At 48.6% G+C, this 57,671-nt stretch carries 55 protein-coding genes, 9 tRNA genes and 3 pseudogenes (1 of these 67 running past the window's edge); 24 read left to right on the top strand and 43 right to left on the bottom strand.

The genetic code is table 11. The features are described from left to right. Nucleotides 1–1,300 carry the 3' portion of an ATP-binding protein gene (locus J7439_RS03860; protein WP_209200513.1) on the top strand. 1,037 nt of this gene lie to the left of the window's left edge, so 1,300 of the gene's 2,337 nt are visible here — the last part of the coding sequence; the start codon falls outside the window, past its left edge; it ends in the stop codon at nucleotides 1,298–1,300. Here the strand turns inward: J7439_RS03860 and J7439_RS03855 are convergent, their stop codons facing one another. Continuing rightward, nucleotides 1,301–2,743: an adenylate/guanylate cyclase domain-containing protein gene (locus J7439_RS03855; RefSeq protein WP_209200512.1), complete on the bottom strand. Its 1,443-nt coding sequence runs from the start codon at nucleotides 2,741–2,743 to the stop codon at nucleotides 1,301–1,303. Nucleotides 2,744–2,853: 110 nt separating this feature from the next. On the opposite strand from J7439_RS03855, the gene J7439_RS03850 reads away from it, so the two are divergent. Further along, complete coding sequence (locus tag J7439_RS03850) at nucleotides 2,854–3,420, top strand: nitroreductase family protein (RefSeq protein ID WP_209200511.1); 567 nt, start codon at nucleotides 2,854–2,856, stop codon at nucleotides 3,418–3,420. Nucleotides 3,421–3,463: 43 nt separating this feature from the next. Here the strand turns inward: J7439_RS03850 and J7439_RS03845 are convergent, their stop codons facing one another. From J7439_RS03845 to J7439_RS03800, 10 genes are all read right to left on the bottom strand, one after another. Beyond that, nucleotides 3,464–4,651, bottom strand: coding sequence for a hypothetical protein (locus J7439_RS03845; RefSeq protein ID WP_209200510.1), 1,188 nt, complete (start codon nucleotides 4,649–4,651; stop codon nucleotides 3,464–3,466). Between the two features lie 99 nt (nucleotides 4,652–4,750). Beyond that, a complete protein-coding gene (locus J7439_RS03840) occupies nucleotides 4,751–5,200 on the bottom strand; it encodes a YcgN family cysteine cluster protein (RefSeq protein ID WP_209200509.1) in 450 nt (149 codons plus the stop codon). After that, nucleotides 5,197–5,496: a YcgL domain-containing protein gene (locus J7439_RS03835; RefSeq protein ID WP_163369715.1), complete on the bottom strand. Its 300-nt coding sequence runs from the start codon at nucleotides 5,494–5,496 to the stop codon at nucleotides 5,197–5,199. The genes J7439_RS03840 and J7439_RS03835 overlap by 4 nt, the downstream gene beginning before the upstream one ends. Further along, complete coding sequence (gene rnd / locus J7439_RS03830) at nucleotides 5,497–6,648, bottom strand: ribonuclease D (RefSeq protein WP_209200508.1); 1,152 nt, start codon at nucleotides 6,646–6,648, stop codon at nucleotides 5,497–5,499. It lies immediately after the preceding gene. A gap of 331 nt (nucleotides 6,649–6,979) precedes the next feature. Next, complete coding sequence (gene htpX, locus J7439_RS03825) at nucleotides 6,980–7,870, bottom strand: protease HtpX (RefSeq protein WP_209200507.1); 891 nt, start codon at nucleotides 7,868–7,870, stop codon at nucleotides 6,980–6,982. A 144-nt stretch (nucleotides 7,871–8,014) separates the two neighbouring features. Further along, entirely contained in the window at nucleotides 8,015–8,455 is a 441-nt protein-coding gene (locus tag J7439_RS03820; protein ID WP_209200506.1) for a hypothetical protein, read from the bottom strand. 35 nt (nucleotides 8,456–8,490) lie between these two features. Continuing rightward, the gene (locus J7439_RS03815) at nucleotides 8,491–8,868 is read right to left on the bottom strand and encodes a hypothetical protein (RefSeq protein WP_209200505.1); all 378 of its coding nucleotides are present in this window, start codon (nucleotides 8,866–8,868) and stop codon (nucleotides 8,491–8,493) included. Between the two features lie 138 nt (nucleotides 8,869–9,006). Continuing rightward, nucleotides 9,007–11,319: a hypothetical protein gene (locus tag J7439_RS03810; protein WP_209200504.1), complete on the bottom strand. Its 2,313-nt coding sequence runs from the start codon at nucleotides 11,317–11,319 to the stop codon at nucleotides 9,007–9,009. 38 nt (nucleotides 11,320–11,357) lie between these two features. Further along, complete coding sequence (locus J7439_RS03805; RefSeq protein ID WP_209200503.1) at nucleotides 11,358–11,672, bottom strand: hypothetical protein; 315 nt, start codon at nucleotides 11,670–11,672, stop codon at nucleotides 11,358–11,360. A gap of 313 nt (nucleotides 11,673–11,985) precedes the next feature. After that, nucleotides 11,986–13,200 (bottom strand): pyridoxal phosphate-dependent aminotransferase, encoded by a 1,215-nt coding sequence (locus J7439_RS03800; protein ID WP_209200598.1) that lies wholly within the window; start codon nucleotides 13,198–13,200, stop codon nucleotides 11,986–11,988. A 173-nt stretch (nucleotides 13,201–13,373) separates the two neighbouring features. On the opposite strand from J7439_RS03800, the gene msrB reads away from it, so the two are divergent. From msrB to J7439_RS03785, 4 genes and pseudogenes are all read left to right on the top strand, one after another. After that, on the top strand, nucleotides 13,374–13,763 hold the full coding sequence (gene msrB / locus J7439_RS03795) for a peptide-methionine (R)-S-oxide reductase MsrB (protein WP_209200597.1): 390 nt from the start codon (nucleotides 13,374–13,376) through the stop codon (nucleotides 13,761–13,763). A gap of 103 nt (nucleotides 13,764–13,866) precedes the next feature. Beyond that, a pseudogene (locus J7439_RS26885) lies at nucleotides 13,867–14,067 on the top strand (RING finger protein); the annotation flags it as partial. A gap of 39 nt (nucleotides 14,068–14,106) precedes the next feature. Further along, on the top strand, nucleotides 14,107–15,789 hold the full coding sequence (locus J7439_RS03790) for a tetratricopeptide repeat protein (protein ID WP_286198174.1): 1,683 nt from the start codon (nucleotides 14,107–14,109) through the stop codon (nucleotides 15,787–15,789). Nucleotides 15,790–16,713: 924 nt separating this feature from the next. Then, nucleotides 16,714–17,901: a hypothetical protein gene (locus tag J7439_RS03785; protein WP_209200501.1), complete on the top strand. Its 1,188-nt coding sequence runs from the start codon at nucleotides 16,714–16,716 to the stop codon at nucleotides 17,899–17,901. Between the two features lie 50 nt (nucleotides 17,902–17,951). Here J7439_RS03785 and queF read toward each other — a convergent pair whose 3' ends face one another. From queF to J7439_RS03765, 4 genes are all read right to left on the bottom strand, one after another. Next, nucleotides 17,952–18,803: an NADPH-dependent 7-cyano-7-deazaguanine reductase QueF gene (gene queF / locus J7439_RS03780; protein WP_209200500.1), complete on the bottom strand. Its 852-nt coding sequence runs from the start codon at nucleotides 18,801–18,803 to the stop codon at nucleotides 17,952–17,954. A 12-nt stretch (nucleotides 18,804–18,815) separates the two neighbouring features. Then, nucleotides 18,816–19,646 (bottom strand): ABC transporter permease, encoded by an 831-nt coding sequence (locus J7439_RS03775; RefSeq protein ID WP_209200499.1) that lies wholly within the window; start codon nucleotides 19,644–19,646, stop codon nucleotides 18,816–18,818. Continuing rightward, nucleotides 19,646–20,593 carry an ABC transporter ATP-binding protein gene (locus J7439_RS03770; protein ID WP_209200498.1) on the bottom strand — a complete coding sequence of 316 codons (948 nt, stop codon included), beginning with the start codon at nucleotides 20,591–20,593 and terminating at the stop codon, nucleotides 19,646–19,648. The genes J7439_RS03775 and J7439_RS03770 overlap by 1 nt, the downstream gene beginning before the upstream one ends. A 129-nt stretch (nucleotides 20,594–20,722) precedes the next feature. After that, the gene (locus J7439_RS03765) at nucleotides 20,723–21,634 is read right to left on the bottom strand and encodes a TIGR01777 family oxidoreductase (protein ID WP_209200497.1); all 912 of its coding nucleotides are present in this window, start codon (nucleotides 21,632–21,634) and stop codon (nucleotides 20,723–20,725) included. 592 nt (nucleotides 21,635–22,226) lie between these two features. On the opposite strand from J7439_RS03765, the gene ptsG reads away from it, so the two are divergent. From ptsG to J7439_RS03750, 3 genes are all read left to right on the top strand, one after another. After that, a complete protein-coding gene (ptsG, locus tag J7439_RS03760; RefSeq protein ID WP_209200496.1) occupies nucleotides 22,227–23,660 on the top strand; it encodes a PTS glucose transporter subunit IIBC in 1,434 nt (477 codons plus the stop codon). A gap of 103 nt (nucleotides 23,661–23,763) precedes the next feature. Next, complete coding sequence (locus tag J7439_RS03755; RefSeq protein WP_209200495.1) at nucleotides 23,764–24,417, top strand: hypothetical protein; 654 nt, start codon at nucleotides 23,764–23,766, stop codon at nucleotides 24,415–24,417. A 351-nt stretch (nucleotides 24,418–24,768) separates the two neighbouring features. After that, complete coding sequence (locus J7439_RS03750) at nucleotides 24,769–25,509, top strand: hypothetical protein (protein WP_209200494.1); 741 nt, start codon at nucleotides 24,769–24,771, stop codon at nucleotides 25,507–25,509. A 121-nt stretch (nucleotides 25,510–25,630) separates the two neighbouring features. Here J7439_RS03750 and crr read toward each other — a convergent pair whose 3' ends face one another. The 4 genes from crr to gap form a co-directional block, all read right to left on the bottom strand. Then, nucleotides 25,631–26,137 (bottom strand): PTS glucose transporter subunit IIA, encoded by a 507-nt coding sequence (gene crr, locus J7439_RS03745; RefSeq protein ID WP_209200493.1) that lies wholly within the window; start codon nucleotides 26,135–26,137, stop codon nucleotides 25,631–25,633. Nucleotides 26,138–26,324: 187 nt separating this feature from the next. Further along, nucleotides 26,325–27,305, bottom strand: a complete 981-nt coding sequence (gene pfkA, locus J7439_RS03740; protein ID WP_209200492.1) for a 6-phosphofructokinase — start codon at nucleotides 27,303–27,305, stop codon at nucleotides 26,325–26,327. Nucleotides 27,306–27,374: 69 nt separating this feature from the next. Then, entirely contained in the window at nucleotides 27,375–28,808 is a 1,434-nt protein-coding gene (gene pyk, locus J7439_RS03735) for a pyruvate kinase (protein WP_209200491.1), read from the bottom strand. Between the two features lie 356 nt (nucleotides 28,809–29,164). Then, nucleotides 29,165–30,175: a type I glyceraldehyde-3-phosphate dehydrogenase gene (gap, locus tag J7439_RS03730; protein WP_209200596.1), complete on the bottom strand. Its 1,011-nt coding sequence runs from the start codon at nucleotides 30,173–30,175 to the stop codon at nucleotides 29,165–29,167. Between the two features lie 1,183 nt (nucleotides 30,176–31,358). Between gap and J7439_RS03725 the strand changes: the two genes are divergently transcribed. Continuing rightward, on the top strand, nucleotides 31,359–31,652 hold the full coding sequence (locus J7439_RS03725; RefSeq protein WP_209200490.1) for a hypothetical protein: 294 nt from the start codon (nucleotides 31,359–31,361) through the stop codon (nucleotides 31,650–31,652). A gap of 70 nt (nucleotides 31,653–31,722) precedes the next feature. Here the strand turns inward: J7439_RS03725 and adhE are convergent, their stop codons facing one another. Next, nucleotides 31,723–34,338: a bifunctional acetaldehyde-CoA/alcohol dehydrogenase gene (adhE, locus tag J7439_RS03720; RefSeq protein ID WP_209200489.1), complete on the bottom strand. Its 2,616-nt coding sequence runs from the start codon at nucleotides 34,336–34,338 to the stop codon at nucleotides 31,723–31,725. A 56-nt stretch (nucleotides 34,339–34,394) separates the two neighbouring features. After that, complete coding sequence (locus tag J7439_RS03715; protein WP_209200488.1) at nucleotides 34,395–34,601, bottom strand: hypothetical protein; 207 nt, start codon at nucleotides 34,599–34,601, stop codon at nucleotides 34,395–34,397. Between the two features lie 581 nt (nucleotides 34,602–35,182). Between J7439_RS03715 and fbaA the strand changes: the two genes are divergently transcribed. After that, nucleotides 35,183–36,256 (top strand): class II fructose-bisphosphate aldolase, encoded by a 1,074-nt coding sequence (fbaA, locus tag J7439_RS03710; protein WP_209200487.1) that lies wholly within the window; start codon nucleotides 35,183–35,185, stop codon nucleotides 36,254–36,256. A gap of 176 nt (nucleotides 36,257–36,432) precedes the next feature. Then, complete coding sequence (locus tag J7439_RS03705) at nucleotides 36,433–36,654, top strand: hypothetical protein (protein ID WP_101745863.1); 222 nt, start codon at nucleotides 36,433–36,435, stop codon at nucleotides 36,652–36,654. Nucleotides 36,655–36,912: 258 nt separating this feature from the next. Here J7439_RS03705 and J7439_RS03700 read toward each other — a convergent pair. The 12 genes from J7439_RS03700 to J7439_RS03645 form a co-directional block, all read right to left on the bottom strand. Then, nucleotides 36,913–36,988, bottom strand: a tRNA-Glu gene (locus tag J7439_RS03700). Nucleotides 36,989–37,132: 144 nt separating this feature from the next. Continuing rightward, a tRNA-Ala gene (locus tag J7439_RS03695) sits at nucleotides 37,133–37,208 on the bottom strand. Between the two features lie 57 nt (nucleotides 37,209–37,265). Further along, nucleotides 37,266–37,341: transfer RNA gene (locus J7439_RS03690), tRNA-Glu, on the bottom strand. 47 nt (nucleotides 37,342–37,388) lie between these two features. Continuing rightward, nucleotides 37,389–37,464 (bottom strand) — tRNA-Gly (locus J7439_RS03685). Between the two features lie 53 nt (nucleotides 37,465–37,517). Continuing rightward, a tRNA-Glu gene (locus tag J7439_RS03680) sits at nucleotides 37,518–37,593 on the bottom strand. Nucleotides 37,594–37,641: 48 nt separating this feature from the next. Continuing rightward, nucleotides 37,642–37,717, bottom strand: a tRNA-Gly gene (locus tag J7439_RS03675). 36 nt (nucleotides 37,718–37,753) lie between these two features. After that, nucleotides 37,754–37,829: transfer RNA gene (locus tag J7439_RS03670), tRNA-Gly, on the bottom strand. 54 nt (nucleotides 37,830–37,883) lie between these two features. Continuing rightward, nucleotides 37,884–37,959, bottom strand: a tRNA-Glu gene (locus J7439_RS03665). Nucleotides 37,960–37,978: 19 nt separating this feature from the next. Next, nucleotides 37,979–38,054: transfer RNA gene (locus J7439_RS03660), tRNA-Ala, on the bottom strand. A 231-nt stretch (nucleotides 38,055–38,285) separates the two neighbouring features. Further along, nucleotides 38,286–39,764: a glutamate--tRNA ligase gene (gene gltX, locus J7439_RS03655; RefSeq protein ID WP_209200486.1), complete on the bottom strand. Its 1,479-nt coding sequence runs from the start codon at nucleotides 39,762–39,764 to the stop codon at nucleotides 38,286–38,288. Between the two features lie 281 nt (nucleotides 39,765–40,045). Beyond that, nucleotides 40,046–41,362: a cation:proton antiporter gene (locus tag J7439_RS03650; RefSeq protein WP_209200485.1), complete on the bottom strand. Its 1,317-nt coding sequence runs from the start codon at nucleotides 41,360–41,362 to the stop codon at nucleotides 40,046–40,048. Nucleotides 41,363–41,437: 75 nt separating this feature from the next. Beyond that, nucleotides 41,438–42,385 (bottom strand): TDT family transporter, encoded by a 948-nt coding sequence (locus tag J7439_RS03645; protein ID WP_209276711.1) that lies wholly within the window; start codon nucleotides 42,383–42,385, stop codon nucleotides 41,438–41,440. A gap of 345 nt (nucleotides 42,386–42,730) precedes the next feature. Between J7439_RS03645 and J7439_RS26880 the strand changes: the two genes are divergently transcribed. After that, on the top strand, nucleotides 42,731–42,976 hold the full coding sequence (locus tag J7439_RS26880) for a type 2 periplasmic-binding domain-containing protein (protein WP_209200483.1): 246 nt from the start codon (nucleotides 42,731–42,733) through the stop codon (nucleotides 42,974–42,976). 368 nt (nucleotides 42,977–43,344) lie between these two features. Here the strand turns inward: J7439_RS26880 and J7439_RS03635 are convergent, their stop codons facing one another. Next, complete coding sequence (locus J7439_RS03635; protein ID WP_209200482.1) at nucleotides 43,345–44,511, bottom strand: hypothetical protein; 1,167 nt, start codon at nucleotides 44,509–44,511, stop codon at nucleotides 43,345–43,347. A 554-nt stretch (nucleotides 44,512–45,065) separates the two neighbouring features. Here J7439_RS03635 and J7439_RS03630 point away from each other — a divergent pair. Both J7439_RS03630 and J7439_RS03625 read left to right on the top strand, forming a co-directional pair. After that, entirely contained in the window at nucleotides 45,066–45,857 is a 792-nt protein-coding gene (locus J7439_RS03630; RefSeq protein WP_209200481.1) for a hypothetical protein, read from the top strand. A 293-nt stretch (nucleotides 45,858–46,150) separates the two neighbouring features. Beyond that, a complete protein-coding gene (locus J7439_RS03625; RefSeq protein ID WP_353622991.1) occupies nucleotides 46,151–46,351 on the top strand; it encodes a helix-turn-helix domain-containing protein in 201 nt (66 codons plus the stop codon). A 158-nt stretch (nucleotides 46,352–46,509) separates the two neighbouring features. Here the strand turns inward: J7439_RS03625 and J7439_RS03620 are convergent, their stop codons facing one another. The 4 genes and pseudogenes from J7439_RS03620 to J7439_RS03600 form a co-directional block, all read right to left on the bottom strand. Next, nucleotides 46,510–47,106 carry an acyloxyacyl hydrolase gene (locus J7439_RS03620; RefSeq protein WP_209200480.1) on the bottom strand — a complete coding sequence of 199 codons (597 nt, stop codon included), beginning with the start codon at nucleotides 47,104–47,106 and terminating at the stop codon, nucleotides 46,510–46,512. A 160-nt stretch (nucleotides 47,107–47,266) separates the two neighbouring features. Then, a pseudogene (locus J7439_RS26275) lies at nucleotides 47,267–48,309 on the bottom strand (capsular biosynthesis protein). A 240-nt stretch (nucleotides 48,310–48,549) separates the two neighbouring features. Then, nucleotides 48,550–48,948, bottom strand: coding sequence for a capsular polysaccharide export protein, LipB/KpsS family (locus J7439_RS03605; protein WP_209200477.1), 399 nt, complete (start codon nucleotides 48,946–48,948; stop codon nucleotides 48,550–48,552). Next, nucleotides 48,935–50,029 (bottom strand): capsular polysaccharide export protein, LipB/KpsS family, encoded by a 1,095-nt coding sequence (locus tag J7439_RS03600; protein WP_353622992.1) that lies wholly within the window; start codon nucleotides 50,027–50,029, stop codon nucleotides 48,935–48,937. The genes J7439_RS03605 and J7439_RS03600 overlap by 14 nt, the downstream gene beginning before the upstream one ends. 35 nt (nucleotides 50,030–50,064) lie before the next feature. Between J7439_RS03600 and J7439_RS26270 the strand changes: the two genes are divergently transcribed. From J7439_RS26270 to J7439_RS03585, 4 genes are all read left to right on the top strand, one after another. Beyond that, nucleotides 50,065–50,187, top strand: a complete 123-nt coding sequence (locus tag J7439_RS26270; protein ID WP_286198190.1) for a hypothetical protein — start codon at nucleotides 50,065–50,067, stop codon at nucleotides 50,185–50,187. A 214-nt stretch (nucleotides 50,188–50,401) separates the two neighbouring features. Further along, nucleotides 50,402–50,968, top strand: coding sequence for a TIGR04219 family outer membrane beta-barrel protein (locus J7439_RS03595; RefSeq protein WP_209200475.1), 567 nt, complete (start codon nucleotides 50,402–50,404; stop codon nucleotides 50,966–50,968). A 71-nt stretch (nucleotides 50,969–51,039) separates the two neighbouring features. Beyond that, the gene (locus J7439_RS03590; RefSeq protein WP_209200474.1) at nucleotides 51,040–51,264 is read left to right on the top strand and encodes a FitA-like ribbon-helix-helix domain-containing protein; all 225 of its coding nucleotides are present in this window, start codon (nucleotides 51,040–51,042) and stop codon (nucleotides 51,262–51,264) included. Next, nucleotides 51,261–51,677, top strand: coding sequence for a type II toxin-antitoxin system VapC family toxin (locus tag J7439_RS03585; RefSeq protein ID WP_209200473.1), 417 nt, complete (start codon nucleotides 51,261–51,263; stop codon nucleotides 51,675–51,677). The genes J7439_RS03590 and J7439_RS03585 overlap by 4 nt, the downstream gene beginning before the upstream one ends. Before the next feature lie 184 nt (nucleotides 51,678–51,861). On the opposite strand, the gene J7439_RS26875 is transcribed toward J7439_RS03585, so the two are convergent. Continuing rightward, nucleotides 51,862–52,020 carry an IS66 family transposase gene (locus J7439_RS26875; RefSeq protein WP_209200472.1) on the bottom strand — a complete coding sequence of 53 codons (159 nt, stop codon included), beginning with the start codon at nucleotides 52,018–52,020 and terminating at the stop codon, nucleotides 51,862–51,864. 156 nt (nucleotides 52,021–52,176) lie between these two features. Here J7439_RS26875 and J7439_RS03575 point away from each other — a divergent pair, with 156 nt between their 5' ends. After that, nucleotides 52,177–52,419: a DUF6364 family protein gene (locus J7439_RS03575; protein WP_209200471.1), complete on the top strand. Its 243-nt coding sequence runs from the start codon at nucleotides 52,177–52,179 to the stop codon at nucleotides 52,417–52,419. Further along, nucleotides 52,416–52,841 carry a type II toxin-antitoxin system VapC family toxin gene (locus J7439_RS03570; RefSeq protein ID WP_209200470.1) on the top strand — a complete coding sequence of 142 codons (426 nt, stop codon included), beginning with the start codon at nucleotides 52,416–52,418 and terminating at the stop codon, nucleotides 52,839–52,841. Before J7439_RS03575 ends, J7439_RS03570 begins: the two co-directional genes overlap by 4 nt. A 65-nt stretch (nucleotides 52,842–52,906) precedes the next feature. Here the strand turns inward: J7439_RS03570 and J7439_RS03565 are convergent. From J7439_RS03565 to J7439_RS03550, 4 genes and pseudogenes are all read right to left on the bottom strand, one after another. Then, nucleotides 52,907–53,158: pseudogene (locus tag J7439_RS03565) on the bottom strand (UDP binding domain-containing protein); the annotation flags it as partial. 139 nt (nucleotides 53,159–53,297) lie between these two features. Continuing rightward, complete coding sequence (locus tag J7439_RS03560) at nucleotides 53,298–54,170, bottom strand: hypothetical protein (RefSeq protein WP_209200468.1); 873 nt, start codon at nucleotides 54,168–54,170, stop codon at nucleotides 53,298–53,300. A gap of 124 nt (nucleotides 54,171–54,294) precedes the next feature. After that, nucleotides 54,295–54,771, bottom strand: coding sequence for a hypothetical protein (locus J7439_RS03555; protein WP_209200467.1), 477 nt, complete (start codon nucleotides 54,769–54,771; stop codon nucleotides 54,295–54,297). Between the two features lie 45 nt (nucleotides 54,772–54,816). Beyond that, nucleotides 54,817–55,041: a hypothetical protein gene (locus J7439_RS03550; protein ID WP_209200466.1), complete on the bottom strand. Its 225-nt coding sequence runs from the start codon at nucleotides 55,039–55,041 to the stop codon at nucleotides 54,817–54,819. A gap of 64 nt (nucleotides 55,042–55,105) precedes the next feature. Here J7439_RS03550 and J7439_RS03545 point away from each other — a divergent pair, with 64 nt between their 5' ends. From J7439_RS03545 to J7439_RS26870, 3 genes are all read left to right on the top strand, one after another. Beyond that, a complete protein-coding gene (locus J7439_RS03545) occupies nucleotides 55,106–55,261 on the top strand; it encodes a hypothetical protein (protein ID WP_209200465.1) in 156 nt (51 codons plus the stop codon). Between the two features lie 876 nt (nucleotides 55,262–56,137). Then, entirely contained in the window at nucleotides 56,138–56,773 is a 636-nt protein-coding gene (locus tag J7439_RS03540) for a hypothetical protein (RefSeq protein ID WP_209200464.1), read from the top strand. Between the two features lie 750 nt (nucleotides 56,774–57,523). After that, nucleotides 57,524–57,671: transposase (locus J7439_RS26870; protein WP_209200595.1), on the top strand; the 148-nt coding region annotated here is incomplete at its 3' end.

Raw genomic sequence — 57,671 nt, 5'->3', positions numbered from 1 at the left:
CCTGGCCAGGCTGGAGTCCGGCAAAGTTGCCATTGAACATACTCATTTTAATTTGCGTGAAATCATTGAAGAATCGGTCGTATTGTTGAGTCAGAAGAGCTACGAAAAAGATATTCCACTGACCTGTGATATTGACCCAACGCTGCCAACCACTCTGCTTGGCGACCCTACCCGCATCAGTCAGGTCATTAATAACCTTCTGGGTAATGCCATTAAATTCACCCATCAGGGTGAGATCAAACTTTCACTGGACTCAAAACCGCTTGGCCAAAACCGTCTTGAAGTGATCATTCACATTATCGATACCGGTATTGGCATCCCCGGAAGCGCCCTTGAGGCAATTTTCACCCCTTTTACCCAGGCCAGCAATGCAATCTATGACAGCTACGGGGGCTCCGGTATGGGGCTGGCACTGACCAAAGAGCTGGTGGAAGCAATGAATGGATCCATCAGCGTCATGTCCCGGGAACAACAGGGCAGCACCTTTTCGATAAAGCTGCCCTTAACAAAACCTGAACAGATAACCAGTGAAGCCACCATTCTGCTAAAAAGCGATCAGGTAATACTGGCCTGTGAAGGATCCACACAGCAAATCTGTCACCGGTTACTCCGCTACTGGAAGGTACCCTGTCGTATTGTTGAGCCTGACGACAGCAGTCTGGACATTGATTGCTACTCAACTGAATCGCTCGTTATTACTGATCAAAAATCCCTGGCCCTGAATATGGCTCGAGACTGGCCTCAGTGTAAAACGATCTTTATCAGCTATGAACAGCCCACTGAAATGCCTGATAATCTGTTATGGCTCTCACTGCCGGTAACTCAGCAAAAGCTCTATCAGAAGTGTGCAGAAGCCGTTGGTATCCCCGACAACCCGTCACCAGAAAGCATCAATCACCCACCCAATGCAACAGACCATCAACAGCCAGCCTTCAGGAAGAAAAGGATCCTGGTAGTAGAAGACAATGCGATCAACCAGCTGGTGACTGAGGGCATGCTTGAACAGCTGGGGTACAATATAAACCTTGTCAACAACGGTCAGGATTGCATCACAGCATGCACCACTGAAAAGTTTGACCTGATCCTGATGGACTGCAATATGCCCGTGATGGATGGCTACGATGCAACAAAACAGCTGCGAAAAATGACGAATACCAGACAGACGCCCATCATCGCACTAACAGCAAACACACTGGAAGAGCACAAAGAACGATGCCGGGACGCAGGGATGAATGGTCACATTGCCAAACCTTTCAATAAAAAAGCGTTAGATACATTACTGAACCGATGGCTTGAGTAATTACTTTACCAGGGTCTGGACAATTGTTTTTCGTCCCGGCTTTGCCGGGCTCAACAGATCATCTTTCAGTAACTTCTGTGTTGCCTCATCTAACGTCTGAATGATCTTTTTACGCTCGAACTCATCAATACTGTTGGTATCCAGGCTGAAGGAAAAGCCTTTGCTATCGAGTTCAAAGTAACTTTTCTGCTGACCAAGATTGCGGCGCAGATCGATCACTTTATAAATAGGTATCGAACGACTGAAGCCTTTTACCTGTACCTCTCCCTTGGACTGACAAAGTACCACATCCTTAACCAGCGACCATGTTTCATGGGACAGCAGAATCTGGTTGGGTTTTGCTGCGCTTTCCAGCCGACTGGCTAAATTCACCTCACGCCCCAGGAGCGTGTAATCCATACGTGACTCGGCACCGAAATTACCAACCGTACAGTAACCGGTATTGATGCCAATCCTGATTTGAAGTGGGTTCTCGACCCCTTTGGCGATCCATTGCTTACGCAGTACTTGCATGTGTTTCTGCATTTCAATGGCCATTGAAACAGCGGCCAGGGCATCTTTTTGGTAGCCCCGGGTTTTAGGGTCACCAAAGAAAATCATAATACTGTCACCGATAAATTTATCGATGGTCCCACCGTATTTCAGAGCAATACGGGACATGTCGTTCAGGTAAGTGTTCAGCAACTCTGTCAGCACCTCTGGCTCAAGTGCTTCGGCCAGATCCGTAAAGCCTTTGATATCGGAAAAGAAGACCGTCAGCTTTTTCCGCTGACTCTCCAGTTTGGTATTGCGCTTACCGGAAAAAATAGATTCCCATACCTGGGGAGAAAGGTATTTGGCCAGACTGCTGGCAAGCCTGCTGTAACGTTGCCGCTGTTGCTGGGCACTGAGCTGAATAGCCTGAAAATGCTGCTCTCTGAGCCTGAGGGCATAGGCACAATAAGATATGAAAATAAGCATTCCGAGCAGGCTGATAAACACTGCATCTTGCCCGGCTGAAATAGTGAAATCAGGTTCAATAAAGTGATGAATAGATATGGCAGCTGCTGCCGGGGGAATAATGATCATCAGCCCCCTGAGCCCTTGAAGGTAAATCGCCCAGCCTGTCAGCAGAGCCACCAGCAGCATGCCACTGACCATTGGGAAACCGGCAAGGGTGATTAAGGCTCCAACATTCAAAGAATCCAGTAAAAGGGTAACCAGAGGCTTTTTGTTGCCCACTGTCTTTTGATTGCTGGCGCGAAATACCCGATTGATCGCCAGGTTTGAAAGCCAGGGAAAAACCGATAAATAAGCGACAGCGCCCAGGAAAACGGAAGGAAGGTACTGATTGGCCAGCCCGTAAACCATCACTGAGGCAGCGAGCCAATAGACCAAAAACCTTGGAGAGAGCCGGGAGGCACGACTCAGGGGCGGAGATACAGTATTCTTATTGGGTTGCATTAAAATTGGTTCATAGCCAGACCTGATAATACCGTCAGCAATTTGCTGTGGGCAGCTAATTCTAACATGCAAGAACGCTCAAATCTGTAATTGGTGGGAGTGAGTTATTGATGAATGGTATAGAGCTTTTACTGGAAAGGGTATCGACACCCATCCTGGAGGAACCAGCACCCAGCGATCAGCAACTGGATGTCATGTTCCGGGCAGCCCTGAGAGCCCCTGACCATGGCCGTATTCGCCCCTGGCGATTTCTAAAAGTCAGTGGCCAGGCACGGGAAGCCCTGGGTGAGCTGATGGCGCAGGCAGTCCTTGAGGATCAGCCAGATCTTTCAGAAGATGCGCTGAGACGTTTCAAAGGGATGCCGCTCCGGGCCCCTATGCTGGTACTGGCTATTTGCCCGGTTAAACAGCATCCAAAGGTGCCGGAGATTGAACAGAAGATGTCACTGGCGGCGGCAGTTCACTCTCTGCTGCTGGCGGCCCATGCCCAGGGGGTCGGGGCAATGTGGCGAACCGGGGAACTTTGTTACCACCCACGACTGGCAAAAGGGCTGGGTCTTGCCGACAACGAGCAGCTGATGGGTTTTATCTACCTTGGCAAGCCTGCTGGCGCTAAAAAGAAAGTGCCTGTATTGGATGTTAATGACTTTGTCTCTGAGTGGGTGACCAGTGCCTGATTGGACAATAAAAAGCACCGTTTTCAATGAAGTCTGACGCTGCTCAGGAGTCTGTCGGACTGAGAAGCTGGCAGTCGGTGTTTTTTTTATAATTTTCATAAGCGCATATTATTCCGCTCACCCCTCCTGCCGAGGTAAGAACCAGCAATAGTATGGGACATGCGTACCCAGTGATAAAGGAAGCCGCTGAGGATGTCATGGCAAACTTTGATAAGTGCGACAGGAAGTCCGCCAGCAGGGTTGCGCTGGCACCAGAAAGAGAGCCATAGATATAGGCTTTTCTGATACATTGGCAAAACGTTTCAGGTAACAGGTTCATGACTGGCCTGATGCATTTGTACGTACCATAACCAAGTATCCGCAGTACATTGTCAGGCTGTTGCCGATGCTCATGAAGATGCTTTCCACAGGAATAAAGACCATCAACGATGCCAATAGCCACCATGGCAGAGATAATACCTGCAGCGCCTTTTGCCTGGCTTATATAGTCCAGTGCATCCGCAGAAATAGTGCCTGCTGCCCCGTTACACAATACTTTGGCGGCAAACTTTTTCAGTGTGTCATCATGCTGGACGACATATCGGGAATATACTTTTTGGGGATTGAGTGTTTGCAGGACTTCAGAAAAAATATCACTGGCAAAACCGTGTTCATTTAACTGACTGATGAACGCAGAGTCACCTTCAATAGCACTAATGGTTTCATTGGCTGTACTGCCTCTGTTCTCTTCTGCAAGCAGGAGCGGTGATTTATTGCTGCTACCTTCGATGTCAATAATACAAAAATCGTTTTTTTTACCGGGCTTTTGCAGTGCTGAAGGCTTCCCATACGTGGGAGGCTCTCTATGTGCTGAGGGCTCTCTATGTACAGAGGGCTCTTCATGCCCCAGCAGAGTATCACCTTCCTGGCCTACCTTGGATTCGCTGTTTTCTTTGCAGTAATCTTTGCGACAACATGATGCTGACAAGGTATCATCTGCCACCTCAATGGCAAGCATAAGCGGTGGCTGTGCAGGCTTGCCTTCTACATGTCTGGCTGTAAGCCCACAATTTTTCAGTGAATGTTCTGTGCCAGGGCTGGCGTTTTCAAAACTTTGCCTTTTCGGCCCATCAACCATGCTGATACAACGGCCTGACACGGTGGCAACAGTGCCACACTGGGCACGTACTGACGTAAATGCCGGTGAGGTCATTACTGCTGTTGTTTGAGCATGGCTAACTGAGCAAAACATAAATAACGTCCTGTCATTTGATCAAAATTTCAGGGAGGTTACCGGACTGATTCATTATATGAATGTTGGATGAAGGTCGTATTAAATGCTGTTGATTCTTCAGCCAATCATGTTGTGGGGAATGATATAGTCCTCAAGATCATCTTGTGCAATATCATTTTCTGAATGTACCCATCCTTTTACCGAGATTCCGGCTTGATGGATAGATTCACAGGAGCCGGATACCAGTGGATGCCAGTCAAACAGCGGTTTCTTTTCGCTGATCAGCCGATAGGCGCAGGTTGCGGGCAGCCAGTGGAACAGCTCAACATCTTTCAGCGTCAGTACCGTACATTCCGGCACGATGTCTTTACGGCTCGGGTAGTTTTGGCATTGGCAGCTGCCGGTGTCCAGCAGTTTGCAGGCTACTGACGTGTAATAAACCGTATCCGTATCTTCATCTTCCAGTTTGTGCAGGCAGCAGCGACCACAGCGATCACAGAGGCTTTCCCACTCATCGGCGGTCATTTCTGCCAGGGTTTTGGTTTCCCAGAAAGGTTTTTCGGTCATGTCGGGTCGTTAAATGAAAGAAACTCATCCGGCAGTTTGATCAGGTAATCATCCTGCTCTTTGGGGGGCATTTGCAGATAGAAGCCATGGTCGGAAATTCCCTGAAGGACGCTGGCAGTCTCTACTCGCGCCAGCTTTTTCTCCGGCGTCAGCAACAGGTCAAAAACATGCACCGGTTTACCAAAGGCTTGCAATAATGCCTCTGGCAGGGTCTTTTCCAATATGGCCCCCTTGTTCAGGTACAGGTACATACCTTCCCTTTTCGGGCTTTTATAGATGGTCACCAGAGACTTCATTCAATGGCCTTTTTCCTGTTGACTTAATTGATTAAGTTGCTGAATCAGCGGGGTGCCGATAATATCACGACGCCAGCCCGTGAGGGTATCCGGGAGCATAAAACGGCCATGATCCAGCCAGCTGCGCAGCAGTGGTGTGGTTAATTTGCCCGGCATCAGCAGCTCCATAGGCAACTGCAATTCAACAGCCAGTTGCGACATCAGTGTTTTGATCTGCTTACCCCAATCCCTGACATTTTTTGGCAGTGGCAGAGGCAGCTTTTCAGGCCTTTGTGCTTCCGGAACCTGACTGGCCGATCTGATAATATCCAGTATCTGCTCACCATGGTTGCGGATAATACTGGCACGCATTTCTGGTATTTCCCGCAGGGCATTCATGGCTTTAGGCTGAAACCTCGCCAGTGGCCAGAGGCTCCCTTTGGGAATAACCCGGTTGCGAGGAACATCCAGACTGCGGGAGGCAACTTCCCGAAAGTGGCAGAGTGCCTTTAGTACAGCCAATTGCTGGGGGCGCAGCTGCCAGCCTCGTTTTACCTCTTTCCAGGCATTTTCCGGATCAAAAGGCAACACATTCAACGTCATGGCCAGGCACTCATCCTCCAGCCAGGCCTTTTTCGGAGTTGGCGTCAGTAGCTGGTCCAGGTGCTGATAAATCTCCAGTAAATGGGCAACATCCAGGCTGGCATAGCGAATCTGGGCATCCGTCAATGGTCGCTGGCACCAGTTAGACCTTGTCTCATCCTTGGGTAGATCAATATTCAGTACTTGCCTGAGCAGGGCCTGATAACCAAGGGAAAACCCCAGGTTTGCAAACGCTGCGGCCAGCTGGGTATCAAACAGTGGACTGGGAACGCTGTCGGTTAACAGTTTGAACACTTCCAGGTCTTCACTGCAGGCGTGTAGTACTTTAACCACCGAGCTGTCTTCAAACAATCTGGCCAGTGGTTGCCACTGATCAATGGCCAGTGGATCGATCAGAAAAACATCCGCGCCTGTGCCCACCTGAATCAGCCCTGGCTGTGGGTAAAAAGTGTCGGTACGAATAAACTCAGTATCCAGAGCGATGGCATCAAGCCCGGACCATCGCTGGCAATAGTCTTCAAGTGACTGATTGTTATTGATCCAGACTGGCTCTGGCGACAAAAGTTGCATATCGAAAGGTTCTAACGAAAAACCCCATTATAAACAGTCAATAGCAGCTGTTGATAGACCGAAGCAGTTTTTCTCAGTCCTGTCTTTCTATCTGTCCGCCGTTGGTTGACATTTAAAGATCACAAACGGTACGGAGGAAAGCTTTTATTTGCCGTAAAAGAAAAATTGCCACGGAGACACAGAGGCACGGAGACAAGATAAAGTTTTACCTCTGTGTCTCCGTGCCTCCGTGGCAAATCTTTCATACCAGAGGGTGACGAACAATCGTCATGAGTATTTGTGTGTTAAGTGGTTAAAAAAAGGCCGGGGGTTACCGGCCTTAAGGGGGAACTTAATGGTGAGCGCGTAGCGCTTCAATGCGCTGGTCTAACGGCGGGTGACTGGTAAACAGAGCTGCCAGTCCACTGCGATCACCGCTGCGGATACCAAAGGCAGTCATGGTCGCAGGCATGGCACTCGGCGCTTCATACTCGGCACGCAGGCGTTCCAGTGCGGCAATCATATCTCTGCGGCTTGCCAGTTCGGCACCGGCTTCGTCTGCCCTGAATTCCCGCTGACGGGAGAACCACATAACGATGGCACTGGCCAGAAAACCAAGAATAATCTCGGCGATAAAGCTGGTTATGTAGAAGCCGATACCGACGCCACCTTCGTCTTCATCACCACGACGCAGGAAGGAATCAACGGCATAACCGATAATCCTGGCAAAGAACATGACAAAAGTGTTCACAACCCCCTGGATCAGGCTCAGGGTAACCATATCGCCGTTGGCAACATGGCCGATTTCGTGACCAATAACTGCACGGGCTTCGTTCGGGCTGAAGCGATCCAGCAGTCCTTCGCTAACAGCAACCAGCGCGGCATTTTTGTTCCATCCGGTGGCAAAGGCATTGGCTTCCGGGGAGTGGAAGATACCCACTTCCGGCATGCCGATGCCGGCCTTTTCAGAGAGTTCCCTGACCGTCTCAACCAGCCACTGTTCCCGGGCTGTTTGCGGTTGTTCAATAATCTGCGTCCCGGTGCTCATTTTGGCCATGGTTTTGGAGAGCAGCAGGGAGACAAAAGAGCCGGCAAAACCGAATACGGCACAGAATACCAGCAGGGAACCCATATTCAGCCCCTGGTACCCCAGATAACTGCCGACGCCGAGAATATTCAGTGTGATACTGGCCAGCAAAAGGACTGCCATGTTTGTGACCAGAAACAACAGGATTCTCTTCATGAGTTAAGGTGACCTCATCGTCATCATTGTCATTAAGGAGTTATATAAAGGCGTCTACTTCTTCTTTCAAGAGCGACTAAAAAATGCGCTTTATTTTTACATGGCACTGACAGAAAAAAGGCCGGGTGTCTGACCCCATTCCGATCAGCACCCGGTAAAAAACTGCAGCGCAGCCTGTGCAATCACTTCACTGCCTTTATTGTTAAGTGCCTGTCGGCAATGCCAGGCCATTGTAGCCTGTTTGCGGGCAACAGACGGCGGCAGGTCGTTCTTTTTATTATCCGGATTATCCGGGGCAGTAGTGGGCAGACTTAAGCGTAAAAAGCTTTTTTCCGTGAGTACCACCTGATCCAGCGCGTCTTGCCGGATCGTATCCTGATAACGAATATAGCCTTCTGAAGCCAGCCAGAGCATAGCATCAAAACAGGCTTTGTGGCGCCGGTTAGGGATGCCGTACTCGTCGGTGCCGGCATTGGTAATCAGATCGTCAACGTAAAGTGTTGTCAGGCGGGGGAAGCTATTATAAAGCTGAACCAGCGTTTTTACGCAGTCCTGGTAAAATTCGTCAATGTGTATGTCGTTCATAGATCATCCATAAAAACGCTGAAAGGCTGACACTTTCAGAGGTTAATGTCCAAGTCAACAGCAGCTTTTCCATTAACATAATTCGCAATTACATAATCAGATACAGTCGTCTTCCCGGTAATGTCTTCGAAGGTCTGAGCCATCCTTCCCAAAGCTGCTCCGACCACTACTACTGCGGGTATGACAACAGGGGCTCTCGTCGACATGGATCTGATGAATGGTTGGCCGGTTGCTTTCGCCATCTGTTTCGCGATGTAAACGGCATTTCTTTCTAAAACAAAAGTCCCTACGCCAACCTTCAATCCTAAGTATGCCCCAACTTTGGTTAATGTGTCCGTCTCAAATTTAGTGCCACGGCAGGTGATACACGCAAGCTGTGCAAGCTTCTTACTGGTTTCAGTTGTGCCTTTCATGAGCAATGGGATCCTGTGAATTTTATATTTACTGCGTCATAATCCCGGGACATTATAGAGTAAATCTCCGCCTGTTGTGCGAGCTTCAAGGCTCTTGAAAATTGCCGGTTACACCTTTTTTTGTTGGCAACAGCATGATTAACGTCCTTGGCTCCAGCGCTGCTGCTGATTTTGTCGCATCAGGGCCTGGCGGGTATCCTGGCCTTCTTCGTAAACCGGTTTTTGATAGCCCGGCTGAAGCCGGGTCTTCGCTTCAAAGAAAAATCGGGCGCTGTCTGAGTGTTGTTTCTGCCTCGGAAATATTTCTGCCAGAAAGCCATGAATATGTCCGGCCGTACTGCCCAGGGCGCAGCGCATAAAAAATTCCATCTCTTTTTTTGCTTCGGGATCTTTCAGGAGCTGCAACCATTGGACGACGGTTTCGACCAGTTCCTTGTCCGATACCTGCTCAGGCAAGGGGCTGTTCCTGCGCATGGCAAGGCAGACGGATTGCTTCAGGGATTGCCAGGATATATCCAGCAACTCGCCTTTTTCTCTGTCCGTCAGGCCAACTGCCCCGTACTCTTCATTAACATAGCGCATAATGGTCCAGGACAACTCCAGTGTCAGGCGATAAATGCCAATGGTCCCCTTTCGGGTCGGATCGGCAAGGACTCTCTGGTAGCAGGACAGCTCGCTGATGATATCACCATGGGCCCGATGGGCATTGACCTCCGTGAGCAATTGCCGAATGCCACAGTTCCAGTGATCTTTTCGCATGGTTTCCGTTGCTGACAGCGTTTTTCCATAAGGCCCCATCACCTGGTATGAGTCATCCGGTAGCAGCGGTTCTGGTCGGTTACGGCCCTGCCAGACCCTGATCCCGGCCCTCAGTTTTTTGCACAGCTCCTTTACCAGGGTTTCCCGGCTCCGGGGCAGTGCTGGCATGACATCATCTGCCTCTGTGTTGAGAGTATCGGGCTCTTCGGGGGGGGCTTCGACGGTTCCGGTGCTTGCCGGTGTCACCGATTCAGTAACAGTTGGCGCGTACTGCGGCAACAGTGCCGCCAATTCCTCTCGAAGTTGCTGAAGCAAGGTATGCTCGTGCTGCGTCCAGAAGGCCCCGGGATGACTAATCAGATTGTCGGCCTGTGCTTTCATGGTCTTAAGCTGTTCCAAGCTTAACCCGGGGAGTCCTGTGGCCAGCGGCTGACTGCGCAGCTTTATGCGCAGGATTTCCAGTTGCAGGCGGACATCCGGCTGCTTCTGCCCGGGCATCAGCCGACAACCGCTCTCCGCCTGGATAATGGCTTCATAGGCACGATGGTGTTCACCCTGTTTGTTCAGGATAAATGCCTTGAGCCACAGCACCGGGTAGTAGTCAGGGGCTGTGGCTTCGGGTATCTGCCCATGGTTGCCTGTGAACAGGGCATCCAGCATCGTTTTGGCCTGGGGGTGATATTGCGCCAGCCTTTGTGAAAGTCTTTCACGCCGCGGATCCGATAACGCTTCGGACGGACAATGGGCCAGGGCGTACAGGAGCGCAAACCAGTTGTGGTCAACCTTATCAACGACCAGTGTGAGGATAAACTCAATATACAGGTCGCCCTCAGGAAAAAAGGGTCTCAGGGCATTCAAGTGGCTCACAAACTTGTCTTTCTTGTGCAATTCCACCCGGTACGGTTCGCCATCCCGTGCTTTTGAATCAATGATGTTGTTCAGATCTTTCAACTGCGCAACACATGCTTCAATGACATGTCCTGCAAATATCTCTTTACCAGTAAACGACGTTTGCGGATCAAGGATACCTTTCTTATTAAGCTGGTTAAGGACTGCCAGTAAATGCAATGAATTATCCTGACCATAAGTGCGTTTACCAAACGCCGCCATGATTGTCTTTACTGAGCACAACATCTCAGAATCCAGTTCCCGGTCATGGTCGAGTACCCTGGCTAGTAACCTGGCAAACAACTCACACCATTTGGAATATAGTTTCTGTTCGGGTTGCTCGTTTTTTTTCAGTGATTTTGCTGTTGGATCAACAAAAAGTGAAAAGCATTTAAGAACTCTCTTCAGCAGAGTGACAGATTCAGTTTTATCCGCCTGATCGATATTATCCGGTAATTTTATGACAAGATCATCTGTCGTATTTTTGCTGGCTGTTTCACCATCATCATCTCGATCACTGGGCACACGGTATAATTCTTGCGCGATCTGACGGTTTACATCGTCGCTCATTTCATTTATTTTTTTATAAAAATTTTCCCGGAACTCCTTATAAAAATCTGCAGCTTTCATCAGGCGTTCAAAAGTTGCCATATGTGTACAGGTCGGCATTGCCTTGAGGCACTCCTGTTGCAAATCCTTACACCTGTTCATATGCTTTGACAGTTGTTCCGTATCAATATCGTGCAGTAACTCACCTTGTTCCAATGAAGCGTCTGGATTATACGTGTGAAAACTATGTTTCATGAAGTTACTCAGTGCACCCATTTCAGCAATCATGCTTTTCAAAATAAGCTGGTGCTTTTGGGCAGGTGTTGTAGATTGAACTTGCCGTCTGCCCAGTTTCCCGGTTTTACGTGATGATGCCCCGGTTTTTCTGCAACCATTATTGGGTGGATCCGCAGAGAGTGCTGTATTGGATGTTGTGGGAGGCAAGTTATCCACAATGATAATCCCATTGTAATTACTTTCGTTTCTTCCCTGACAAGCTCCGTTATTAAATAGGACACTGGTTTTTTGACAAAAATAAAGAATAAAGGTTCAACCCCATCACTCTTTTCCTGGTCTCGAAGATAAACCCTGACAACTTCTTCATCCAAACCAACGGTTGATAGTGACTATTTTGCAGGGATACTTAAATGACCTCTCGATAAATACGCTTTTAAGCTGTTATGTTGAACCTATTACATGGTTTCAATGAGTTTGACGTGTACAATTTCCGTTCACCCTGAGCGGAGTCGAAGGGTGCTTGGCACGATCTATCAGAGTCCGGAGTTTCCGCCTTTAGGCCCTATGGGTCCTTCGACAAGTTCAGCACGAACGGAGTGCGGAGGCACGACAACCCGTTAAACTCATTGAAACCATGTACTATGCGAGTCGCCCCGGCATAGCCGGGGGGGGTACCGTTGTTAATTACTGCCGGTACCGACCAAGGAACCGTTCAAGTTTGGTCATTACGGTTTCCAGGTCTTCTGTCCTGGGGAGCGAAATGATGCGCAGATGGTCAGGCTCAGGCCAGTTGAAGGCAGTGCCCTGGACCAGCAGTACTTTTTCCTGAAGGAGAAAATCCAGTACCAGCTGTTCATCATCATGGATCTTGTGATGTTTAGGGTCGAGCCTGGGGAACAGGTAGAGGGCACCTTTGGGCTTGGTACAGCTGACGCCCGGTATCTGGTCCAGCATTTCCCAGGCCCGGTTACGCTGCTCAAGCAGTCTGCCGCCGGGCAATATCAGGTCATTAATACTCTGGTAACCACCCAACGCGGTCTGAATGGCGTGTTGCGCAGGTACGTTGGCACAGAGGCGCATTGAAGCCAGCATTTCCAGGCCTTCGAGGTAGCTTCTGGCATTTTGCTTCGGGCCGGAAACCACCAGCCAGCCAGCCCGGAAGCCGGCAACCCGGTAAGATTTGGACAGGCCGTTAAAACTGATACAAAGCACGTCGTCTGCCAGTGAGGCCAAGGCTGTGTGCTCAACCCCGTCATAGAGGATTTTATCGTATATTTCGTCAGCGAATATGATCAGATCGTGCTCTCTGGCCAGCTGTACGATCTCTTTCAGAAGGTCGTCCGGATAAACCGCGCCAGTAGGGTTGTTTGGATTGATAACCACAATTCCCCGGGTTTTGGCGGTAATTTTACTGCGGATATCGTTAATATCTGGACACCAGTCTGACTGCTCATCCTTACGATAATGAACGGCACGACCACCGGACAGATGCACAGCGGCGGTCCACAAAGGGTAGTCCGGAGCCGGGATCAGCATCTCATCGCCATTGTTCAGCAATGCCTGCATGGTCATAACCACCAGCTCACTGACACCGTTACCGATAATAATGTCTTCAACAGAAATGGGCGGGAAGTTCTTCTGTTGACAGTGCTGCATAATGGCCTTGCGGGCTGAAAACAGGCCTTTGGAATCACAGTAGCCCTGCGACAACGGCAAATTACGGATCACATCCTGGGTGATTTCATCGGGGGCATCAAAGCCAAACGCCGCGGGATTGCCCGTGTTCAATTTAATGACACGATGTCCCTCTTCTTCCAGCCGTTTGGCTTCACGAAGAACGGGGCCGCGAATGTCGTAACAGACATTGTCGAGTTTGGTGGATTTTTCAATATCCTTCATGGATGTCTTACCGATGGTTTCAGGTTCTTTGGGCTTGCCGTGTGGCATTATGAATTGATCTTGCAAGAGTTGCACTAGTGTAGATAGTTTTTAACCGGGCGGTTATCCTTATCCGAGACGATTCAGGAAAGTCTCTGTTGACTGATAAAAGTGGATTAAGAGGGCAGTATTTGATGACCGAAAAAAAATCAGATGAACAGTGGCGGGCAACGCTTACCGATGAACAGTACTATGTATGCCGTGAAAAGGGGACTGAGCAGCCTTTTACCGGCGAATATAACTTCTTTGAGAAAGATGGTGTTTTTCACTGTGTCTGCTGCCAGCAAAAGCTGTTTGACTCATCGGTGAAATTTGATGCCGGGTGTGGTTGGCCCAGTTTCTACCAAACCATCGACAGCGATGCGATCACCATGCAGGAAGACAACAGCCTTGGCATGGAGCGCACAGAAGTCCTTTGTTCTAATTGCGGTGCTCACCTGGGCCACGTATTTCCGGACGGGCCGGAGCCTACCGGCCTGCGATATTGTATCAACTCGGTGGCGATGAAGTTTAAAGACCGATAGTCCTGCCGGCTACTCATGAAATATATCAGGGAATAATTTCAGCACTCTTTCGTATGGAGTTTTTTCACGGAACTTCTGGTTGATAGACAAGTCTGTACAAGTTATGAACAGTGTCAGTCAATCTTGTGCAATCTGCTGGGATGAAATCAAGGAAAGTCCTGGTACAAGGTGTTCTCGAACTGCAGCGGCCCTTGCTCGAAAGATCCGAATCAAAGACGCGGCTACGGTCGTAAGGCTACAGCCGTGCACTCATGAATACCACCACGCATGTATAAGCGACTGGGTAAAAATAACCCCACGATGTCCAATTGACCGCCGCCTGATAACGGGCAGTACTCCCTCAATGACCTGGCCCATAGATCTGCGGAAGGAGCTGTTCAAGTCAATTGAGGGCAACCGGATCAAGGATGTGGAGGATATTCTGTCAACCGGGTTCAACCCTGATCAGCGCTCGCTCCTGGATAGGAAAAACCCTCTAACCCTGTCGTTAAAGCAACAACGCTGGGAAATAGCAGCACTGCTGATAAGAGCGGGATTGACCACCAACAATAAAGTAGCGCAAAACAACCTGGGCTTGATGTACCTGTACGGTCTGGGGGTGGAGCAGAACCACGCCGAGGCCCTGACCTGGTTCTACAAGGCCGCCGACCACGGGAATGCCAAATCACAAAACAACCTGGGCTTGATGTACCTGAATGGTCTTTGGGTTGAGCAGAACTACGCCGAGGCCCTGAACTGGTTCCACAAGGCCGCCAAGCGTGGGGACCCCGACGCACAAAACAACCTGGGCTCTATGTACTTAAAAGGCCTGGGAGTGGAGCAGAACGACGCCAGGGCTTTCACCTGGTTCCGCAAAGCCGCCTGCCAAGGATACAGTTCCGCGCAAAACAACCTGGGCTTGATGTATGCAAAGGGCCTGGGGGTAAGAAAGAACTACGCCGAAGCCCTGACCTGGTTTTGTAAGAGTGTCAACCAGGGAAGTGCCGCCGCGCATAACAATCTGAGCTGGATCCTCGGTGAGTTGCCTTTGGAGACGGAGCAAAACTGCGTCGAGGCCTTTATCTGGTTCCGCAAGGCCGCCAAAAAGGGAGACGTCAGCGCGCAAAACATACTGGGCTGGATGTACTTTAAAGGACTGGGGGTGGAGCAAAACTACGGTGAGGCTCTGACCTGGTTCCGCAAGGCCGCTGACCAGGGACACGCTGCCGCACAAAGCAACCTGGGCTGGATGTACTATCAGGGGCTGGGGACGGAGCAGAACCACACCGAAGCCCTGACCTGGTACGAGAAGGCTGCCAACCAGGGAGACGCCGCGTCGCAATATCAGCTTGCCTGGATGCACTTTAAGGGGCTGGGGACGGAGCAGAACTGCGCCAAAGCCCTGACCTGGCTCGGCAAGGCTGCTGACCAGGGACACGCCGCTGCGCAATATCATCTGGGCTGTACGCTCCAGAACGGTCTGGGGACAGAGCAGAGCGACGTCGAGGCCTTGATCTGGTTCCGCAAGTCTGCCGACCAGGGAAACGCCGCTGCACAGTATCAGCTGGGCCTGATATTTCTGAAGGGGCTTGGAACAGAGCAGAATTATGCCGAAGCCCTGATCTGGTTCCGCAAGGCCGCCGACCAGGAACACGCCGGTGCACAACACAGTCTGGGTTGGATGCACCAACACGGTCTGGGGGTGGAGCAGAGCTATGCCGAGGCCCTGGCCTGGTACCGCATGTCTGCTGATCAGGAACACGCCGCTGCACAAAACAACCTGGGCTATTTTTACCTGATGGGTCTGGGGGTGGAGCAGAACTACGCCGAAGCACTGTTCTGGTTTTGCAAGTCTGCCGACCAGGGTGTTGCCGCTGCACAATATCAGCTGGCCTGTATGCACCTGAAGGGTCTGGGGACGGAGCAGAACTTCGCCGTGGCCCTGACCTGGCTTGACAAGGCCGCCAGGCAGGGGCACACCGCTGCGCAAAAAAATCTGAAGCGGCTGCACCGCAATAGTCCGGGGTTGGAGCAATCAAGCTGCTGACAGCGAACTTTACCCATAACCTTTTGTCCAACTCCCGTTTCCCGGCTACTTCCATAAAATATCATTTCCTCAGGGATTCCAGTGATCAGAACACAGCAGTGGGGATTGGCAATGCCCTTATTAGTACTTACGTACCTCAACGTTTGCAACAGTATACCAACAGTGCACCGAAGTCCTCTCTGGTGATTGGTACTATTGTCAGCGAAGGTTGATGCAGCGGTGTTACTGTTCGCGGCTGCGCCACAACACCACGCCCGGTAGCGGAAATGCCGGCCGGTGCTATTCTGTTTGCCGATTATGCCGGCGACCTGGAGGCTAACAACAATGATAGTATCAGCCCGGCATCATGACACACGGTCAAACAGGAAACCCTGAATAACGCTCCGGGTATGGAAAACAGAAGATTAATCCGGTACTTTTGTTGGACTGCTGCAACTAATTGCTTTTTTTATTGTCTGATTGAGTACCAGCAAAACAAAAGCCTTAGTGAGTTACTCAATTATGCAACCTGCAAAGCTCCCACCATCGTTGCCACAGCCCAACTCAAACAGCCAGGAACCCTCTGCAAAGTCAATAGAAAAACCAGAAAAGTCTGAAAGCAGCTGGTTTGGTGCCTTCGTTACCGGTCTTCGACATGCTATTGGCTACTCAGAAACCGGTTCAGGCACAGATACTGCCCTTGCCGACAGAAAAATTTCTTCCTCTGACCCGGGCGGCCCTGCAGGTAAAGGCACACTATCCGCAACCAGTATAACAACCGGTCCGCAGGCCGGAATTCTGATGGATCCGGAAGAGGCTCTGACTGCTCTTAAAGAAGCTGTAGAAGCAAAAGATGCCGCCCGGGTTCAATCATTATTGGCATCGCTGAAACTGTCATCCCCGGATCAGGCTGCGCAAAAAGCCGGGGATATCCTGAAAACCGTCTTGCAGGATAACTTACCATCTATCCGAAGCTTGCCCCCAGAAGAGTACAATAAGCTTAAAGCGCTTATCGACTGTTTGCTGGCAGGATGTGACCATGATGATAGTACACTGGCGAATTCAGCTCTTGAGTTGTTCTTCGACCGGAAAGATTTCGACCATGCCGCTCATATTAAAGATACCTGCAAAACAACTGCAAATCTTGACGCAGACCGTCTCAAGGTAGCTCTCGATGAACTGGTCCGGGAATTCTCACCCTACACTGAACCTGCCAGAGAAATCGAAGCACTGTTCCAGCAATTCAAATCAGAAGCTGATCGTAGCTATGTTCGCGATATACTGATCAAGAAATACGCATCAGACGCAGATAGTAGCGAAGCTCTCGATAGACTGATCCTGAAATACGGAAAAGAAGCTGAACCTGGCAAACACCCCCTTTATGACCATGGCAAAGCAATACTGAAACTGGCAAATCTGCAAGATGCCCAATCCCTGGAGTTTGCCAAAAATACTCTGGCTATCGGGCTGGAAAAATGTTTGCAAAACCCTAGATGGCTACTAAAACTGGGCGAAGAAAAGTATGAAGACATAGTGGAATTTTTTAAGGAATTTTTCGAACAAGGCATCAAGGATACCAAGCTGGCATACTCCCTCATGAATCTCTGCTTTACCAGGCGTAATTATGATAGAGCCATAGCTATTTCAGACAATCTCAGTGTTCACCTTACCGACAAGCACCTTATCAAAGCCCTCATGGATACATCTCGCCAACCCTCTCACGATGTCGATAAACTGCTGAAACTGGCAGCTCCCGGGGCGGCTGGCAAACAAACAATTAAAGACACCATTCAGGATATTTTGACAAAAAAGCAACGTGAAATCAGGTTCTTGGAACACCACGATATTTCAAATTTCAAGGATTTTATCGCATCTTATGCCTGGCACCTTCCCGGAGAGGTCAGTGACAAATTATTCCTGCTCAATCCGCTCATTGAGTTTTGTGTCCGCGGAAATGAAATTGACATGGCAAAAAGACTGAAAAGTCGTTTTGAGGGGTGTTTCCTTGAGCAGAAGGCTTACCAGGATGCTTGTCAAAAAGTCACTCAGTCTTCAATCGATGAGACAAAGAAATCAGAGATATTAGACAAATTACGGGATTTGACGGAGCATACCAAGAGCAAGACCGATTAAGGACCGGCCTTCCCCTCTTATTGTGCCTGATGAGAAATCATTGAGAAGACTTATTGTCTAATCAACCGCAGAGCCCCTGGTTTGCTATCTGATGTACTGCGCCAGGGGTTAATATCCAGCCCACCCCGCCGCAGGTATTGGGCATATACCGTCAGCTCTTTAAACCTGTAGTGTTTTTGCAGATCAACAAACGCTCGCTCAACACACTGTTCATGGAACTCCTGATGATCCCTGAATGAACAGACATATTTCAGTAGCGATGCATGATCAATCTGCTCGCCACAATAACTGACCACCAGCGTTCCCCAGTCAGGCTGGCCGGTAACCGGGCAGTTGGATTTCAGCAGATGGGTATTCAACGTCTCACTGACCAATCCATCATCAGCCGCTGATTTATTGCCCGTTGAACTTCTGGCCAGCAGCGTTGGATCATACCGGTAACAATCAACAATAACATCGGCTTCATCAATATTGATCCCCGGTGCTGGCTCAAAAGCACGGGCCTCGAATTCATCGATGGTATATAGCCGCACTGCCACCGGTGCTTTGGCTGCTGCAGAAAGATCCCGGGCAATACAGTCTGCAACCTGTTCAGCACTGGCAAACCGGGATTGATTAAATGAGTTGAGGTACAGTTTGAACGACTTGGATTCAATCAGGCAGGGGGAGCTACAGGGCAGCTCAAACCGGGCAACGCGTACAACGGGCTTTCCGGAAAGGTTTAACCAGGAAAGCTCATAGCCATACCAGAGATCACGACCGTAAAACGGCAAATTATCCGGATCAATCCCCAGCTCTTTACGCTTGTCTCGCCGCTCAATGGGAAACAGCAACGAAGGATCGTATTCCGATTTGTAGTCGCTGTTTTTACCCAGCGGTGAAGCATGAAGAACATCACTCATTGCCAACAACCATCAACTTCTCAGGCCTCGACCGGTTTTCAGCAGGTGCAAGCTGTAGGCACCCAGTAACAATATCGCCAGCAACATTACCGCAAAAGCAAAGCGAGTATCAACACCACCTGCCTCCCCCAGCAGTCCATAGCGAAAGGTATTCACCTGATAGAGAATCGGATTCAGCATAGAGACTTTCTGCCAGAATTCGGGCAGGATTTCGATGGAGTAAAAGACACCACCAAGGTAGGTCATGGGCGTCAATACAAAGGTCGGAATAATGGATACATCGTCAAACTTTCTGGCAAAAATGCCATTGATAAACCCTCCCAGGGCAAACAGGGTGGCGGTCATGACCACGGCCAGTAAAGTAGCAAACACATCGTAGATATCCAGCTCAACAAAGAACATGCCCAGCCCCATGACGATAGCCCCGGTAATCACACCCCGGGCCACCCCTCCCAGCACATAGCCCGCCAGAATGATCCAGTTGGGCACGGGAGATATCAGCACCTCTTCAATACTCCGTTGAAATTTATTGCTGAAGAAACTCGAGGCTACGTTACTGAAGCTGTTGGTAATCACCGACATCATGATCAACCCGGGCAATACGTAAGTCATATAACTGAAGCCGCTCATGGTACCAATGCGAGAACCAATCACCGCCCCAAAAATAACAAAATAGAGCACCATGGAAATCGCCGGCGGTAACAGAGTTTGCGGCCAGATTCGCATAAAGCGCCGCACTTCCTTGGCAAAGATGGTGACAAAGGCAACCCAGTGATAATGAAATTCACTGTGTTGCGGCCTTTCTGGCAGGCCTCGGCTTCCCCCATGTTCCAAGCCTGACATCACGCTTCGCCTCCCGTTGCACTTTCACCTTTCAAGGCACCGTTGGTCATATTGACAAAAAGCTCTTCCAGTCGGTTGTTTTTATTTCTCATGCTGGCGACTTCTATTTTAAGTTCACTCAGCTGCCGGAACAGATCGTTCACGCCCGTATTCTTATCCACTTCAACTTCCAGCGAGTTGTTGTCAATTTTGTTCACCTTATAGCCTGAAAACACCGGTATCTGTTCAATAGGCTGGCGCAAATCCAGGACAAAACTTTCCTTCTGCAACAGGCTGAGCAGCCGTTTCATGCTGGTGTTTTCCACGATTTCCCCCTGATCGATGATGGCAATATTACGACAGAGTTGCTCTGCCTCTTCCAGATAGTGGGTGGTCAGAATAATCGTGGTGCCCTGGTCGTTGATCTCTTTGATAAACTCCCACAGACTTCTACGAAGCTCTATATCCACGCCTGCGGTGGGCTCATCAAGAATCAGCAACTCAGGTTCATGGATCAACGCCCTGGCAATCATCAAGCGTCGCTTCATACCGCCCGACAGCATTCGGGACTGGGTAAACCGTTTATCCCACAAGCCGAGTTTTTTCAGGTAGTGCTCAATACGGGGTCTGGCCTGCCTTGCAGAAAGACCATAATAGCCAGCCTGACTGACCAGAATGTCTTCAACTTTTTCAAACTGATTAAAGTTAAATTCCTGGGGCACTACCCCCAGGGAACGCTTGGCCCGAACCAGATCACGCTCAATATCATGGCCGAAGACAGAGACACTCCCGGCAGACTTTCGGACCATTGATGAAATCACGCCGATGGTGGTTGATTTGCCGGCACCATTGGGACCCAGCAAGGCAAAAAAATCGCCTTTCGCGACCTCCAGATCAACCCCTTTCAGAGCAACAAAACCGTCGTCGTATACTTTTTTTAAATTCTTGATGGCCAATGCCTGAGTCATGGTTCTCAGCCTTGAGATATCTATAATCAGTTATGAAATCTTATAATAAAAAAATCTTTGAGACCGTTAATTTATTTACACAGTCTGCAATGATCAGGATAAGAAACGCCCCCGGCCAGTGAGGAGCGTTTATCGCAAGTAAGCGAGCAGTGATGCCAAAGCCTTTCTGGCATTGGGGTAAGCGAAGGTAAAGCCTGCTTCCTGAAGTCGCCTGGGCGTCACCGCCTGCCCTTCCGTTAGCAACTGCGCAGACTCTCCAAGCATCAACGCAAGAACACTTTCAGGTGTGGTAAAGATCGCCGGTCGACGAACCGCACGCCCAAGCTCTTTGGCAAATGCCTTGTTGGTCAGAATCTCCGGGGAAACGGCATTGAAGACCCCTTTTGTTTCCGGATGGTTTACCAGATAGAGCAATGCATTGAGCATATCATCCATATGTATCCAGGACATGATCTGTCGGCCATTGCCAATTGGCCCCCCCAACCCCAGACGGAAAACAGGTAACATCTTCTGCAACGCTCCGCCACTGGGATGCAACACCACACCGATTCTGACGATACAGGTGCGAACCCCCAACGTCTCAACGCGCCTGGCCACCTGTTCCCAGCGATCACAAAGGGTTGCCGCGAAGTTACTGCCCACTTCCGCAGACTCATCCAGCTCCTCACCAGGACGGGAGAAACCATAATACCCGATCGCAGAAGCACTGATGAAACAGCCCGGTTTAGTTTCCATTCGCTCAATCAGGTCCACCAGCTCTGACGTTACCCCAATTCGGCTATCCAGCAGGGTCTTTTTGCGAGCCTGGCTCCATCTTTTATCGAGAATGCCCTCCCCGGCGAGATTAATCACCGCATCAAAATACGAGGCTGGATTAACAGCGGATAGCGAGGAAACAGGCTTTACCCGGGTAGAGAGTTGCAGACGAACTTCTTTAGCCGGTTGACGACTCAACACGACCACCTGATGCCCTTCATTAAGCAGACGATGAACCAGTCGGCGCCCAATAAACCCGGTACCACCGGTAATCAGATATTGCATGAATCCATCAGCTCCATTGCTCAGCCCCAATTGTGCCCTGACTTATTGCCAGCAGAGGCAGGGAAACTACATTTGATTAATAATACTCACATCCGTTAATAATCGTAACATTTTCTGGAAAGATAAAAAAAAGCCCAAGTCCCCTCAAACCTGAGCTTTATTGACTGCCACCCTGATGCTCCCGCTTCTATTCTAATTTCCATGCTGTGGTTTTGACTGCCCAGACCCGGAGCAGGGCATTTCTTGTTGTTTGACCTGCTCTCGTTGATCCAGTGCACACTTCGAATTGTACGTAAAAGCCGCACACGACCACTTGATCCAGATCAAATTATTTCGACATATACCTATCGGAATATTATTAACTCCACCTACTAACCAACAGAATCTGACAAGCTCCTCAGTAAAGCATCCAGTTGGTCTATTCTTATGGACTATTGTTTTTCTCCTCCAACACACTAACCGAGACTGACTCAATCTGATCGCAGCAGGGTATCTGTACTCCGTCGCCATTCATAACGGGCAGGAGTTGCAGTTGACCGGTTACTATTCAAGAGGCGGTCTGACCGGTTAATCCCTTTCCGGAGCCACCCTCATGATCAAAAGTACTTTCGGTACGCTGCAAAAAATTGGTAAAGCATTAATGCTGCCAGTTGCCGTACTGCCTGTAGCCGGGATTCTTCTGGGCGTGGGCAGTGCAGGGTTTTCGTTCATACCGGACCTTATTTCCAGCATTATGGCCCAGGCTGGCGGTGCCGTCTTCAGCAATCTGCCGCTGATTTTTGCCATTGGTACCGCCATAGGACTGGCGGAAAACGACGGTGTTTCTTCAGTGGCAGCTGTCGTTGGCTTTGTCATTATGCTCGGCACCATGGGTATCATGGCCAATCAACTGGGCTTTGAACCCTCATCGGTGATGGGCATCAGTACCATTGATACCGGCGTCTTTGGCGGCATCATTGTCGGGATACTGGCTTCAGTGATGTTTAACCGGTACTACAAAATTCAGTTACCGGAGTATCTTGGTTTCTTTGCCGGTAAACGGTTTGTCCCCATTGCCACCGGCATCAGTGCCATTTTGCTCGGTATTCTGCTGAGTTTTATCTGGCCTCCTATCCAATCCATGATCAATAACTTTTCCCATTGGTCAGTGAATGAAAACCCGGAGATGGCAGGGTTTGTTTACGGCTTTGTCGAAAGGCTACTTATCCCTTTTGGCCTGCACCATATCTGGAACGTGCCTTTCCATATGGAAATGGGTGAATTTATTGATGAGTCCGGTACAGTATTTAATGGCGATATTGCCCGCTTCTTTGCCGGAGACCCAACCGCCGGTTTTCTGGCCGGCGGCTACCTGTTCAAAATGTTTGGTTTGCCGGCAGCAGCCATTGCCATGTGGCATTGTGCAAAACCGGAAAACAGGGCAAAAGCTGGCGGTATCATGATCTCTGCAGCGCTTACCTCGGTACTGACGGGCATCACAGAGCCCATTGAATTTTCTTTCCTGTTTGTTGCCCCGCTGCTCTATGGTATGCACGCGTTGCTGGCTGGCATGGCTTTCGCCATCACCAACTATCTGGACATCAAGATGGCCATGTCTTTTTCTAATGGCCTGATCGACTACGTACTCTATTTCGGCATTGCCACCAAACCTGTCTGGATCATTATGCTCGGGGCACTCTATGCCGTACTTTACTATGTTATTTTCCGGGTACTGATTCTGGCACTTAACTTGAAAACGCCCGGGCGCGAAGATGAAAGTGAGAGCGAAGTCAATGCCGGGTCATCCAGCGAGCTGGCCGTTAATCTGATTAATGCGTTTGGTGGTAAAGGCAATATTAAAAATCTGGACGCCTGCATTACCCGCCTCAGAGTTACCGTTAACAATACAGAGAATGTCGATGTTGACCGTATCAAACAGCTGGGCGCAACCGCAGTGGTGGTGGTTGGCCATAATATGCAGGCAATCTTCGGGCCCAGGTCTGACAATATCCGTACCGAAATGCAGGAGGCCATGAAAACCCTGTGATAAGGGAGTCACGCCAGAAGCATTCCAGGGCTTCTGGCGGTGCTTATGAATGACAGGAATCAGCCGATAGAAAAATTTTCATAATTATTGCGGAGATAAGAGCATGCATGGAGTAAGAGGCACTCAGCAGACCGTCAATCTGGCACAAGCAAACGACAGAACTGCACAGAATATCCAAACTGACAAAGGTTTTTTTAGCCAGCTCAAAGTCACCGTCGTTGAAAGTGTAAGAAATATTCTCTCTGCAAATTACTCATCAATCCCCGACAACACCAAGCTTGCATCACGAAATATCGCCGTGCTCACCACTGCCATGCAACCCCGGGTTAATGAGAGGGATAACGACGGAGCCAAAGGCATCAGCCCGGATTTTGAGCAGGCTTTGAAAGAGGCAAGTAATAATCCAAAATCCCTGAATTTTTTTTCTCGAATCAACCAGGAATTGGAGAAAATACAACAGTTGCAAGAAGAACTTTCAGAACTTTATATCACTAACCACGCGCTTCTGAAGAAGCCCGGGGGAATGAATACCGCGCGATTCAAGGAAGTCAATAAAAAGATCACTGAATGTCAAAATATCATGACTGGTGCCAAACAAAAGTGCACCCGTGCCCAGGAAAATTTCAATAAAACGGTGGACCCTCAACTGAAAATTGATATTGACGCGTTACAGGTGCCAGAGGAAAAACGCTCGCCCGAATCTGCTAAAGACTTAGCCAAGTTTGAAAAAATGAAAACTGATCTACTTAAGCGCTAGCCAACACGGGATTTGAAACATCCTTTATGGGAACATTCATTCCCGTCAAAGATACCTTCTGGCTTGCACTCATTCATTAGCCATACAGGCCGACAAATAGACTATATTTCACTATCTTCTTAATTGTGCTGGGGAGACACTGCGATGCATGGAGTCGGCGGCGGCCATCAACCTGTCAACCTGACACCGATAACCAACGACGTTAAAGCTCCGGAAACCAATAAATCAGAAGGAGACTTTCGCGGGTTTAAGGTCACAACACCAAAAACATTCAAGTCATTCCTGTCATCCCTGTCATCCCTTTTTTCGTCAAAACCCAAACAAACCAGTATTCGGGCCAGACACGCCCAGTTGTACAAGCCAGCACAGCAACACGGCCCAACCATCAGTGACCAACAAGCAACAGAAAAGAGTGTTGAGCAGCCAGCAAAACAGGCCAATCCAGCGGCCATCAAAAGGAGATTTGACAAGCTTTGCTCCAATCTGGAACGGATGCAAACTTTTAAAAATGATTTACAAAACCTGGAGCGTGGTACTGACGAGTTCAGAATGTGTAGTCTTGGACTTCAGCGGGCTAAAGCAAAGTTTAATGCGGCAGTTGACAGCTTCAATAACTCCGTCAGTGCTGATAAACAAATTGACGCTTCAGACCTTGAGATGACAATGGCGAATAAACATTCACCAGAATTTGCTGAAGACGCCGCAAAATATAAACAAATGAACATCCCTGCCTTTGTAGAGAATACAGAGAATGTTGAGCAACCAATAGATCTGGCCCTCAAAAATCCAGACACTGAGAAAAAATTTACCAACCTTTGCGATACCCTGAAACAGATGCAAGATTGTAAAAATGAGTTACAGGACCTGGGTCATAGAAGTAATGCTCACATAGAGTCTGAATCTGACATTAATGTGGCTAAAGCAAACTTTAAACAGGCAGTAGAAAGCTTCAACAGTGTCGTTGGTGATGATCTGAAAGTTGACGCTTTCGACCTTGAGATGGCAATGGCTAATAAGGACGCGCCAGAATTTGCCGAAAACATAGCCAGGTTTCAACAAATGAAAATCCCTTCATTTATGCCAAAAAACTGATATGCCAAAAAACTGACTTTGTCGTGTTTCTGCACGACACTTTTCCTGCCTGAACAGTTTTTGCATAAGCGAACTTTCGTCAATGGCCAAACCAGCCTGGCTGGCCATCATTGAAAGCGACTCACTTCATATATACAGTCAACAGCGTATCAGCCCCAGCCTGCACATGCCCGCGGGATTTCTCAAGATGACTGACATCGTCCATATTGGAGATCACAATGGGCGTTACCACACTTCTCGCCTTGTCCTTCAGCAAACCAAGATCCACTTCAACCACAGGATCACCCGCTTTAATCCGCTGCCCTTCTGTCGCAATCCGTTTAAAGCCCTCCCCTTTCAGCTCCACGGTGTCAATGCCAAAATGGACAAACAGCTCAACACCCGAGGGGGTTTCCATACTGAAAGCATGGTTGGTTTCAAAAATCTTGCCAATCACACCATCACAGGGCGCGACCATAATATGCCCGGTTGGATCAATGGCCAGACCATCTCCCACCACCTTGTCGGCAAACACCGGATCCGGAACGTCCTCTATGGGAACAATCTTGCCCGTCAAAGGTGCCTTCAGGACTGTTCCCTCATTCGAGCCAAAGCCCAGACTTTTTTTGAGAGAGTCAAAGATAGCCATAACTGTTACCTGCGGCTGTTACAACAATCTTCTGTGAAGCTTGCCCATGGCATGAGACCGCTTCACAGATGCGGGACCGGACTAACCGGCTGGGAGGAAAGCAAAAAGCCTCTTGTTCAGAGGCTTTTCCGACTTAAAGAACTTTAGTCATCTGCTGATCAGCATTCAACCATTGGGCTCCAGAGAATCAAACCGAAACGATTTCAGCCACTTTCATCAGGTGATTGTCAATCTGGTTGTGCTTACTGATTGCTCTTTCCAGCGGGGTTTTCACCACCTGCTGGTCACGGACGCCGACCATAATACCACTGTCGCCATTGCGCAGCGCTTCTACAGCAGCAACACCAAGGCGGCTGGCCAGAACACGGTCAAAGCAGCTAGGCTTGCCACCACGCTGGATATGCCCCAGCACGGTAACCTTCACTTCATATTCAGGAAAGTTTTCTTCCACAGCACGGGACAGTTCAAAAACACCACCACTGCGATCACCTTCAGCAACCACAATAATACTGGAGGTTTTGCCCGCACGGCCGCTCTTCTGCAAAGATTCCATGAACAGTTCAACCGTCTTTTCCTGCTCAGGAATCAGGATATCCTCTGCACCGGAAGCAATACCCGTGTTCAGAGCAATAAAGCCGGCATCACGGCCCATCACTTCAATGAAGAACAGGCGGTTATGAGAAGTTGCGGTATCACGAATCTTATCGATGGCTTCAACAACGGTATTCAGGGCTGTGTCATAACCAATGGTGAAGTCAGTCCCGTAAATGTCATTATCGATGGTACCGGGAACCCCAATACAAGGCAGACCATGCTCTTCTTCCAGCAGCATGGCACCGGTGAATGAACCATCACCACCGATCACCACCAGACCATCCAGCTCCGCAGCCCGGGCATTTTCGTAGGCCTTTACACGGCCTTCTTTGGTGCGAAACTCCTGACAGCGGGCAGATTTCAGGAAGGTCCCCCCCTGATTAATGATATTGGCAACCGTCCGGGCATCCGCCACGTCCATACGGTTTTCAATCAACCCTTTGTAGCCTTCCTGAATTACTACGGGAACAATACCGTAGTAAATACAGGCACGAACAGCGGCACGGATGGCCGCATTCATACCGGGAGCGTCGCCCCCGGAAGTCAAAACTCCGACTCTCTTTAATTCGGTCATGCCAGGCTCTTCTCCTTCCAAGTGCCTAACTGCTGGTAAAGCAATTAGAAATAAACAGGTTCTGTTGACTCAGCTTACGCTGATAATCTGCATGGTGTTGGTACCACCTTCGATTTCCTGACTTTCGCCTTTGGTCAGAATAATCTTGTCACCTACTTCCAGAAGACCACGCTCTTTAAGGACATTAATTGCACGTCCATTGACTTCCGGGCCGTACTCAGTACCACTGTCAAACGCCACCGCTTCCACGCCACGATACAGGGCAACCCGGCGCTCGGTAGTCTGGTAACGCGTCAGGGCAAAAATAGGAAGGCGGGTATTGATTCTGGACATCCACAAGGGTGTGGCACCACTTTTCGTCAGACAGACGATGGCCTTAACGTCACTCTGATGGTTAGCCGCAAACAGGGTTGCCTGAGCGATGGCCTCATCAATATTGGTAAACTGACCAATGCGGCGCTCTGTCATGTACTCAACGGACTGTTTTTCAGCACCGAGACAAATGCGACTCATGGCCTTGACCACTTCATCCGGGCGCTTACCGGTGGCGGTTTCGCCGGACAACATCACGGCATCAGTGCCATCCAGTACCGCATTGGCGACGTCAAACACTTCTGCCCGGGTTGGTTGCGTGTTGTGAATCATGGACTCCATCATCTGAGTGGCGGTAATGACCGGCTTATTCAAACGACGGGCTTCATTAATCAAGTGCTTCTGGGCACCAATCAGCTCAGGATCACCAATTTCGACCCCCAGGTCACCACGGGCAACCATCACGGCATCGGATGCAGAAATAACTTCAGCCAGTAGATCATGGTCGTTCACCACCTCAGCCCGCTCGATCTTGGACAGTATAGCGGCGGTTCCGCCAGCTTCGCGAAGTAAACGACGGGCTTCTTCAACATCACTGGCGTGACGAACAAAAGATACGGCCAGATAGTCCACTTCCAGCTCAGCCGCCAGAAGGATGTCCTGCTTATCTTTTTCCGTTAATGCCGCCGCAGAAAGACCACCACCCTGAAGGTTAATGCCCTTGTTGTTGGACAGCTCGCCACCATTGATCGCTTTGGTTTTAATGCACGGACCATCAATCGCCATGACTTTCAGGCTGATCCGTCCGTCATCAAGCAGCAGTATGTCACCAACCTTGCAGTCGTTTGGCAGATCTTTATAACCGAGCCCCACCTGGGTTTCATCGCCATCATCAATGGGAAGGCTGGCATCCAGGTGAAAGGTTGCGCCATCCGGAAGGTGAATCTTGCCATTCTGGAAACGGCCAATGCGAATCTTTGGCCCCTGCAGATCACCCAGGATAGCAACCGGACGGTTCAGCCTTTCAGCAATTTCACGAATGGTTTTGGCACGGGCTTTGTGATCTTCCGGATCACCGTGGGAGAAGTTGAGGCGAACAACGTTGACGCCAGCTTCAATCAGCTTTTGCAGTTGTTCTTCAGATTCTGTTGCAGGCCCCAGGGTTGCCACAATTTTTGTGCGTCTGAGCATAATAATCCTCTCGCTTGTGAACCCGCCGCTGTCGTGGGAGCCTTCAGCCTCCACCGGAGTCATTACAGCAAGCGACAGGCCTTAAGTAGTTAACCAAATGAAATTTGGCCAACTACTTAATGGATTAATGATGTGCACGGCAGCCGTTCACAACCTGTACACCTCTGCTCTGCAGGACGAATGTATTGAACGGAGTGCAAACAAAAGAAGAAAGTGCCGTTAGAGTATAGGAGCCATCTTGCCCCGTAGCACTGTCTTCTCTTTGTTTACCAACAGCCTGAAACTACTTATCTCATTTATCGTAACCAGCACAGGCCCGTTAAACGAGCCTGTGTTGAGTTCACTGTGTGAATGCCTTACGCGTTCATCAATGCCTTGGCCGTATCCAGCATACGGTTGGAGAAGCCCCACTCGTTGTCGTACCAGGACATAACCTTAACCAGGTTGCCCAGAACACGAGTCTGAGTAGCATCGAAGTTGGAAGAGAACGGACTGTGATTGAAGTCCATGGAAACCAGCTCTTCGTTGTTCACAGACAGAACAGTTGCCATGGCCGGGTTGGACTTGGCAGCAATAGCAATGATTTCGTTCACTTCTTCAACTGTGGTTTCACGTGCAGCAACGAAGCTCAGGTCAACCAGAGAAACGTTGATGGTCGGTACGCGAACCGCCATGCCGTCGAACTTGCCTTTCAGTTCAGGAACAACTTCACCAACAGCAGCAGCAGCACCGGTAGCTGTTGGAATCATATTCATGGCAGCGGCACGGGCACGGTACAGGTCAGAGTGGTATACATCGCTCAGACGCTGGTCGTTAGTGTAAGCGTGGATAGTGGTCATCAGACCCTTATCAATGCCCAGAGCGTCGTTCAGAGGCTTGGCGATAGGAGCCAGACAGTTAGTGGTGCAGGATGCGTTAGAAATAACGGTCATATCTGCAGTCAGAGTGTCGTGGTTCACACCGTAAACGATGGTAGCGTCAACGTTTGAGCCAGGCGCAGAAATGATAACTTTCTTGGCACCAGCATCCAGGTGTGGCTTGCAGGAATCTTTGGAACGGAAAACACCAGTACATTCAAAGACAACGTCAACACCCAGCTCGCCCCATGGCAGCTTTGATGGGTCACGCTCAGAGAAAGTCTTGATTTCGTCACCGTTTACGAACAGAGCACCTTCGCCTTCTTCAACCTGTGCGTTGAAACGGCCATGAACGGTGTCGTACTTAGTCAGGTGAGTATTGATTTTGGTGTCACCCAGATCATTAATGGCAACAATCTGGTATTCATCGCGACGGCCAGCTTCGTAAAGTGCGCGCAGTACGTTGCGACCGATACGGCCGTAGCCATTAATAGCAATCTTGATCATGATGTCTCCAATACCGTTAATCAAAGCGGAATTACCGCCCTGCCTCTAGTAAAAAGGATTTCGACAGCGAATGCAGCACAGTAAATACACCTATCGAAAAACCCGAACACTTAACTACAGGGTTTAACGGCAGATCACAGCTTTTACATAGCTACAGCAACACTAAAAACAAACGACAACACTGGTTAGCTGCCGCATTTCGAAACCCACTCCACAGGACTTGTATCCCTGAAGCACATAAACTTACGGACAAGGGTTGACTTCTTGGTGGTACGGAGTTACAAATATGCAAAAGAAAACAACACATAACACATAATTTCACACCGCTTCCCATCCGGGATCAACCGATTGTCGAAGCCACTGGTTAGCTTCATAGGTCACCAGTGTGATATAGAGTTTGATCGAAAAACCGGAATTCAGCAAAGCCGTTACAGTTTTGATTGATTCCGAATCCTTATATGTACTCCCAACGAACCACACTACTACGCTGTCTTAACCAGTCAGCAAGATCCGTTTTCATCATACATTCAGATCAGCACCTTTACCTATAGGGATAATGCGGACTGTAATCCCGCTAGTCAAGCCCATTACAGACCCACTCACCGCTACACCAACGCAAGATCTTATTTATCGACATTATCAAATATGAACATGAATCAGTGACCACAGAGTTCTAATCACAAGACTCTGACGAACTATTCAATAATAGAAAAACGACAGAAATCACCTACGTATCTGAAGAGATAAGCTTAAAATATCCCAAAGCTGCCGTAACTCAGGGTTGAAAACAAAAAAATCCAAATTTAAGCAATATGATCCATTAACAAGCACACCAACAGAGACAAATGTTCCATCCCATCAAAAAACAACAACCAAAAAAACATATTTACAAGACAGAAAGCAGAAAATCAGTAAATCTATGACCCTTTCACCACCAAAAAAATGTAATTTTTTTGTAATCAGTCATTTTTAAACGTCAGGCAATCTGACTGGTTATGAGTAGATTCATCAAATACTTCATTTTTTATAAATAAAAAATATAACCACAGAAACAGACACAAAAAAATTAAACACTTAATAACATCACAAAACACAACAAATCAATTTTTCTGCTGATACCCAGACCCTCAACATCAAGTAAACTGGTAATATCATTCTTCTTACCGTTTATTAATATTGGTCTTTTATGAAACAGCTATTTATTGCCGGGATGCTGATTTTTTCTTCCACGATAACCGCCGAAGTGCTGAATTGTGAGCAAAAGCAATCGGTTTGTGAAGCCAAATGCAAGGCATCGAGCCTTATCAATGAGCAGGACAGCAGCACTTGCAAAGCTCAATGCCTGGGAGAGCGAACAGCCTGTGAACTGGAACAAGGCAAGGAGTCAGCGGGAAAACTTGCCACACAGGCAAAAGATGCAGGCCAGTCTCTGATGGACAAAATGAAAGCCTTCTGGGATGGACTAACCCACAGCCAATAACAACTGCACCATAAAAAAATGCCTCTAACCAAGCTCTGATTAGAGGCATACGACCTGTTTCAGTCGAAGGTTATTTGCCGTAATAAGCCTTGGTGAGCAGCTCTTCCAGCTCAGAAATCAATGGCAAACGAGGATTCGCCGTTGTGGTCTGATCTTCAAAGGCGTGGTTAGCCAGCATGCTGATTTTACTCTTGAACAGAGACTCATCCACACCAATCTCCTGAAGAGAAGCAGGCATATCCAGGCGCTTCATCAAATCACGAACCGCATTGGCCAGGGATTTAACCCCCTCTTCCGGCGTTTTGGCAGGCAGGCCGAGCATTTTGGCAATCTCAGCATACTTTTCGTGGGCAATGTAATACTGATATTTCGGGAATGACGCCACCTTGGTGGGATTAGGGCAGCCGTTATACTCAATCACGTGAGGCAATAACACCGCATTGGCCTGGCCGTGAGAAATATGCAATTCATTACCCAGCTTATGGGCAATCGCATGGTTGACGCCCAGGAAGGCGTTGGCAAATGCCATGCCGGCAATACAGGACGCATTGTGCATTTTCTCCCGAGCTTTTCGGTCAGCGGTTTCATAAGACTGCGGCAGATAATCGAAGACCAGCTGAATCGCTTTCATCGCCAGAGCATCGGTGTAGTCTGAAGCCATGATGGACACATAAGCTTCCATGGCGTGAGTGAGCACATCCAGGCCGGTATCTGCTGTCACTTTCTTCGGAACAGTCAGTACCAGGTTAGGGTCAATAATCGCCACATCCGGAGTCAGCTCATAGTCAGCCAGTGGGTACTTGGCACCTTTTTCCTTATCGGTAATAACGGCGAAGGACGTTACCTCAGAACCGGTACCGGAAGTGGTCGGAATCGCAACCAGCTTCGCCTTCTTACCCAGATGCGGGAATTTATAGACTCGCTTGCGGATATCCAGGAATTTCTGGGCCATACCGGCAAAGTCAGCATCCGGCTGTTCATAGAAAAGCCACATTCCCTTGGCCGCATCAATCGGTGAACCACCGCCCAGGGCAATGATCACATCCGGGTTAAACCGTGCCATTTCCCGGGCACCATTGCGAACGGTCTCCAGACTTGGATCAGGCTCAACCTGATTGAAAATTTCAACCTGAACCGGCACGGTACGCTTTCTCAGGTGGTAGAGGATTTTATCCACATAACCCAGGGACTGAATAATCTCATCAGTAACAATAAATACACGAGAGATGTCTTGCATCTTTTCAAGGTACTGAAGAGAGTTGGCCTCGAAGTAAATCTTTTCGGGAAGTTTAAACCATTGCATATTGACCCGGCGCTTGGCGACACGCTTGACATTGATCAGGTTTACCGCAGATACGTTGGAGGTGGTACTGTTACCACCGTAGGTACCACAACCCAGAGTCAGGGAAGGCATATTGGTGTTGTAAATATCACCAATGGCACCGTGGGTACTTGGTGAGTTGATAATGATACGACCGGCTTTCATGGCCAGAGAGAACTCATCAATCACCTGGTTATCCTGGGCATGCAACACAGCAGAATGTCCAAGACCGCCAAAGTTCAACATCTGATCCGCCAGCTCAACAGCATGATGGGCATCTTTAGCCTTAAGCACTCCCAAAACCGGAGAGAGCTTTTCCCGGGACAGCGGGAACTCAGGACCGACACCCTCAATTTCTGCGGCCAGAATACGGGTATTCTCAGGCACCTTGATACCGGCGAGTCCGGCAATATAAGAAGGCTTCATGCCAACAATCTTACTGTTTACATGACCGTCATGAATGACCACTTCAGCCAGTCGCCCGGTTTCCTCCGGCGTAGTGAAGTACACATTCTGGGACTTCAGCTCTTTGACCACCTCTTTATAAACCGACTGATGAACAATCGCGGCCTGCTCGGATGCGCAGATCATGCCATTATCAAAGCTCTTGGACATAACCAGGTCATTACAGGCCTGTTTGATATCTGCTGACTGGTCAATAATGCAAGGCACGTTACCAGAACCTACGCCCAGGGCAGGCTTGCCGGAAGAGTAAGCTGCGCGCACCATGCCGGAGCCACCGGTCGCCAGAATAACGGCAACTTCAGGGTGGGTCATCAGCTTCTGAGTCGCTTCAATGGAAGGGTACTCGACCCACAGCACACAATCTTCAGGAGCACCGGCCGCAACCGCCGCATCACGAACAATCCGGGCAGCTTCACTGGAACACTTCTGTGCCGAAGGGTGGAAGGCAAAAATAATCGGGTTACGGGTTTTGGTAGAAATAATGGACTTGAACATGGTGGTGGAGGTCGGGTTAGTCACCGGAGTAACCCCACACACAATACCTACAGGCTCAGCAACCAGCATGAAATCTTCTTCAGCGTTGTCTTCAATAACGCCTACGGTCTTATCGTACTTGATGGAGTGGTAAACGTACTCGGTGGCAAAGATGTTTTTGGTCACCTTATCTTCCAGGATACCACGACCGGTCTCCTCAACAGCCATTCGAGCCAGCTCCATATGAGCTGCCTGACCCGCCAGAGCCATAGCCCTGGTGACCCTGTCGACATCTTCCTGAGTCAGCTTGAGAAACTTCTCCCTTGCCACCATTGCCCGCTCAATTAACGCATTAATCTGAGCATCAACATCCTGAACAACTGCATCTTTATTTACAGTTTTTCCAGCCTGCTTTTTCCCGGCCATGATTATCGCCCTCTACTCTAGTAGTTAACCAAGATAACCTTTAAAAAAACTATCTATTATTCCGAGGCTATTTTTTTTATATCTTTGCCCAGAATAGAAATGCTGTTTAATAAGCTGGCAATCATCAGGTCTCCGTCTTCTATTTCAACCTCCTCAAGATAGTGCATCCTGAGTATTAATGCCTGACCATTGCCATTTATTGGTAAACTCTCAACTTCGATAAAATTGCCTGCGTCAGCCTTTGCAAGTTCACCGGGTATCACAAAACTTTTATTCCAAATAATTATTTAAAAATATTTTTTATTTGACTTAAGGTATATATCGCTCTCTGTTTTCAGCATTACAACACAAGAAAACCTCAAAAAAACTGATTCAAATCAAGAAACCACTATTGATTTTTTTGCCAAATAGAGTATCAAAATAGATCAACAGCATTCATACATTGACATGCTTTTTCCCAGACTAAATCTTCGGAAAAACGGCTAAAAAACGGCATTCTCAATAAAAACCAATAAACTGAAACAACATTTTCAAAATCCAGCCGCTGAAAAAAACACAACCACATTGAAAAAAAACAGAAACAGACAACAATAAACAACAGTTATAAAATCCCCCCGCCATAGTTTTTTATTAATCAGGAAAAAAGGCTTTACCTGTTGTAACCTTTCCGTATCATTAGCAAGAATTTGAAGTGTCTATTCCGGAATTTTTCAGCCCTGATGATAGATCGATGAACGATTCGGTCCCGTCGTTGAGCCTTGGTCGCAAGAAAAGACATCCTGACCAGACACAGCACTCAAACTGAAACACACCGTTAACCCTTGATCGAGGAAGAATCAGTCACATGTCCCAAAAAATCCTGGACCTGGTAAAGCCAGGCGTCGTTACCGGCGATGACGTTCAGAAAATCTTTGAAGCTGCCAAGGCCGGTGAATTTGCACTTCCAGCAGTGAACGTTGTTGGCACCGATTCAATCAATGCAGTTCTTGAAGCTGCGGCTAAAGTAAAGTCTCCTGTTATCATTCAGTTCTCCAACGGTGGCGCGTCCTTCTTCTCAGGTAAAGGCCTGAAGACTGACCCTGCCGGTGCCCTGGGTGCCATTGCCGGGGCAAAATACGTCCACGCGGTTGCTGAAGCTTATGGCATTCCTGTACTCCTGCACACTGACCACGCTGCACGCAAACTGCTGCCATGGATTGATGCTCTGCTGACTGCGGGTGAAGAATTTTACGAGCAGCACGGCAAGCCACTGTTCTCTTCCCACATGATCGACCTGTCTGAAGAGTCTCTGGAAGAAAACATTGCCACTTGCGCCGAATACCTGACGCGTATGGCCAAGATGGACATGACACTGGAGTTCGAACTGGGCTGCACAGGCGGCGAAGAAGACGGCGTTGACAACTCTCACATGGACAGCTCCATGCTGTACACCCAGCCAGAAGACGTAGCCTACGCTTACGAAATTCTGAGCAAGATCAGCCATCGCTTCACCATCGCCGCTTCTTTCGGCAACGTTCACGGCGTATACAAGCCAGGTAATGTTCAGCTGACACCGAAGATTCTCGACAACTCCCAGAAGTACTGCTCTGAGAAGTTCGGCATTCCAGCCAAGTCACTGAACTTCGTATTCCACGGCGGCTCTGGCTCTACCCTGGAAGAGATCCGTGAATCCGTCTCTTATGGCGTAGTAAAGATGAACATCGACACAGACACCCAGTGGGCATGCTGGGAAGGTGTTCTGAACTACTACAAGAAGAACGAAGCTTACCTGCAGGGCCAGCTGGGCAACCCTGAAGGTGCCGACAAGCCAAACAAAAAGTTCTACGACCCACGGGTTTGGCTGCGAGCTGGTCAGGAGTCCATGATCTCCCGTCTTGAGCAAGCCCATAATGACCTGAACAGCATCGACGTGCTGTAATCAGAGCCAGGCACCGGCATCTGCCGGTGTCTATTACCTTTCGCCAGAACCTCTCAAGCCAAACCCCACCCTCTCAAAACATCAAAAGCAGCGAAATCCCCTGTTTCTTCTAAACTCTTTAGTACTTTTGACGATATATCCACACAACTCTAAACAAAAATGAATGGGGGAAGACCATGCCCAGACAGAAAGCACAACCCAAAAGCACCACCACAAAAAATAAGCAGCAAGCCAAATCATCCAATGATGAATGGGTCGGGCTCAGCTTCCGAGTATCCCCTGAGTTTTCCAGGGAATTTAAGGTGTATGCGGCCAAGAATGACTTTAAGCTGGTTGATTTACTGAAAGAAGGCTTTAAAGCTCTGAAAAAGCAGAGACGTCAGTCCCAGACTCGTTAAGACCCACTTTAGCCAGAGACCGATCCGAAATCAGAGTAAGACAGAGGATTGATGGGTAAAGGGGAACAAGAAAATTCACGCAAAAAAAATCAGCCTGATGGCTGATTTTTTTTATTGGATGGTAAAACGAGAATGACTCTTGTAACAAGTAAGCTCTACCTCAACGCTGGCAAGCATTGTATTCTGCCAACTGAGCTATTCAGGCTGAGAAGGTGATTTTAAGAATTTATCAGCCCCGACTCTCTGAAAGAGAATAAGTGGCGTCCCCTAGGGGACTCGAACCCCTGTTACCGCCGTGAAAGGGCGGTGTCCTAGGCCACTAGACGAAGGGGACGCAAAACCTTCTGACTTAAATGATGCAATCATCGCTTAAGCTCTAGATTTGGAACAAAGCATGCAATAACTCTTGTCACAAGAAAGTGTGACACTACCCTGGAAATAGAGTGGTCTAACAACCGAGTAATTACCGCAATAGAAATGGTGGAGCTAAGCGGGATCGAACCGCTGACCTCAACACTGCCAGTGTTGCGCTCTCCCAGCTGAGCTATAGCCCCATATCAACCTGTCGCATTATGCCATTCTGGATAGCAAATACAACATTTTGATAATAGTGGCGTCCCCTAGGGGACTCGAACCCCTGTTACCGCCGTGAAAGGGCGGTGTCCTAGGCCACTAGACGAAGGGGACGCAATCCTTCTGATCCAAGCAACATCAAGCCACTTGAACTCTAGATTTGGAGCGGGAAACGAGGTTCGAACTCGCGACCTCAACCTTGGCAAGGTTGCGCTCTACCAACTGAGCTATTCCCGCAGTGAAGACATATTAAGGATTCTTCAAATCCTGCTCTCTGGTCAGAGAATAAGTGGCGTCCCCTAGGGGACTCGAACCCCTGTTACCGCCGTGAAAGGGCGGTGTCCTAGGCCACTAGACGAAGGGGACGCAAAACCTTCTGACTTAAATGACACATCATCACTTAAGCTCTAGATTTGGAGCGGGAAACGAGGTTCGAACTCGCGACCTCAACCTTGGCAAGGTTGCGCTCTACCAACTGAGCTATTCCCGCAGTGAAACCTTTTAAAGACAGCTTCAGGTCTGAATCTGGAGCGGGAAACGAGGTTCGAACTCGCGACCTCAACCTTGGCAAGGTTGCGCTCTACCAACTGAGCTATTCCCGCAATGAAGACATATTAAGGATTCTTCAAACCCTGCTCTCAAGTCAAGAGAATAAGTGGCGTCCCCTAGGGGACTCGAACCCCTGTTACCGCCGTGAAAGGGCGGTGTCCTAGGCCACTAGACGAAGGGGACGCAAACATCGAACGATGTTTGGTGGAGCTAAGCGGGATCGAACCGCTGACCTCAACACTGCCAGTGTTGCGCTCTCCCAGCTGAGCTATAGCCCCAAAACCTTCGCAGCAACAATACTTAGCGTATTCAACAACTGCTTTTGCTTTAGCACCTTTCGATGGACGCTTTGTTTTGCCACCCCCGAAACGCAGGGCGAATGATATGGATGCCCCCCTATCCTGTCAAGCGTCGCTTATAAAAATTATGATCAAATAATAGTGCAGTTATATATGCATCTATAGAAAAGGCCGGTAGACAACCGGCCTTAGCCCAAAGAAGCCGCCGGGTTAAAGCGCTGCAAATTCTTTTTCCAGACGCTTCGCTTCTTTTTTGGAAACGCCACCCAACACCTCAACAGCATGACGCAGGCGTGCACGCGTCATATCCGGGCCCAGGATCTCCATAGACTCCATAACAGACCAGGAGTTTGGCGTACCGGCAATAGCAACAAAGACAGGATGATTAAAATCACCCAGTTTAATGTCCATCGCTTTGGAAAGCCCTTTAATTTCCGCGAAAATCTGATCACGCTGCCACTGGCGCAGCTGTTCAAGCTTCCAGAGCGTGAACTGCAACACCTTCTTAACATCACCCGCTTCCAGCTTTTTATGGGCAAAGTCTTCAGGCGACAGATTCAACATACCTGAGAACATAAAGGCAGCAATGGGGGCGAAATCGCTGAGACGCTCAACACGCTCTTTCGCCATTGGCAGAAACTTCATCAGGTAGTCACGGTTCAGTAACCAGTGATGCAGGCGATCGGCAAATTGCTCCGTGGTCAGGTTTTCGCGAATCCAGCTGGCATTCAACCAGGACAGTTTTTCCTGGTCAAAAATCGGGCCGCCCAGAGAGACCCTTTTGAGATCAAAATCCGCCAGCATCTCTTCCAGGCTGAACTTCTCCCGTTCGTCTGGCATGGACCAGCCCATACGACCGAGGTAGTTCAACAGCGCTTCCGGCAGATACCCCATATCACGATAGTAAGTAATACAGGTTGGGTTCTTGCGCTTGGATAACTTGCTCTTATCAGGGTTTCGCAACAGCGGCATATGGCAGAGCACAGGCATCTGCCAACCAAAGTATTCGTACAACAACTGATGCTTGGGCGCAGAGTTGATCCACTCCTCACCACGAATAACATGCGTGATTTCCATCAGGTGGTCATCAACAACATTGGCCAGATGATAGGTTGGCATGCCATCGGCTTTCACCAGAACCTGCATATCCACCTGGGACCAGTCAATCTCGATGGTACCACGGAGCATATCATCCACCGTGCAGACGCCACTGTCAGGCACTTTCATCCGGACAACGTGAGGCTCGCCCGCATTCAGCCTGGCCTGAACGTCGTCCTCAGAAAGATGCAGGCAGTGACCATCGTACCCGGGTGTCTGCTTGTTAGCCATTTGTTCTGCACGCAGGGCATCAAGACGCACTGATGAGCAGAAGCAACGGAATGCATGCCCTTTATCCAGCAGGATTTGAGCATGATCAGCGTAGATTTCCCGACGCTCACTCTGTCGATAAGGGCCGTGTGGGCCGCCAACATCAGGACCCTCATCCCAATTCAATCCAAGCCAGCGCAGCGAGTCGAGAATCTGTTGCTCGGATTCAGGGGTACTTCTCGTTTGATCCGTATCTTCTATACGAAGCAGGAACTGGCCGCCCTGACTCTTGGCAAACGCCAGATTAAAAAGGGCGATATAAGCAGTACCGACATGAGGATCGCCGGTAGGGGAAGGTGCAATACGGGTGCGTACAGTCATGGAATTGCTTTCTCAATAACGCCCGAGCCCCGGGAGGCTGACCGAGAATAGACAGCCCTACTGCGGTGGCAGCAAATTGGTCTAAAAATCCGCTTTTGTTCGGCAAATAGCCCCGCTATTCACCTCACAAAACCGAATTTTTATCCTCAATTTTCTGCCATCCTCGCTATGGGTGCCATTCTCGGTCAGCCTCTCGGTGGGCGCAGGCTGACAGAATGCCAAAACAGGTATTATAAGGCTGAGAGCCAACAGCACCCAAATATTGATTGAATTCAGTGGCGTCAGGCTTCCCTTTTTATCCCCAAACGGGACATCAACCAGCCAATGGTTGTACCCTGAATCAACAGTGAGAAAAGAATAACGGCAAGCGTCATTTCTATGATCATGCGCTTTTCAGGCATGGAGTCCGGGATCGATAGCATCAGGGCAACAGGCACAACCCCTCTCAATCCGCCCCAGAACATCACCTTCATTGAATGGCTGTCCACTTGATTACTCAATGGCATCAGGTTGCTGACGGGCAGCAACAGATATACCACCAGAAAGCGCGCCATAAGAACGGCGACAATGGCAACGATTAACGTGGGGTAGATCGTACCGAGCCGCTCAATATTCCGCAGCAGGAAGTCCTCACTTAACCCTAACAGCAGGAAAATAAAGCTATTGGCTACAAATGCCATAAACTCCCAGTAAGGATCCAGGTGACGCAATGTCATAAAGTCAGCCATGGCCCGACGGCCATAGCTGCGAGTGACAATCCCGGCAGCGATAACCGACATGACACCGGACGTTTCAAAGACATGGTCAGCAATAATAAAGCTGGTAAAAGCCAGGATAGTTGTCAGAGCAATATGCACATAAGGCATCCCCCGGGACAACCTGAGTAGTACCAGCATGGCTGCCCCCATGGCCGCACCCACAAAAATCCCGCCAAAGAAAACCCTGAAGAACTCGATAAAGGCAGCAAAAGCCGTGCTACCGGACAGCCCTGTACCCGATTGGATAATCGAAAGCACAATGCCAAACATAACGATCGCGGTTGCATCGTTAAACAAACTCTCTGCATCCATCAGCAGAGACATCCGTTCAGGCGCTTTCACCTCTTTAAAAAGCGCAATCACGGCCACTGGATCCGTTGCCGAAATCAGCGCACCAAACAGCAGCGCGCCCGCCAGCGTCAGAGACGTCAACTCACCCAGAACCACACCGAGAACCAGGGTAGACAAAATCACTCCCACAATGGCCAGCATCAATACAGGCACCAGCTCTTTCATCAGGGCGGAAAACTTTATATTAATGGCCGCCTCAAACACCAGTACGGGGAGCAAAACGTACATAATCAGGTCATGAGTCAGGGAAAGACGGAGCAAAGGTGCCAGTATTTCAGAATATTCAGCCGCTATCCCCAGGGCCATACCGATCACAACCAGCCCAATAGTATAGGGAAAACGCAGCTTTTTAAGCAGGATTGCCGAAATAGCCGCCAATAAAAACAGGCCGCAAAAGATCAGCATAGGGATGGCGAGACCAGCGTCAGAGTGTGTTACCGACATTTCCTGTTCCGTTAATAAATAAATGCCGAAATGAAGAGGGATCATAAGCTCGGCATTTCAGGCCATGGGTACAATTTACCCATGGCCATATTGACCGGTCAGTCCATATCTCGACATACATCAGGGATGGCGAGGTGAGAAGTAATACCAGAGATAGCGGAGGGCAACATAAAGTACGATCACCGTCGCCACCAAAAGTTCAAAACCGGCCAGACTGTTAATAACATCACAAACTTTTTGATAGCCCTGTTGATGAAGTATATCTGCCAGCTTAAACAACGCTGTAGCCCCAATTACCATCGGAAATGTGAAAGCAGCATATCCTGGCGAAAACGGCAGACGCAGTAAGCGAACAAACGCAACATAGACCAGACTCGTCATAAAAATAGCCAATGGCAGCAGGACCGCAACCAGTAAGTAATTCGGCTGGTCAGTTATCGACAGGTAGCCCGCCAGAGAAAGGCTCGCCGGTGCCGCCATAATGGCAAACGTGGGCAGTGCAGCATCAGGAATTTTCTCTCTGAAAATCAAACGATACAACATCAATGGCAGCTTTATAAAGTAGCAGCATAGTCCAAAAACAAACAACGTAAAGACAAGTTCCTCATGCCCCATACCCTTGCTGGTCACTGCCGCGACAATAATGCCAACGGGCGGCACAAACCAGCTTGGAACCATTTGGTGCAAATGAAAATCAATGAATCTGTGAGCCGTAAAACTGATAAACAAAAGCAGATGAGCAATAACAGCCAACAGCCAGAGTCCTCTGGCAAAAGCAGGCGCTACCATCAACAAAGATTGCGCAATGACCATGCTGGCCATGGCACAGGTTGGCATCACGCTGCTCACTACAGGGTGAGCCAGATCCTCCCGAAACAAATCGGGATTGCTCACAAATTTCAGAATAATGGCCAAAACCAGCAGGCTGGCCACCAGCGCCGAAGACAACTTGAACCACCCGGCGAAGTCAGGCAACACCAGAGCCCAGACAGCTCCCAGACTGGCAATACCCAAAGCCAGACCTCCCAGCGGAGTCGGTACATTCCTGAAACGGACACTCAAAGCCATTTTACGCATTGGCAAGCCATCCTTTAACTGACTAACAACTGCCACTTGCACTCATCTCCAGAAACCAGTTGGAATAAAGATATAACCCAACAAAAAATAAGGAAAGTCAAACTTATGGATAGTGAGATTAACCCGGATATGCCATAAACTGCCCCGAATCTCGCGCGGGACTTTGTCGCTCTGAGGGATTTTGTGAAGGAGCGCCGTACCGGGGAGTACGGTCGACTGAGCAAAACTCCCTTAGAGCGGCAAAGGACAAGCGAGAGCGGGGGCATGTTTATGAAATATCCGGGTTAAGTTTTACTTATACTTTTTTGCAGTAGCACCACCCTGGCAAAACACAAAATGGTAAACATTAAGAGCCTTGAGCAGACTGAATGGATATTACGGGAGCCCCGATCAGGCACCCCTATGCTTTTTGAGCTTCATATTGGTCAGTATTTTCGACAAAGACATCTGAAGATGGAGCTTAACCAGACTGGGGCGATCAGGCGCATGGTGAGCTCCATTGGCATCAGCTGCCTTTCGGAACCCTGCATTGCAAACGAGCTGGTACAGGGCGATTTGGTACAACTTACCGAGAATCCCTGACATACCCGACGCCATGAGAAAAGCCTGCCTACAGAGCTTCGATAGGCTGATGTATCTGATATTGAGTTTAAATTCAGTGCGCAACCTCTCCGGAATATTATTCTGTAGGAAGAGTTCCAAGTCGGCGAGCAACTGCTGCCTTTGGCTGCAATCGTAATCAGCTATAACAACGAACTGAAGTTGCCCCCTGTTGTTGCCAGACATTGACAACCCGCACACACGTGTATTCAAAGAAAGCAGAGGTCTAACAAAACCCATTAATTCTCTCTTCATGTCATTTATATTTGTCCTTTCTGAGTTTATGGGTAACATACCCTGTGATTGCGATGGCGTGGTTCCAGAATTGATATTTTGCATAATTAATTCCTTTAACGTGAACTTGATGTTAGGATTCTTGGAAATTCGATATCGGAACACAAACCCTTTAACCTCTGAGAATCAAACATCAACTGCTTAACGCTTGATGGCCAATTGTAAAATTGGATAAATGATGGCGACCCCATTAAACTGTAGTCATTTAATTGCACCTGAAAGAACTCTCCATTCTTTCTCCTTAACTCTTTAATCCCGTCCCTGAGAATGTCCGGATTATCTTCATACCCTTCATGCATACTACAAAACAAACCACCCTCAACAGTGGTGCAGAGCATTTCCCCTCCACGTCGAATAAATTCCGCGAGCACAGGGCCTAAATACCCTTGGGGATATGCTGAAACCAATAAACAACTACTGCAATCCTCAGGCAGGCACTTGTTAATATCTTTTGGGAACTCAGCTTGTTCAACAGGTAAAAATCGAGTTAATGGTTCACGATCATAGCATTTAACATTAACTCCACCCATCAAACCAAAACATTTTTCAAGGAATGCTTGCCCCGAACCAATACTGATAACTGTTTTTGGAAAAGCGTCTTGATAAGCACTTTCGCATAAACAGAGCATAACATTTAGAAATCTTACTGGATTTAAACGACCGCAACCGGGAACAGCTACATAAGGAAATATTATATTGAAACCCTCAACATTATTCTGAACAAGTTCACATAAAGCCAATTTTGACATATTTTTCTGTTCTTCCGAATCATCAGAATGAGATACGGAATACAAATCTAAAGGTCTAGCCGCAGCACCGTGAGTCTGCGGATCACCAGGGCAATACCCTCTTTTGGCACTGTTTGCAATATTGGCACTGTTTGCAATAAAAGTAGATGCCGCTGTTTTTAACGCTTCCCGGGAGGGAGGCTCGAGGACTGAGTTATCGGTGGATGGCCTTTTCAGGGATTTGAGTGAATTTGCACTATTGATTGCAACGGCACTGACTTTATGCGTGTCAACATTTGCATTTGCCTTTTGGGAAGTTTCCGACAGAATCGGAACTGTAGTTTGAAATTTTAAACTTACCGTTGCATCAGAAGAAGCAGATTGAACATCGTGACTCCCTGATACAGCCTTTTGTGCCATTGTTTCTTCATAAGACGGTGGTTGATCAGCAGCAGTAACAGGAGAAGATACTGGAGAAGAGGAGGATGAAATCATAAGCATAACCTTATACTTCTCAAACTTGGACAGTTAAAGACAACAAAAAAATCAGATATGTTCATGCTTAATTTCAGATTTTAAGAAGCTGTGGTTTTTCAAGTTTTTCAGCATTATCAGCGTGAGCCTCCCGACATCTGTAGGCTGTTCGGGAATTTGAAATTTAAAACCGGACGGGCCATGAGGCTTCTGTGTAAGTCAAATTGTTATAAACTGGCCGTAGCCTGTTAATTCAGAAGCCCCCGCTTTAGTTGGAAGAGCATGCTACTTTAGCCAGATCGACGTAATGACGTTTTCATGTAGATTCCAGGTCACATCCATGATCAGGCGTACCATCACAGGAGGACTAAGCACATTGATTCCCAAAAATGTTGCCCAAACTGTCAGCCAAAGATTGAAATATCCAAATCCTGTTCTATTTTTATCACTCCAATTCATCAAAAATCAGCCTGCTCGATAAAAACATGGAACTTTCTAATGCCCTAAAAGCATTGACCCTCAGTACTCTTGTATTTGTTTTGACTGGCTGCACTCACGGCGAGAGGTTTAAAAAAGTGATTCCCCCCCTTCAGGCCAATCTGCAAGCCAGATTTAAAGACCAACATCGCGCTTACGAGCCATTGTCCGATTCAGATAAGAATGACCAGACAATCAAGTCAGAGATATTAAAGCGCTTTCAAGAGATTTCAAAAGCTAAAGTAATCCAACTTTCAGATAATGACAAAAAATTACGCCCCATTGGCGTAGGCATGCAAACCATTTTCGAACAGACACTCTTAAAGCTAATGGAAGAAAGATCTGTCACCAGGGTGATGGTATTATTTCATACGAAAACCCCTGCAACCCCGCTGGTTACTCCCGAGAATACAGCCCCCCCTGAAGCCATGTCCAAACAAATGCAAGGTGACAGTGCACGGGCGAAAACCATTAGCGACAGAACTGTCACCGTCAGGAACCTGGCCAAATCCGACCCTGAAAAAGTGACCCTGTATATAGCCTACCCTAAGAGCGGTATGCAGATCAGAGACACCAATCAGCAGGCAACTTATCATAAAGAACTGGCCAAAGAACAGAACAAATGCCTGAAAGATCTCCCATTGTCACATGGAAGTATGCCCGATAATTTAGTAGGAGCTTCTTACATCATGACCGGCACTGATGCAGACAAGGATAGCCAACCGCTCTATTTTGGTCTCAGAGCAGTCCAGGCTATAGATGGTAGTGCAAAAAAACTGACCTGGACATTCTGGCTGGGAGAACTCAACAGCGCGGAGATTCAGCCCCACTATCAAGAGGTAAAATCCTATTTGCAAAGTGGTACAGCAACGGATCTGAAGCTGCCGTAATTCAAAGGGATAGTTCAAAGGTATATTAAAAAGAACCCGGCGAAACAATACGAAGTGTATTGATGCCGGGGTATGTTTTGTTGTCGGTTTACCAATAAGGTAACTACATACCTTCACGTTGCCCAGAATCCCCAGAACATAAACCATTAAATGACAATCTGGAAAGATACAATAAGTTGGCAATTAGTTATCCATAAGGATACGAAGTTTGGACACCGTTCAAAAAGCATTTGGAAATCGTCAACGGGAACTCAGACAGGAGCAATGCCTCACGCAGGAGAAGCTATCTCACCGTGCAAGGGCTCAATCGTACCTATATTGGCGATATTGAACGAGGCGAGAAGAATCTGACTCTGGCCAGTATAGAAAAACTGGCCAGGGTATTGGGGGTAAAAATAAGGGACTTTTTTGACTGGGATTATCTGTTTTCCTATCCCGGATATTTCATAAACTGCCCCGAATCTCGCGCACGACCACATGGATGTGGGAGGTAGGGCGACGCAGGATGCCAAAGCCGAGGACTTTGTCGCTCTAAGGGATTTTGTGAGGGAGCGCCGTACCGGGGAGTACGGTCGACTGAACAAAACTCCCTTAGAGCGGCAAAGGACAAGCGAGAACGGGAGCATGTTTATGAAATATCCGGGCTATATTCTCACCACCAATATCCAAACTGAATCACACCAAAATCCAGTGCTTCATTCTGGTCGTGGAGGTTGGCATTGGAGTAGTGGAACCACCCGGCAGATACCTCGTACTGCATCTGACCGCCAAAGCGGGAACCAATCATGGTACGGATTTCAAACTGGGTATGGCCGCCCATATTGATGGGAGACTTCAGTTTTTTCTCGATATCTTTTTTTGATTGGTAACTGAGGCCCACACCGGCATCCACAAACAGGCGCATTGAGTCTGATGTGTTATGTTCCAGGCGAAAGACCGGAGAAAAGCTGATGGCATAAACATTAGCCGCCCCATCCGGGCTGGGCTGATCTTCCGGCCCGAGGCGACTGATCCAGAAATTGATGGCCAGATCAGAGTAACCGGTTAAACGCCAGGTATCAGAATCTTCCAGCCAGGCCTTGTTCCAGTCCCAGCGCACGCTGGCCCGGTAATCATCCAGTTCGGCTTTGTTTTCGAGGTAGTGACCGTAACCAACAGAGGCACCATCAGGGGTGAGGTCATAGGCGGGGGATAAAGCGGGGGTGATTGCCATCGCCAGGACAATGCCGCGGAGAGCTCCTTTCTCCATTGATGCAACTCCTTACTGATAAATTCAAGGGTATCGCTGTACGGCACTGCTCATGCGATATTCATCAGTATTGACGGAGTTTTAAATCCAAATGGCGATATTAATAGATCGTTTTGAAGTCTTTCAGGTAATTAAAATTCTTAAAGAGAATAAAAAGCGGCTAGGCAACCGCTAGCTCTTCATTTGCCACCACTTGCACCAGTTCTGCCACATTAACGATCTCTGCCGCAGAGACTGACGCAAACTTCTGTTCATAAAAAAGCCGGGTATTCTGGCAGGTCAGAGGCAGCTCATTAAAGAAGCTGCCATTAATCTGGCTCTCCCGGAAAATCAGTGAATGCAAACGGTTAAACAACTCCGAATGCACCGGCTCCGGAGCCTTCCAGAACTGATCCAGAGAACATTGCGAAGTCAGATGGCGAATATCATAAAACGCCCGGCCGGTTACTTTTACCGGCAGGTCATGGAGTAATGCTGAGATCCCCACCGTACTGTTAACCGTAACCACTCCCAGAGCATGGTGATACAACACAGGCAATGGAACATCATGGCAATAGATGATTCGCCCAACCGCACCATAGCGCAGTGCCAGCTGTTGAATCAGCTGTTGGTAATCAGTGTATCCCCGGTCCATCGGATGATGCTTTAACACCAGAAAGTCCCTGTGGTCGGCATGGCCTGCAAAGAGGCGATCACCTCTTCGATAAAGGACTCAACAGAGGGATAATCCGAGTGGTAAAGCATCTGAGAGTCATCATGAACCTGTAGGGCCACCAAAAAGAAACGGCCACTCAGCTTTCCGGTTAACGTCTGGTGAATTCGCTGGTCACGCCACTTGCTCAGACATTTACGACCAAACCCTCGAATCCATTTCGCACCTTCCACAACCGGAGAAAAAGCCCGGTGATGCTGGTAGTTAACAAACCGCTGACGCTGGAACCAGGCAGCCCAGTAATAGAATGCTGCATACCTCACCCGCTGCCCCATGGATGGTGGCATGGCTATTTCAGCATTCAGTCGTTGGCTGGAAGCCGAAGCCAGGCCCATTAGGGAAAAATCCAGGCTCGACAGGTCATTAACCCCGCCACGTTCCAGGGTAATGGTGTCTGGCCGAAGGTATCCTTCCTCAAAGACCATAAACCGCACATTCATACGTTCGCAGACTGGTTTGGCCAGCCGGTGGTACAGGCGGCAATCCCCCATCAGAAAAACAGTCTGAATCTGATGTTCCAGCAGATAGCTTTCCAGAAACTCTGGCCACTGTTCTAAAGTGTCGATGTAATCAACACAGTGGTCAGCACCGCTGTATAAACGGTCGCCACCATTAAAATTAATCTTGTGTGTGATATACCCATGGTCAGAAAACTCCCGGGCCAGCTCACGGAAAAATGGCCCCAGAGGCCCCTGAAGAAAGAGTACCGATGCTATTTGCATTAACATCCCTCAGCTACGGATCGCTTCCAGCAAAAACTGCACTTTTCGGCATTTTCGCCCAAGCCAGCCCTTATCCATCACTTGTTTACCAGCCAGAACCCGTTGTCGAGCCAGCGCCTTTACCACCCGCTCCGGCGTTGTGAACCGTCGGGTCTGCCAGTGCACATAACGTGGATATTCACACAAGGCCAGATACACCAGTTCCGCCAGATTGCGGGAATGCTGCCGACGACGATCAATCGTACTCCCCGCCATATGATCATGGGTCAACCCCCAGCCGGCATAAAACGGCATGCCCCAGCAATGCACGGTTTTATTCTGAAGCAGCGCCTCAAAACCGGCCTGGGAAGTCATCACATGGAGTTCATCACACTGGCTGATGCAATCAAAAATATCACAGTCCGTCACCACCCGATCCACCAACTTCCGGTAAAGGCTTTCGCCCCCAAACCAGCAGGCCGCTGTTTCCGGTATCCTTCGCTAACCGCTTTTGTAACGCCCGATGATGACGCACAAACACCACTTCACCCGCCAGCCCGGCAGCAAACTCTTTAACAAAGGCTCGCTTCCAAAGGCTAAAGCCCAATGCGTAGAGCCGATCAACTTGAGGATTTTGATACTGACGTTGAAGCGCAATCAGCTCGACAACATCTTCCAGTTCACAGGGCTCACCGGTTTCCGGGTCAATATACCGGGTATATAGCAGACAGGCCGCCGCAAACAGACTGGCCAGTGAATGCTTCTGAACGCGACGCTCACACCCTCCCCGGTCATCAGTCAGCCCCCAACCACTGTAGAAAGGCACACCAAAACAGACCACCGGCTTGTTATGCAGTAACGCTTCAAACCCGAGCTGGGAGGTCACCACATATACCTTGTCAAAGTGCGGGAACAGTGATTGGGCATTCACCTTATCCGCCAGCACCTTAACCCTTGTATCCGTCACGCCCTTTATATGGCCATGCTCAAACGGGAAGTAGCCCTGCTTGGTACCCAGCACCACATCCGGATGAACCTTAACCCACACTTCCGCTTCCGGGTTCTCCTGCAAGGCAGCAACCAACATTGCAGTAAAAGTTTCTGCATTGGCCATCCCACAAGAAACAGAACAATCACCAAAGGTCTGGTCAACCACCAGAACTTTGGGCTTGCCAGTACTATCAGCAGGCACCTGCCACTGACCAACCAGCTCATGGTTGTACTTGCTGATATGGTGAGTGCAAATGGTATCAATCAGCTTTACGCTACGGGCTTCCAGCTCCGGCGTTAGCCATTGCGGGTTATTAAGCAGATTTTCCAGATCAGAAGGCTGCCGGGCATCATAATAAATACCGGTTTTATCCACGATCAGGGAAAAACGACGATCCCCCAAAGCCGGATGACCAAGATAACTGATAAAACCATCTTCCAGCCGCCAGAAGGGTAATTGCAGCCGTTCGGCCAATGCGCTGGTTTTGCCAGTATTGGCTTTCATACCCCAACCAAGCACAGCATCCGGTTCACGAAGACCAGGCCATCGGTTCCATGGCCGATGCAGGCAAACACTTCCCTGAAGCAAAGGCTTCAATTCAGGGGCTCGAACAATACCAGCAGAAAGACACAGAAAATGGCTCAAGGTTATCTCTACTCACCTTCGATCAGGGCTAAAAGCAAACGACTGTATCAGCCTTTATCCCCGGGCCCAATCCGCAGATTCCCGCAGACAACCAGAAAGAAATAAAGAGCAATGATGCGAGGGCAAGAATGAAACGGGTCATCTTGTTTAGCACCCGTTCGGTAAAACCCTAAATACACACCGGAGAATGCACTGTACAGTGCACGCTAACGTCTATCTCACCGACACAAAGCGAATCTCACCCTGATGAAAAAATCGATCAGCTTATCCTTGCTGTTACTTTCCAGCACACTCACCCAGGCAGACATTGCCGGCGCAAAGGCCGGACTGGATTACTGGCACACCAACGATCACGGCAAAGGAGGCTCCGCGTATGTCCAGATCGAGCACCCGGTGCCTCTGGTACCCAACGCTGCCCTGCGTGCCACTACGCTTGAGGGTGAAGCGGATGGTATGAACAATGTAGACGCGTACGGCTACTACGAAATCCTGGATAACGACCTGGTCTCCATCGACCTGGGCGCAGGCCTGCACCATATCAATGGCAGTCGTTACTACGACGAAACCCTGCCCATGGCGGTTGCCGATGCCGAATGGTTCCCGGGCAGTCAGGTTTCTTACTACAGCAAACTGAACTACGCCAGAAACTCCGATGCCACCGTAACCGACATCAGTGCCGGTGCCCGCTTCCAGTTGCTGCCCGCCATTTATCTCCAGGCCGGTTATCGCCATTATGAGATGGAGACGGATAATGCTGGAGGGCATTCAGACACCATTAAAGGATTCACCGCAGGGCTCCATATCGATATGTAATATTTGCCAGCAAAAATGCTAGCGACATGCTAGCATTTTGGATTAAACACTCGTTTAAGGAGGCAATATCCATGGCAACCCTGACCATCCGAAACCTGCCAGACGAACTGATCGAACGATTGAAAGCCAGCGCCAAAGCGGGCAACCGTTCCATGGAGCAAGAAGTGCGGGAACTGCTTGAAGCCCGCTATCAACAAAAGTCTGACCTGATTAACGCCATTAAAAACAGCTGGAAAGAACTGCCGGAAACCCCGGCCAAAGACATGGACACCTGGCGACAGGAAGGCCGACCATGACCCGCGCCGTTATCGACACCATGGTCTTTGCCTATGCACTGTTTAATGAGCCTTTGCACCGGCAGGACGCCCTGGCCGTACTGGCAAAAACCGAATACATTCATGTGCCTGATCTGTTCCGGGCTGAGTTCTGTAATGTTGCCTGGCAATGGATAACCCATCAGCAGTTAAGCCTGCATCAGGCCATACAGGCAACCGAACGAGCTGAAGCCCTGATCACATCGGTAACCAGCAGTGAGCGGTTATGGTTCAAAGCACTGGAACTGGCCACTTACACAAAACATCCGGCTTACGATGCGTTATTTGTGGTATTGGCAGAAACATTAGATTGCCCGTTAGTCACCTGGGATAAAAAACTGCTGCGCAATTTTCCAGACATTGCCATGACTCCTGAAAGGCTGTTAAAGCCTTGAAAAGCTAAAACCCCCTTTAAGGATAACCATGAATATTCGTCCGGCTCGAATCATAAAAATGATTGGAGAACGTGGTACAGCGTTTTTTCGTCGTAAGCTGTTGGTGCCCCCCCCATCTCCCCCCTACTTCCACCAGTTCGCTATTTTTACATCATCCGATGTGAGGTTCATAGGCAACAGGTGTTCAACATTGGCACCTTCCCCCTGTGTCAGCATAGTTGTCGATATCCAGTAATCCGCTATCGAGGTAACGGACCAGATACTTCCATTGATTCTGCGCGCAGGTCAGCGCCTTGCCCGGCAGGCTTTTCGGGGGTATTTTCGGTGCTGCCTGTCCAGCCACTGTTTCAGTTTATCCATGATGTGACGGCTGGATCGGCAAGATTTTTCCTTGACATTATTCCCCCCCGGTTTTCTCTTTCTTTTTTCCAGCAATATTATGGACGAATTTCACTATCTGACGTACTATTTTAAAAAAAGATACGCCAAGGTAATCATCATGCACAAACTCACGCTTCGGGTAGAAAACGAACTGGTCAACAATGCGAAAAAATACGCGGCACAACATGGCAAATCGTTGTCGCAACTGGTGGCTGACTACTTTGCAGACCTAACCCGTCATGGGACGGAAGACGAACCATTACCACCATTAACCCAAAGCCTGAAAGGGTTGCTGGCCGATGGCCCGACGGATGATGCAGAAAAGGACTACAAAAAACATCTGGAAGACAAATATCTATGAAAATCCTGGTGGATACCAACGTTATTCTTGATGTCCTGTTCGAACGGGAACCCTTTGTGGCTCACTCATCATCCATTATGGGCAAAGTGGAGCGCAGAACACTCAATGGCATACTCTGCGCCACAACCCTGACCACCATTCACTACCTCACCTGCAAAACCATCGGCAAAGCCAAAGGCAATGCCGCCATTAAAAAATTGTTACAGATTTATCAGGTAGCACCGGTGGATCACACCATATTAATGCATGCCCTTGACAGTGGATTTAACGATTTTGAAGATGCCGTACTGTATGCTGCCGCGATACAAGCCGGAGCCGAAGCCATCATCACCCGCAACGCCAAAGACTTTCGGTTAGCCGAAATCCCGGTATTCACACCGGAAGAATTTATGGTTAATAAGGTGGCAATGTTGAAAAGTTAAAGCGTTACAACGCTTTTTTTAACGTTTAAACCTTCAACGCTGTAACAGAATCGCACCAGCGATTTTTAATCTGATCCAAAAAGGTCGCGGGTAAAGACTTTATCCAACACATCAGCCAGTTCATCCACCAGCCGGTTGGAGACAATCACATCGGCGGACTGTTTGAACCCATCCAGGTCGCTAATCACCCGTGAATTAAAAAACTCCGCTTCATCCAGCACCGGTTCATACACCACCACCTCAACACCCTTGGCCTTGATGCGATTCATAATGCCCTGGATGGACGATGCCCGGAAGTTATCAGAACCGGCCTTCACAGAGAAAAAACTGAACCAGGCCTTGGCTTCAATTGCCGTATCGGGAAGATTTTTCCTTGACTTCATTCAAGAATCAAAACCTGCCACCGGTTTTCTGGTTTTCTTTTGGTTTGGGAGGCTTGGCAGTGAGGAGAGTCATTCATGCTGTCCCTTTACTCTGGAGTGCTGGCTTGGAAGAGCGGTTCATAATGATAATCAGTATCCTCTTTTCCAGAGGCTTTTCCTGCGGCTTTTCCTGCGGCTGTTCTGGGTTAACCGAGACATACTCACCATCAGCATGTCGAAGAACCATATTACCCTCGATATTTGAGAAAACATAACCACTGTTTGGCTCCAAGACGTGTTTTTCAGTAGTCCCCTCAACAGCAAGTATCCCTTTTCCCAAGGATTGTCCCGCAAACTTCGCTGTTTCTAATATTCCTCCCGTGTAATAAGGAGCATTATTTTTAATAACTGAATCGTCATTCATCAACATCACAAGGCTATAGTCCCCCTTATGACGATGCCATAACCCTCCCTTTAAACCCTTATTGGAAATATAATGCCGACCTATGCTCAAATGGAGCACTTCCATAGACTGCTTCTCGGATGAGAACTGCCTGGCCAAAAACTCAACACCTTTTATTGCCAGCTCAATCAAAGCTTCATTACTGGTAACTAATTGATGTACAAAGTTTTCCCGATCAATAATTTGACAGTGTTGGTCAAACTTTACATTTACTTTCCCTGGAACAGGAATCAAATTAACAACATATTGTGAACCAAAATATCCTAATGACCCTTTTGGGGAGACCCGGTGTAACCAAGATAGATTACAAGATGATCGATCCACAAAATAACGACTGTCTTTATCAATAGTCTTGTTGGCATCTTGCAAAATATTCTGAGCAAAAACTTCGCGTACAGCTCGGAATGTATTCCCGAATTTAATATCCACCGTTGCAGTTGAAGCAAGCTCCTCACTCGTTAAGGGAGCGACCATTGTTTGCTGTGAATAATTAGGCGAAATCATTTTAAGTAAACCTTACAACCTGGCGTGAAAAAAATGGCTACTAATCAGTTTACAAACTTTGATCATATTATCGGCAATTTGATCATATTATCGGCAAATAGTTCCGTTATAGTCGAGTGGCCTGTTATACCAATGCCACCTTATAACTTACAATCGTACCAATACGATTAAGTGAATCAAAAGGGGCTGGCGGGGTAGTTTCGCGGTCAACTCCATAAAGTTCTTTTTGTCTTTCCATCATCGGAATGAATCGGTCAGAATCCGCTGGATTACCTTCCTCGATAACCAGATCCGGGATCAATCGACTTTTTCCCTGAACCAGGCTCAGTTTAGGGCCATACTGCACTTGCCGCCGGTCTTTTACGATGATATCTGTATGGGGTTCATACAGGCTAACCACTTTCTCCCGGGCTGGCACCTTTTCACCCTTCAAGACCCTGCGCTCTGTCTGAGAGACTATTGCATCCACCAGGGGCAACAGGTGATCCACATCAGCCTGCCATTTTTCGGCATCATCCGCCAGGAGACGCTGCCCCCGCTGACGGGCACCTGCAAGCTTGAAAGTTGCCTCGATAAGCACCTTCCGGGATTTTCGGGTCAACAGCAGCAGTTTTTTATAATGCTGATGCCGTTCTTCTTTGCCAGCTTAGATGCATTTTCTGGCCGCATCTTTTACGGCTCGGTTGTGATGGGTATATTCATAAAGAGGCGTCGCTGTCAGTGTTTGTCCTCGTTCAAGCAGCCGACAAATTTCTTTAACGGAACAGGCTAAAAGATCACTGTCGCAAGGTGGTTTGATATCGGATTCGGTGACTGTGCTGTCAATGGCCACAGTGCGTCCTTTCTCAATTCCCTGATCTTTAGCGGTCATTAGCTGAGAGTTGTTAAACCGTTCCCATGTAGATGCAGTAAGGAGGCTGACCCCCTGTGTCAGGGTGGCCGACAAACACGACGATCGACGTAATAATTGGATTAAAGAGCTTGACCAGCGCAGGGGCAAGAATATATCAGCGGTGGCAGTTGCCAATAAGAATGCTCGCATTGCCTGGGCTGTGTTAACCAAGAAAGAACCCTACAAGGCAGCAGCATGAGCATCGGCATCAAGCTATTAAACATTTGTCGTTAGACAAGAAAAGCAAGAGCGGTTAATCAGTGTAAGAAGCCTGCAACGAGTTGCGCGGATAAAGTTCAAATGATGGCATAAAAGGTAAGACCTGCATTCCCTTGAACCTGACCGGGGTCAGGGCCCATAGAGGCCGAAGACCTGATGAGTGAGCGGATTCCATCAGGGCCAGAGGCATTGTGACCTCACCCCAAAGGCCGGATTCTTTATTAAGAGAGTGGAAGCATTACTCTTTAGTCATGATGGAAAACTTATCCTTGCAAAGCGGGGCGGACCATATATGACCCCAGCTTTTTGCGGTTTCTCCCCGGGCAACCCGGGGGGAACCCAATGATATGGGTTTCTGTTTTTTCCTGATTGCTGTGGCCAAGCCTGTTGATGAGAGCGCTTGACCCGGATATTTCATAAAATAAAAAACAGCCTGTCGATGTTTTTTGTCTATTTTGTTGACTTGAAGAATAAATAATTCACAAAGGTTTGAGTTATGAACACTAAAGGTCAATATACATATTCTGTTAATAACCGGCAGGGATCATATTCACAGTCACAACAGCCTTTTTCCCCATCAGATGCACGGCAATCATCTGCGGATTCCGGCTATTCAGGCCAGGTGACATACTCGGGATTCACCTTGAACCCACATGATCCCACCAGGCAACATATGCCATATGTTCCCGGTAACCCTTCTAATCCGGATCACACGAGAAGAGTTGATTTTCTGCCACCAGGTGCCGTAGCACCCGCCACTCGTCCCCAACTTTACCCGACTATTCCTCCTTACGCGGCCCCTCCTTCTCCATACCCCGGAATCAATGACCAAGCTGAGCTTGATAGCTCGAGGATCATGCCCAGTTCAAGCAGGCCATATAGCAGTAGTGAAGATGGCAGTTCGTTTACCTTTACGGTTAGGTTGGCCCCATCGAATACAGGCAGTGATGCCGAAAGCACCACTGCTGGTAGCACAGAAACAACTTCATCAAATGATCATTCTTTAGCAACATTCAATTCAGGGTTTCCGGTAGCATCCGCGACTACACACATTGCAACGAGCAGTTCTGACACTGTATTACTGACCTCGGAACCAGGCTTTGTGCGGATAGCAAGTCAGAAGAGAGCCGTTGACGAAGAATTAATGGAGGCGGTAAGTTATCATGATTTTGAAAGAGTTGAAGACTGTTTGAACAGAGGAGCCGATCCAAGTTACAGGCACTCCACAGATCAGGACGATCCAAACGGGTTTATACAACCGATTACGCCTTTAAGATTAGTAATGTTTCGTATTTCAGACTGTTTATTAAATGATGAGGATTTGAAAGAGTTTTATAAAATCGCCAGATGCCTTTTAGATCATGGAGCAGACCCCAAACCTGCCATAAAAATAGCAGAAGAGAGGTATGGAAAATATGAAGATAATTCAGAAGGCGAAAATGATTTGTTTATGGATATATGGAGTATTGTACACAATGCCGGAACGCAATAAATCCGGGGCTATCACGTTGCCACTGCAAGGGTTCTGAGGGTTTTGACTCTCACTGCTGGTTATCGGTGGTCTGTTACAACCTGGTGATTCTGGCCAGGCACCCGGCACCATCCTGATAGCCACCTCCATACTACATGAAAGTACCTTTCCAGCATGGTGGGAGGATGTTTTCTGCCTGCTTTTTGCGTTTTTTCTCCAATATCCGTCCCAGATTAGAGAAAAAAAGGGAAGAGTTTTTCCGGCTCTCTGGAATTCAGGAAATATTAAAACGTACGTACAGTCCGATTATGATTGCCCGATGCGTTTTTGGACGAGAACTAACTACTTAATGTACCTTTATTGATATCCTCAATATCGCCTTATGCGCTGTCCTTTGTGGGGTTGAGACCCTGGAGGGTATGGCCAGATTTAGTCGCAAGCCGGTATTGGCAGCGTGATAAGCGAAAACACCTTTTCAACCATAATTATTTTTCAGCATAAATTTCTAACATTTTCAATTGGCTGTGTTTTTGGATGAGAACTATCCCGGCTCATTTGAAGCTATTTTGGGAGCGGAGCGGACCATTTCATTAGGTCTTGATTTTTGACGTTGGTTTCAAGATTAAAGACCTGCCCCCAGTTTTTTGCCATCACCTTCAGTCGTGATACCAGTAAGAGACTGTTGTAAAAGTTACTGACCATTAACTCAGTGTAAAAACTCAAAGTCGTCTATAACTACAGTGTCTGATTAGCTGAAGAAGGAGGATAATTATGTATCCATCCGACCTGACCGATGACGAGTGGGCAACCCTCAAGCCTCTATTCCCTGACCCTGGCTATGATACTCCAAAAAATGGTCGACCACGTGACTGGAGTTATCGTCTGATATTGAATGCCATATTCTATCTCACTAAAACAG

It is taken from the genome of Salinisphaera sp. G21_0, from assembly GCF_017744115.1.
Taxonomy (GTDB): Bacteria; Pseudomonadota; Gammaproteobacteria; order Pseudomonadales; family Endozoicomonadaceae; genus Endozoicomonas.
Note: the sequence above shows the minus strand (reverse complement) of the source record. Positions and strands in the feature narration are given on the sequence as shown.

Excerpts from the sequence above, each read along its gene's own strand:
- J7439_RS03770 (WP_209200498.1), bottom strand. The coding sequence starts at position 20,593 with ATGACTCAGGCATTGGCCATCAAGAATTTAAAAAAAGTATACGACGAC.
- J7439_RS03820 (WP_209200506.1), bottom strand. The coding sequence starts at position 8,455 with ATGAACGACATACACATTGACGAATTTTACCAGGACTGCGTAAAAACG.
- J7439_RS03590 (WP_209200474.1), top strand. The coding sequence starts at position 51,040 with ATGGCAACCCTGACCATCCGAAACCTGCCAGACGAACTGATCGAACGA.
- pyk (WP_209200491.1), bottom strand. The coding sequence starts at position 28,808 with ATGCTCAGACGCACAAAAATTGTGGCAACCCTGGGGCCTGCAACAGAA.
- J7439_RS03755 (WP_209200495.1), top strand. The coding sequence starts at position 23,764 with ATGCATGGAGTAAGAGGCACTCAGCAGACCGTCAATCTGGCACAAGCA.
- J7439_RS03815 (WP_209200505.1), bottom strand. The coding sequence starts at position 8,868 with ATGAAAGGCACAACTGAAACCAGTAAGAAGCTTGCACAGCTTGCGTGT.
- J7439_RS26270 (WP_286198190.1), top strand. The coding sequence starts at position 50,065 with ATGGCCGATGCAGGCAAACACTTCCCTGAAGCAAAGGCTTCAATTCAG.
- J7439_RS03800 (WP_209200598.1), bottom strand. The coding sequence starts at position 13,200 with ATGAAGGATATTGAAAAATCCACCAAACTCGACAATGTCTGTTACGAC.
- J7439_RS03635 (WP_209200482.1), bottom strand. The coding sequence starts at position 44,511 with ATGATTTCATCCTCCTCTTCTCCAGTATCTTCTCCTGTTACTGCTGCT.
- J7439_RS03810 (WP_209200504.1), bottom strand. The coding sequence starts at position 11,319 with ATGAAACATAGTTTTCACACGTATAATCCAGACGCTTCATTGGAACAA.
- crr (WP_209200493.1), bottom strand. The coding sequence starts at position 26,137 with ATGGCTATCTTTGACTCTCTCAAAAAAAGTCTGGGCTTTGGCTCGAAT.
- J7439_RS03540 (WP_209200464.1), top strand. The coding sequence starts at position 56,138 with ATGCCCAGTTCAAGCAGGCCATATAGCAGTAGTGAAGATGGCAGTTCG.
- J7439_RS03585 (WP_209200473.1), top strand. The coding sequence starts at position 51,261 with ATGACCCGCGCCGTTATCGACACCATGGTCTTTGCCTATGCACTGTTT.
- J7439_RS03620 (WP_209200480.1), bottom strand. The coding sequence starts at position 47,106 with ATGGAGAAAGGAGCTCTCCGCGGCATTGTCCTGGCGATGGCAATCACC.
- gltX (WP_209200486.1), bottom strand. The coding sequence starts at position 39,764 with ATGACTGTACGCACCCGTATTGCACCTTCCCCTACCGGCGATCCTCAT.
- J7439_RS03645 (WP_209276711.1), bottom strand. The coding sequence starts at position 42,385 with ATGGCTTTGAGTGTCCGTTTCAGGAATGTACCGACTCCGCTGGGAGGT.
- J7439_RS03725 (WP_209200490.1), top strand. The coding sequence starts at position 31,359 with ATGAAACAGCTATTTATTGCCGGGATGCTGATTTTTTCTTCCACGATA.
- J7439_RS03845 (WP_209200510.1), bottom strand. The coding sequence starts at position 4,651 with ATGTTTTGCTCAGTTAGCCATGCTCAAACAACAGCAGTAATGACCTCA.
- queF (WP_209200500.1), bottom strand. The coding sequence starts at position 18,803 with ATGAGTGATGTTCTTCATGCTTCACCGCTGGGTAAAAACAGCGACTAC.
- rnd (WP_209200508.1), bottom strand. The coding sequence starts at position 6,648 with ATGCAACTTTTGTCGCCAGAGCCAGTCTGGATCAATAACAATCAGTCA.
- J7439_RS03775 (WP_209200499.1), bottom strand. The coding sequence starts at position 19,646 with ATGTCAGGCTTGGAACATGGGGGAAGCCGAGGCCTGCCAGAAAGGCCG.
- J7439_RS03575 (WP_209200471.1), top strand. The coding sequence starts at position 52,177 with ATGCACAAACTCACGCTTCGGGTAGAAAACGAACTGGTCAACAATGCG.
- J7439_RS03650 (WP_209200485.1), bottom strand. The coding sequence starts at position 41,362 with ATGATCCCTCTTCATTTCGGCATTTATTTATTAACGGAACAGGAAATG.
- J7439_RS03765 (WP_209200497.1), bottom strand. The coding sequence starts at position 21,634 with ATGCAATATCTGATTACCGGTGGTACCGGGTTTATTGGGCGCCGACTG.
- J7439_RS03850 (WP_209200511.1), top strand. The coding sequence starts at position 2,854 with ATGAATGGTATAGAGCTTTTACTGGAAAGGGTATCGACACCCATCCTG.
- fbaA (WP_209200487.1), top strand. The coding sequence starts at position 35,183 with ATGTCCCAAAAAATCCTGGACCTGGTAAAGCCAGGCGTCGTTACCGGC.
- J7439_RS03560 (WP_209200468.1), bottom strand. The coding sequence starts at position 54,170 with ATGATTTCGCCTAATTATTCACAGCAAACAATGGTCGCTCCCTTAACG.
- J7439_RS03835 (WP_163369715.1), bottom strand. The coding sequence starts at position 5,496 with ATGAAGTCTCTGGTGACCATCTATAAAAGCCCGAAAAGGGAAGGTATG.
- msrB (WP_209200597.1), top strand. The coding sequence starts at position 13,374 with ATGACCGAAAAAAAATCAGATGAACAGTGGCGGGCAACGCTTACCGAT.
- pfkA (WP_209200492.1), bottom strand. The coding sequence starts at position 27,305 with ATGACCGAATTAAAGAGAGTCGGAGTTTTGACTTCCGGGGGCGACGCT.
- J7439_RS26880 (WP_209200483.1), top strand. The coding sequence starts at position 42,731 with ATGGTAAACATTAAGAGCCTTGAGCAGACTGAATGGATATTACGGGAG.
- J7439_RS03550 (WP_209200466.1), bottom strand. The coding sequence starts at position 55,041 with ATGACCGCTAAAGATCAGGGAATTGAGAAAGGACGCACTGTGGCCATT.
- adhE (WP_209200489.1), bottom strand. The coding sequence starts at position 34,338 with ATGGCCGGGAAAAAGCAGGCTGGAAAAACTGTAAATAAAGATGCAGTT.
- J7439_RS03790 (WP_286198174.1), top strand. The coding sequence starts at position 14,107 with ATGACCTGGCCCATAGATCTGCGGAAGGAGCTGTTCAAGTCAATTGAG.
- J7439_RS03595 (WP_209200475.1), top strand. The coding sequence starts at position 50,402 with ATGAAAAAATCGATCAGCTTATCCTTGCTGTTACTTTCCAGCACACTC.
- htpX (WP_209200507.1), bottom strand. The coding sequence starts at position 7,870 with ATGAAGAGAATCCTGTTGTTTCTGGTCACAAACATGGCAGTCCTTTTG.
- ptsG (WP_209200496.1), top strand. The coding sequence starts at position 22,227 with ATGATCAAAAGTACTTTCGGTACGCTGCAAAAAATTGGTAAAGCATTA.
- J7439_RS03840 (WP_209200509.1), bottom strand. The coding sequence starts at position 5,200 with ATGACCGAAAAACCTTTCTGGGAAACCAAAACCCTGGCAGAAATGACC.
- J7439_RS03705 (WP_101745863.1), top strand. The coding sequence starts at position 36,433 with ATGCCCAGACAGAAAGCACAACCCAAAAGCACCACCACAAAAAATAAG.
- J7439_RS03570 (WP_209200470.1), top strand. The coding sequence starts at position 52,416 with ATGAAAATCCTGGTGGATACCAACGTTATTCTTGATGTCCTGTTCGAA.
- J7439_RS03855 (WP_209200512.1), bottom strand. The coding sequence starts at position 2,743 with ATGCAACCCAATAAGAATACTGTATCTCCGCCCCTGAGTCGTGCCTCC.